Source organism: Corallibacter sp. (assembly GCF_048381695.1).
Taxonomy (GTDB): domain Bacteria; phylum Bacteroidota; class Bacteroidia; order Flavobacteriales; family Flavobacteriaceae; genus Corallibacter; species Corallibacter vietnamensis.
In genome coordinates this window covers 57,672-115,342 of sequence record NZ_JBLXHI010000004.1, presented here as the reverse complement: position 1 = coordinate 115,342, position 57,671 = coordinate 57,672, and the positions used below count along the sequence as shown (strand labels likewise).

The window sequence follows — 57,671 nt, the reverse complement described above, 5'->3', positions numbered from 1 at the left end:
AGACAAAGCTGACGAAAGTAAAGTTGGAATGTTTGGATGGTCTCGTGGTGGCATGATGACATATTTAGCTCTAAAGGCATCTGATAAGATACAAACAGCCATTATAGGAAATGGACCAAGTAACTTATTTGCAGAAATATCTTTTAGACCTAAAATGGAAACGCTAGTTTATGCACAGTGTATTCCTAACTATGCTGCAAACAAAGATGCTGAACTAAAAAAGAGATCAGCTATTTTCTGGGCTGACAAACTTAACAAAGATAGTAGTTTACTTATACTTTCTGGCACAAAAGATAAACGTGTAGATCCAAAACAAGCCAATATTATGGCTGAAGAATTAGAACGAATTAACTATGATTTTAAATTAATGACATTTGAAACGGATCATGGTTTTAGAGATAAACGCGATGAACTTTATGCAACAACAATTGCGTGGTTTGACAAGGAATTAAAACACAAAAAATAAACCAACCAAAAAAAAGAAAAAGCCCAACACATGTTGGGCTTTTTACTTTATAATTAAGGGTATATTTTAGTCTAAATATCCCATTTTTTTCATCCATTCGTTATTAAACATTTTACCTACATAACGACTACCATGATCGTGAAATAAAACAACCACTACATCATCAGGTTTAAAATGCTCTTTTAATTGTAAAACACCTTTTATTGCTGCTCCAGCAGAATTTCCTAAAAACATACCTTCTTCTTTGGCTAATAATTGTGTGTAAACCGCAGCATCTTTATCAGTGACTTTAGTAAATCCATCAATTATTGAAAAGTCAACATTCTCTGGTAATATATCTTCACCAATACCTTCTGTGACATATGGATATATTTCATTTTCGTCAAAAATACCAGTTTCATGATATTTTTTAAAAACACTACCATATGTGTCAATTCCCCAAACTTTAACATCCGGGTTTTGTTCTTTAAGATATTTTCCTACTCCAGAAATGGTTCCTCCTGTTCCTACTCCTACCACAAAATGAGTAATCTTACCATCTGTTTGTTTCCAAATTTCTGGCCCTGTACTTTCATAATGTGCTTTTGCATTACTTGGGTTATCATACTGATTTACATACCAAGAATTTGGTGTTTCCTCACCAAGTCTTTTTGACACAGAGTAGTAAGAACGTGGATCATCAGGTTCAACATCAGTAGGACAAACAACCACTTCTGCTCCAACAGCTCTTAATATGTCCATTTTTTCTTTAGACTGCTTATCACTGATAACAAAAATGCACTTGTAGCCTTTTACAATAGCTGCCAATGCCAATCCCATGCCTGTATTTCCAGATGTCCCTTCAATGATGGTACCACCTGGTTTTAAACGACCATCTGCTTCGGCATCTTCAATCATTTTTAATGCCATGCGGTCCTTTACAGAGTTTCCTGGGTTAAATGTTTCGTATTTAGACAACACCAGACAAGGTAGGTCTTGTGTTAGTTTATTTATTTTTACTAAAGGTGTATTACCAATAGTTTCTAGAATGTTTTTTGCGTATTCCATACTCATAATTTACTGCTGCAAATGTACTTTTTTTGATAGGAATAGACGAATGTTTCTTGAATTACTTACCGCAATCTACTCAAACCTAATAGCCTTTACCGGAGATATTTTAGTAATAATATATGATGGTACAAGCAACATAAATAAGCATAAAATAAATGTACCTAAATTTAAGGCTATTATGTAGCCTGCACTAATATAAACAGGCGCTTCAGTAACATAATACACACTAGGATCTAGTGGAAATAACTTTAAATATTTTTGAGCAAAAAGTATTGACAACCCAATAATGTTGCCCCAAAGAAGTCCTAAAGCAATTAAATAAGATGCATTATATAAAAATATCTTTCTGATACTCCAGTTATCACTTCCTAAAGCTTTAAGTATGCCAATCATTTGTGTTCGTTCTAATATTAACACCAATAAGGCTGTTATCATATTAATACCAGCAACTAGAATCATAATACCAATAATGCCGTATATATTTTTTTCAAAAATTTTAATCCATTCAAAGATAGAACCAAATCGCTTTTCAACTGTTACAGCCTCTAACATAGATGGAATGTTTTCATTTATTTGCAACTCCATATCATTTAGCTTGCTGTAGTCATCAATAAGAACTTCAAAATGTCCTATTTGATTTGCTTCCCATTTATTAATACGCTGTAAATGTCTTATATCTCCAATAACATATGTTTCATCAAAATCTTTAAACCCAGAATTGTAAATACCTACAATGTTATAAGTAAGCATTCGTGGTTCTCTATTAGGGTCGTCTCGTCTGAATAAGGTTGTAAACTTATCTCCTACTTTAAAATTTAAGCGATTTGCTAGGTATTGTGAAATAAGTACTTGAGTGTTCATCTCTTGGATATAATCGGGTAATTTTCCAGAAACTAAAAACTCTTCAAAATACTTCCAATTATAATCAGCGCCAACACCTTTTAGGATAATAGCTTCAAAATCGGTTTCTGTTCTTATAACTCCAAATTTTGTTACTACTGCCTGGATGTGCTTTATGCCTTCAACTGTCTTAAAATTAGGATAAAAACTTTGGTTAGTAGAAATAGGATTACCACTCTCTTGCGAATTATTACTATCATAATTCATTACAGTTATATCGCCATTAAAAGCAACAACTTTATTTCTTATTTTTTGTTGTAACCCAATTCCTGTAGCTATCGCAATCATCATTACAATAATACCGATAGCAATTGCAGCTATACCAATTTTTATTATTGGTGCCGAAACGCTACTTTTATACGCTTTACTATCAATTATGCGTTTAGCAGTAAAATATTCGAAATTCAAATGATACGATTTAATTTATATATGGTCAAAAATACAGTTTTATTATTTGTTTTGGTACTGATTTCATGCGGAAACTTATCTAAAGACAAGGCTACAAATGTTAAAACAGATACTAAAGCTACTCTTTTTAAAAATGAAGACAGCTTACCTATAGTTGGAGCAAACCAAACAGCACGTTACCTAACACTGTTAGAAGGAAAACGTGTTGGGATTGTAGCAAACCAAACAAGTGTTATTTTTAAAGCACCTGATGAAGCATTACAACTTGAATATACCCATATAGTTGATTCTTTAGTTTCCTTAAACATCGATATAAAAAAAGTATTTGCGCCAGAGCATGGCTTTAGAGGCAAAGCCGATGCTGGAGAAATTGTAAAAGATGGTGTAGATACTAAAACCGGATTACCTATTGTCTCTTTGTATGGAAGTAATAAAAAACCTACTCCTGAACAATTGGCTAACCTAGATTTAGTGATTTTTGATATTCAAGATGTTGGTGCACGTTTTTACACCTATATATCATCATTACACTATGTTATGGAGGCTTGTGCCGAAGCGAATATACCAGTACTTATTTTAGACCGACCTAATCCTAATGGGCACTATATTGACGGACCAATTTTAGAAACTGAATACAAAAGTTTTGTAGGTATGCATCCAGTTCCTGTAGTACATGGTATGACTATTGGAGAATATGCCAAAATGATAAACGGAGAAAAATGGTTAAAGGATGAAATCTCTTGTGATATTACTGTGATTCCCGTAAAAAACTATACACATAACACACCTTATAGTTTACCTATAAAACCATCGCCAAACTTACCTAATGATACTGCTATAAACTTATATCCTAGTTTATGCTTTTTTGAAGGAACAAATGTTAGTGCAGGACGCGGAACAGATAAACAATTTCAAATTTTTGGAAGTCCAGCTTTAGACACTACGATGTTTTCTTTTAATTATAAATTTATACCTCAACCTAATGATGGTGCTAAATATCCGAAACATGAAAATGAAACATGCTTCGGAAAAGACTTAAGTAACAGCGCAAAATTAAACAGACTAGACTTAAACCACCTGATAGAAGCTTATCAAGCTACTAATGATAAAGACGCTTTTTTTAATAATTTCTTTATAAAACTTGCAGGAACTGAAGCTTTACAAAAACAAATAGAAAGTAAGCACACAGCTTATGAAATAAAGAAAACTTGGGTACGTGGTTTACAGGCTTATAATAGTATGCGACAGCCTTATTTAATTTATAAATAAACTATTATTCAGACAATAAACCTAACAGCCTATCAGGGTAATCTGTAATAATACTATTTACCTTGTAGTTTATCATGGTTTGCATATCTGAAATTTCATTTACTGTCCAAGGTATTACTTGAAAACCAAGATCTTGATAGTGTTTTACTCTAGTTTTATCTAATAATTCAAAATAAGGACTGATAATTTCAGGGTTAAAACTTAAACTTGTTAGTTTTTCATCTATACTTTCATTTTCATCAACTAGCAGAGCTTGCTTCATAGTTGGTGCTTGTTTCTTTATTTCTTCTAGAATACGCACATCAAACGATTGTAAGTTACATCTATCAAAAACGCCATTTTCTTGTATCACTTGTAATACCAATGCCACATACTCTTTTGGAGCTGGAGTATAAACATTGTCATATTCTGGAGATGCTTTTATTTCAATATTATACTTTATATTAGGATTTAGAGAATCTGATTTTATAAAAACGTCTTGAAGTAATGGCTTAAAAGCATTCGTGTTTTTCTGTTCTGGAAACCTTGGGTGCTGCATGCTACCACAATCAAATTGCTTTATAGAATCATAAGTCATTTGATAAAAGTTAAAAACCTTATCTTGACTTATTGTTATTTTATCTCCATTAGGTTTTAAACAATAAAAGCGGCTCATAAAAGGTTCATGAGAAACCACAACCTTTTTATCTTTGGATATGGCCAGATCTAATTCTAATGTTTGCACGCCAAGTTCTATAGCTTTTGCAAATGCTGGCAACGTGTTTTCTGGTAATAAACCACGACAACCTCTATGCCCTTGAACACCTATTGTTTTTTTTTCGCTACAGCTTATCATAATAATTACAAGGGTAAGTAAAATAATAGATTTAAATAGTTTCATCACCTGGAATGGTTGTTGGTTTTTTATACTTCTGAAATGGTTGAGATAACAAATTTAATACGCGACTATTCTCTTCTTCATCAGGGAATACGTCAACACCATAAACAAGCTTATCACGATCTAACTCCATATAAGTTCCTAATAATCTATCCCAGATTGAGAAAATATTACCATAGTTTGAATCTGTATAAGGAAGAATGTAATGATGATGTACCTTATGCATATCAGGAGAAACAAAAAAGTAACTCATTGCTTTGTCTACTTTTTTAGGCATTTTAATATTGGCATGTGTTAATTGAGTAAAAATAACAGACAATGATTGATACAAAAACACTATAGCTATAGGTGTACCAACAATAAAAACACCTAAAATGGTAAACGAAAACCGAATAACACTTTCTATAGGGTGATGCCTATTTCCAGTGGTTGTATCTACTTTATGATCTGTATGATGCACCAGATGTACCATCCAAAGTGGTTTTACTTTATGCTCAACCAAATGCGCTAAATATGCTCCAAAAAAATCTAACAACATAACGCCTAACAAAGCATACAACCATAAAGGCATTTCTGGTAACCAATTAATAATTCCAAAGTTATTTACTTTAACCCAATCGGCTGTTTTTAGCAGTATAAAGGCTAGTCCAAAATTTATAATAATAGTAGTAAGTGTAAAAAAGAAGTTAGGCCAAGCATGTTGCCATTTTTTATAATTGAATTTAAAAAGCGGAATGGCGCCTTCTAAAACCCAAAACAGAGTAATACCACCAACAAGAAGTAAACTTCTGTGAAGTGACGGAATGGTTTCAAAATAATTTATTACAGCTTCCAAATGTGTTTTTTGTTTTAAATATACTAAAAAGTTGGAAGCTAAATAAGACTAAAACATCAAGGCTATATTAAAACTTTATTCGCTCTTTCATAGCTTCTACAATATTAAAAGCTGCTGGGCAAATAGCTACATTTTTCATGGTAAGATTTGATATTTGCTGAAACTTTTTTCTATCGGTATGCGGAAACTCTCTACAGGCTTTAGGTCGTACTTCATAAATAGAGCAATAATTGTCTGCTCCTAAAAACGTACAAGGTAGACTTTGCAGCACGTAATCGTTATCTTCATCAATACGCAAAAACTGATCAATAAACTGTTGCTGCTTCATTTTAAAATGTTTTGAAATTCTAGCAACGTCTTTATCTGTAAATAATGGCCCTGTGGTTTTACAACAGTTTGCACACTCTAAACAATCTGTTTTTTCAAACGCATCATCATGTAACTCTTGCATGATATAGTCTAGCTGTTTAGGCGGCTTTTTTTTAAGCTTTGTAAAGAAGGTTTTATTTTCCTTATGCTTATCTTTGGCGAGCTTTGGAAGATTGTTAATAATGTCTTGCATGCTACAAAAGTACTATTTTTAACGAGATGCAATATCTCTTTGCAACCTTACTTATGACTAAAGATTTATTTGGAAAAGCGTTACTAGATTATCAAAATGGTAATTATACAGAAGATATAATTACATCTACCAACATATCTGATGAAGACGAATTACCAATTCCTTATTTATTTAGAGGTTTCAAAGATATGCCTAAACTAGAGCAAAAAGCCTTACAATTATCAAAAGGTCTAGTTCTAGATGTTGGTTGTGGCGCAGGAAGTCATAGTTTATTTCTCCAAGAAAAAGGTCTTGACGTGCACGCCATAGACATTTCTCAAGGCGCAGTAAGTGTCGCTAAAACACGTGGCGTATTGCAAATAAATCAAAAAGATATTCTTGATGAGAAGAACACTTATGATACTATTTTACTACTTATGAATGGTACTGGTATTTTTCAAAAACTATCTCAAGTATCAAAATACTTATCACATCTTAAAACACTTTTAAAACCTGGAGGTCAAATTCTTATTGACTCTTCAGATATTGCTTATATGTACGAAGATGAAGATGGCGGCTTATGGATTGACACAAATGCCAATTACTATGGCGAGTTAGATTATTACTTAAGCTACAAAGGCGAAGAAGAATCGCCAATGACTTGGCTTTATTTAGACTTCAACACCTTGTACACCGCATGTAAATCCGTTGGTTTAGAATGTGAAAAAATTATGGATGGAGAGCATTTTGATTATTTGGCCAAACTTTACTAATTGCCGCAATGGGCATTGTAATACTCTGCTATTTTAATTAAATCTTCTTTTTTAAAAGCTTTACTGTTTATTTTTTTAACGAGGCTTGAGCAACCTTCAAAATACTTCATCGCTCGTTTTCTAAAAGACTTTGTTAAGCTGGTTCTATTAAAAACTTCAGGCTCTTGATTGTCTTTTAAAAACATTAATTCGTTATGATTTGACGGATAAAAAAATACCGTAGGTGTTGTGTTCAATCCAATGCCTCCACCAGCATTTACTCCACTACCATACATCGTTCCGTTTTGTACAGACACAGTTCGCCCAACCAATTTCATGTTACCATCAACAATCAATTGTACAAATCCCATTTTATTTCTTTTTAAATTAAAATACACTGGAATATAAGTTTCTTGTCGAGTTTTTTCAATACGCTTTCTATTCTTTCTTATGGTGTAAGTAATTGTGAAACGAATAGAATCGATTTCTTCTGGATCAAACTTCTTCTTTTTGTCTTTTCTTGTTTTTCTAAAGTTAAGAATGTCTTTATTTCCAATACTTATACCGGCATTCTGCATTCTTAAATCTCCTTCTCCAACTAATTGCTCTCCATTTTTTAAATAAACCGTTGCTTTAGTCCAGTCGTATTGAGAGTAGCTAAAAGCTGTTAGCATGAAACTTGTTAATAGTAATAGTAATTTTTTCATTATTTTTTATAGTGTTTCGCCTGCAATAAACGTTTTTAATACTTTGGTTTCAGGAATCAACTTCTCATTAACGGTCATAATATCGTTGTCTAATATAATGAAGTCTGCAAATTTACCTACCTCAATACTTCCTTTTTCAGCTTCTTCAAAATTAGAGTAAGCTGCCCAAATAGTCATACCTTTTAAAGCTTCTTCTCGCGTTAATGCATTATCACTATTAAATCCACCTTCTGGATATCCTTCTAAATCTTTCCTAGTTACAGCTGCATAAAACGTTAATAACGGACTCACTTTTTCAATAGGAAAATCAGTTCCTAAAGCAATTTTTCCTGATGCTTTTAAAAGTTCTTTATATGCATATGCACCATGAATTCGGTCTTCTCCCAACCTATCTTCAGCCCAATACATATCACTTGTAGCGTGTGTTGGCTGCACAGATGGAAGAATATTATTATTCTTAAAATAGTTAAAATCGTTATCGGTGATTATTTGTGCATGCTCTACACGCCAACGTCTATCTTTTTGAGTCTTTAAAACTTTCTCATAGGTTTTTAAAACAAATGTATTTGCGGAGTCTCCAATAGCATGCGTATTCATTTGATAATTTGATTCAGCTATCCTATTTGCTAATTTTTCATAAGCTTCAAGCCCTATAATCATAGCTCCAAAATGATTCTCTGCATCTGTATAAGGCTCTTTTAAAGCAGCTCCTCGAGAACCTAAAGCGCCGTCAGCATAAACTTTAACCGAACTCACATTAAGCTTATCTGTTTTTATTTTTCCTTTTGATAAATAATAATCTAAATTTTCGTTTGAATTACTAATCATAGCATACATACGCATTTTTAAATCACCTGCTTGTTGTAAACTATCAATTAGCTCGATCACAGGCTTATCTAATCCTGCATCATCAACTGTGGTAAGCCCTAAATTCTTACAAATAGTTTGTGCTTCTAACAACGCTTTAATTTGCTCTTTTTTTGTTGGACTTGGAAAAATGGCTCTAACCAATTCCATAGGATTATCTATTAAAACACCTGTTAACTCACCATTCGATTTTAAAATCTCTCCACCTTCTACTTTAGTATCTTTTGTAATTCCTGCTAAATCTAATGCCGCTTGATTACATAACATAGCATGACCGTCTATTCGTGTTAAAGCCACTGGAGTTCTTGGATACAGCCTATCTAAAAGGCGTTTATCAGGATACGTTTTATCTTCCCAGTCGTTTTGATCCCATCCGCGACCTAACAAAAATGTAGTGTTTCGTTGATTTTGAAAATCAACAACGCGTTTCATCATATCATTAAAACTTGTTGTTCCTGTTAAGTCTACACGATTCTGCTGTAATCCTAACCCGTAAAAATGACAATGTGCATCAATAAATCCAGGAAAAATACTTTTTCCTTGAGCATCAATAATAGTATCAGCCTCGTAACTATTTTTTAGTGTTTCTGATGTTCCTACCTCAACAAACTTTCCGTCTTTAATAGCAAAAGCTTCAGCTATGCTAAATGTGTTATCTACTGTATATACTTGGCCGTTTATAACCAATGCATCAACTTGTTTTTTTTCTTGCTGGCAAGCAAATACTAAAAAAATGATTGATAAGAGACTTATGTTTTTCATATTAAATGCTTTATTACACTTTGGTAAAAATAAAAAAAGCGCCCAATATTGAGCGCTTTTTGTTTTGATAGATTTTTTATGGTTTAAAAATCAAACTTATATGTTGCTCCAGCCAGTACTTGAATGGTTTGCACAGGATAGTTTGCCCAACGCATATAATCTTGATTAGCTAAATTATTTCCTTTTAGAAAAACTGATAGTTTATCATTAATATGATATCCTAGGTTTACATTGGCATCAAAATAACCATCAAGCGTAACGGTTTGTTGTATAAATGGCGTAAATAAACCTGAAAAAGCATTACTAGCTTCTCGTTCTCCCACATAAAACAGACTAGCTCCTGCATACCATTTTTTATTTATTTGATAATCGGCAAATAGAGACCCTTTGATACTTGGTAAGTTCCAAGCTTCAGCTTCTGAATCAACGTCATAAATAAAATAATCAGCTTTTAAGCCTAATGTGAAATTTCTATTTACATCAACACTTAAAGCTCCACCAAAACTAAACGTTGACACATCGTCATAAACAATACCATAAGAGTTACCAAAATGGTAGTTTTCAGAAGCACTAAAAACTTGTAAGCTGTTTACTTTGTATAAAGCTTTATCGCTTTCAGCCATATAATTTCCATGTATATCATAACTTACATTGTTAGATACTTTTCCTTTTAAACCAATGTAGCCATTATATTGCTGATCTGTTGGTAAAATATTTAGTGTTGGTGATACAAATGGATTTTCTTGCACTAAATCATAATACGTGTTTTGGTTTAATCCGCCTTGAATTCCTCCATAAGCAATAAGAATTTCATCAACAATTCTATATGAAGCTGTAATATTTGGATAGATGTAAAACTTGTTATCACTATTTTCAAAATCGCTTAAATAGTAAGCAGAAACTCCTAAATTCACAGTCAAATCATCTTGTGTTATTCTGTATGATGGCGATAAACCTACACTGAAGTTTCCGTATTTTACCTCATTTGCAGCCTGATAATTTTGATCAAATTTACCTCCTAAATATCCTATATTAATAGTGGTAGAAATCTCTTGATCTGCAATAGGAATATCGGCTGTTCCGCTTGCTGTAAAATAATTTTCACCAGAGCCATTGTTGTCTCCAAAATGTCTAAAAAACACGCGTCCAGATTTTATGTAGGTATCTTCAAATGCCATATCACCGCCTAAATGCGCACCGTAAAATGTGTGTCCTACATCTAAATCATTTGTAGCTGCAATTAGAGGCACAAAAGTGTTTATTGCGCTTGGTAAACCATACCAATTATATTTTTGATGCAAACCTCCTAACTCAACATTCCAGGTAAGATCTCTTAAACTTTTAGAATAATTTACTTGAAGTTTAGTATCATAAAAATCATCGTCTAATGCAACGTCTTTTATACCACCTTGCGATGAATGATGCGTAACATAACCGCTTACACTTTCTGTTCGGCTTAAAGCATGGTTTAGATAAACTTCACCTAAAATTGATGTATAACTTCCAAATCCTAATGTGGCATAGTTGTCATACAATTTCGCAGGTTCTTCTTTGTCTACTACGGCAGCTTTTCCTTTTGCTGGAGTAAATGTTGATGCTACAGGAAAAGAAAAAATATTGTATTCTATTTGCTTTTTTGCTGCTGTTACATCATCATCTAAAGACGGTTCTTCTTTTACCTTAAAAGCATCTGAAATAGTTGGTGTGTAAGGCTTAACAACATTAATAACATTTGTGCCAATTGTATCATTTTCGCGTTCTTGCGCCCAAGAAACAGTTGCTCCTGCTATTAAAAAAAGGGTTAATATATTATAAATGTGCTTTCGCATATATTTTGATTTTGTTTGATATTTTTATTTTTCTTTTTTTATAATTGTTTGAGACTATAAAGCTAGCTACAATTAATCTTCAGTTTCTGGTTGTACAGATGCATTGGTTTTAGCTTCTTCTGCTTTAATTTTGCTTAACTCTTCTTTGGCTTCAGAAACAACATCGCTATAATCTTTAAAATTCTCTATAACGCTTTCTAGTATATAAGTCGCTTGAAAAGCATCTTTAAGCGCATAAAAGTTTTTGGCCATGAGCACTAATCCTTTAGCACTATAGAGTTTGTATCCTGAATAGTCTTTTGCTAATTGCTGTACAACTTCATTAGATGCTTCATAATCACCTTCTTGGTTTTTAAAATATGCATTGTAGTATAAAGCTTCAGCTGCTGTCTCTCCTGTTGCTGTTTTTTCTACTTCGGAGTAAGCTGCTTTTGCTTTTGTTTCATCGTTGGTCTTCATTGCAGAACGCGCAATGATTACATGAGCATCGCTTTTTATTTTATTATCAATTTTAGATTGCGCCAATACTTTCTCGGCATAAGAAACCGCTTCATTGTAGTTTTCTAATTGATAGTTTGCTTTCATTAGATTAGATTGAGCAAAAACAACATTTTGCGGAAAACTAGCTTCTGTTTCTAAACGCTTTAGTACAGGTATTGCTTCATGCCAGTTTTTCTTTTCTAAATATACTTGAGAAAGTCTTGATAAAGATTCTTCAGTAAACTCGCTTTGTGGCGCATCAAGAACTGCAACATAATGTGGCGCTGCATTAGTTTTTAAATCGTCTTTGTAATATAGTTGCGCTAGGTAGAAATGTGCTTGCAATGCGTGAATTCCGTTAGGAAATTGATTTAAATAATTATTAAATTGACGAATAGCGTCATTACTTTTATTATCTAAATATTTTTTCTCTGCAGACTCATAAGTGGCATTGTCTAAATCAGTATCAGTGACATTTACATAATCTAGTGTTTGTACCCAGCTTGCATATTCGTCTACACGACCTAAATCAATATAAATTAACCTTGCTGTAGATACTGCTTGATTTGCCTCTGGAGTTCCTGGAAATGCTTTAGCGACGTTTTTAAATTTGGTTAATGCTTGTTCATTTGCGCTAGCGTTATAATGAACTAACCCTTGCCTTAACATTGATTTTGGAACTAATGAACTTCTGTCGTATTCTGAATTTAAGCGGTCATACATTTTTAAAGCTTTGACGTTTTCACCTTTTTTTACGTATGAATTTCCTAATTCATACATGGCATCGTCACGAAGTGTCGATTTTGGATATCGGTTAATGAAAGTCTCTAAATCAGCTATTTTTTTATTCACATTTCCGGCATAACCTTGACTCAATGATGCTTGAAAAAAAGCATAATCGGCGTCTACTTTATTAATTTTTATAGCTTCTTGATACGAAGCAATGGCACTATCATAATCACTAGATACGAAATAAGCATCTCCCAACCTTAAATAAGCATCATTTAAGCGAATAACATCATCACTGTGGTTTGCTATAAATGTTTTGAAATGCTCGGTTGTTTTTGGATAATTCTTTTGCTTAAAATAAGTGTAAGCTAAATTGTAATCAATGTTTGTTACCTCTGGAGTAGTTGTAGAAACTGTTTGCTGCTGAAATTGCTTAAATCCTATTAAAGCATCTTCATAATTTGTTAAACTATAATCGGTTTCGGCTTTCCAGAATGTTGCTCTAGCTGTGTATATATCCTCAATAGGTTCTTTTAAAGATTTATCAAAAAGTGTTTCTGCTTCTTGATAGTTACCTTCATTATACAGCTCTAATCCTCTGTAAAAAGTAACCTTTTGATAAGCTACCTTGTTTGCATAACTTCGTTTTCCTTCTAGTAATTTAAGAGCTTCTTGATAATTCTTTGAAGTAATGTAAGAGTCTATCAATAACGTTTCTATTTCTTCTTTGTATTGAGTATCAGAATACGTTTCTAAATAGCTTGTTAGTACTTGTGGTACCGACTGATATGGGTTTCCTATTTCATAACTTATTTTAGCATAATTAAGCCAAGCATCCTCTTGAATTTTCAAATCATAATCCATTTGAGATGCGTTTCTAAAGGCATTTAGTGCTTCTTGCTTTTTATTTAAATGCACATAGCTTTCCCCTAAATGATAGTAGGCATTTTGAGCTACGCCATTATCACCACCTATTATTTTATTAAATTCAGAAATAGCATTTTCATAATCACCTTGCTTATAATAAGCATATCCCAATTGATAATAATCTGTGTTATTCCACTTTCCTTTTTTTCCTCGGTATTCTTTTAAGAACGGAATAGCTTCATCGTATTTTTCTAGATTAAAATAACTTTCTCCAATAATTTTATTGAGTTCAGATGTTTCGTTTCTATCGCTTTTAGATAGTTGCGCTTTGGCAAGTTTGATAGCCTCTTCAAATTTTCCTAATTTAAAGTTTAAGTCAGCTTGATAGTAAGACAACTTTTCTTTGTATTTCTCTTGATCACTTACTTGATCAAAATATGTATTGGCTGTATTGTAATCATCACCTTCATATGCCATAAAACCTATGTAATACTTGGCTTGAGAGCCGTACTTTTGTGAGCTCTCTAAACGAGATAAGTGTTTTTTTGCAGATGCATAATCTTTTGTAACAAAGGCCACATAACCGTTGTTAAAACTAAATTTGTCGCGTTCTGATCTAGCTAACGAAGATTCATCAACCTTATCATACCACTTTTTAGCATATGCATATTTTCCATTAGCAAAGTAATAATCTGCTACATCAAGAAAAGCTGAATTGCGTTTGGTACTCATTGGGTAATCTTCAACAAAATCCTCAATTAACTGATCGGCGTTTTGCTGGTTTAACCTAACTGCACAATTGGCTATGTAATAGGCACAATCTGACAATAACTCTTCAGATTTGGCGTCTTTTTTTATTGTTTTAAACAATGTTTGAGAAGCTAAATATTGTTGATTATTATACAACATCAAAGCCTTTTGATAAGCAACCAAGTCGCTAGTATAAACAGCAGACTGTTGTGCCTGCATGTGAAATAAGGCTCCAAGAATTAATATAAAAGCGGTGATTTTATGTTTAATCATTAAGTTTTATTTTTATAAACATCAAAGATAATTCAATCTATTTTTATAACGGTATAATTGTATTTTAATTATAAACACTGTTATCAAATACACAAAAAAGCTTTAACTATATTAAATAATTTTGATTTAAAAACAAGACTTTTACAACAATTGGAATTTGTTTATTATAAAAAACATGTATTATTTCCTTGTTATAATGAAGCAAGTAGAATTATTCTTCAGGGTTTTGGAATTTCAAAGAAAACAGACCGATATAGATTTGTATTTGTAAATGATGGTAGCTCAGATGATACCAAAATATTAGTTAATAGCCTTGCTAAATTTCATCAAATACACATTGCATTTGGCAAAAATTAGGTAAAGGCGAAGCTATATGACAAGCTTTTTACAGATAGACGCTGCTTATAAACCCATTGGTTATCTTAATTCTGTTTTATCTACATCGCTTCAAGAGATAGAAAGCCCAATGGCTATAGCCAAAAAAAAACAACAAGCCTTATTATGGGTTTTTTTATAAAATTGGTTGATAAACAAATATACCGACGGCTTATGGCACTATTCTGGTAGAATGCTTGCTACTTAAATTGATATTTTTATTTAAAACTTGAATTTACGACACCCAATGTGGGGCAAAAATTATAGAATACCGTTTAGCAAAAACCTGTGTAATCAACCTTTTAAAACTAAATGGGATTTGATGTATAATTTTTTTACGAGGAAAATTAAGTACGGCACGCCCTATTGCCTTGACAATTTTACCGTATACCTTTTAAAAACCTGAAAAGCCATAGGCAAATCAAAAATTACAGGATTTGATATTATGAAGTTACCTTTTGATTTTTTAAATTCATAAACATTACCGATGAAAACTTTAAAGTTTCTAAATAGTAAAATTTCTAAATATCCAGTTGCCAAACTATTAGCTTACCGAATTTTTTACGTTTTGTTGTACTATGATATAACGCAATAACCATTTTGCCAGATACTCAAAACAAATAGATTTGAAGCAAACACCTTATTTTTTTAATATTATTAATTTCTTGGAGAGCGCAATGATTTTCCGACACTTATTGCTTTTGTTGGTGGCAATTTAAAGATTTGGTGTTTTTTCAGTTGATATTTGGACTTTTAGCAATTGCTTAATATGCTTTTTTGGTTAAAAATCACAAGATATTTTTTTGCATTTTGGTGCTCTATCAAAGTACATCCTTATTATGTTATTTTTTTTGATTTTGGCCACCACAGAAAAACAAACTTGGCTTTTATGCTAACATCTTACATTGTGGTTTATTGAAAAATTTCATATTCTAAAAATTTAGCTTGGAATAAAACACTATTTGAATTCTATCCTTATTAAATTCTTATATTTGGTAAGACCTGTATTTATTTATGTTCCCATGGGCTTTTCATTTTTTTTTGGTAAAAATTTCAATTTTTAGAAAAACATTTATAAAATCTATATGTCGCCTTGCTTCCGCCATACTTTTTAGCTGGTGTTCGGTAAACGAAAAAACATCAACTTTTAAGCTCTTACTATGGGAATAAATTTCTCAAACCCACCCCTTTTTGAAAAGCGCCGAAGGATCGGTTAATAGGGATATTTTTGTAAAACACGAGAATTGAGGCAAAACCTGCCAAAAAAGAGGTATGCCATGACAGCTTGGTATGCTCGATGAATGATTGAAAAACAGTTTGCCAGGCAGGACTTGTGTACAAGCTTGGAGAAAATCTCTATTTGATAGCATATCCAGATTTATGCAAAGCAAGTATTATTTCCCTTAAGGATTTTTGGTTTGCAATATTATGAATACCAAAATTTCAAAACATTTGTTAAAAGACGAGGTTTGACGGAATATGTACAAAAGGTTTTTTTTAACTTTATCCATGCGCTTTTATTTGTTTTGTTTCGTTTTAAAAAAAGTAAACCTTTGACACCGACATCTTGATATGAATTATACTTGTGGCCTTGCACCAGGCTTTGAAGTAGTTTATGGTTTAAATTCACGTTTTCCTTTCCTATTCCCCCCAATTGTTTACTTTGTGGTATAAATGTAACGACCCTAAAAAATAACTATGCAAAACGTACTTTATCTTAAAGATGCTTCCATATTTCAAGGTGAAAACCTCGTGCTTTCAGACATTAACATTGAAATAAACAAAGGCGAATTTGTTTACTTAATTGGTAAAACAGGAACCGGAAAAAGTAGTTTTATGAAAACACTTTATGGTGATTTACCTCTTACTAAAGGCGAAGGAAGTATTGTTGATTTTAACTTAAGAACACTAAAGGAAAAGGAAATCCCGTTTTTAAGAAGAAAATTAGGCGTTGTTTTTCAAGACTTTAAGCTTCTCAATGACAGAACTATCAATGAGAATTTGCTATTTGTTTTAAAAGCTACTGGCTGGAAAGACAAAAAAGATATGATGACCAGAATAGAAGAAGTACTTAATAAAGTAGGTATGAAAACCAAAGGCTTTAAGTTTCCTCACGAACTTTCTGGTGGAGAACAACAACGTGTTGCCATAGCCAGAGCTTTACTTAACAATCCAGAATTAATTCTTGCTGACGAACCAACAGGTAATTTAGACCCTCAAACTAGTATTGAAGTTATGGAAGTACTTCAAGACATTAACAAAAATGGAAACACTATTTTAATGGCTACCCACGATTATGCTTTACTATTAAAATACCCAAGCAAAACATTAAAATGTGATGACAACCAAATTTATGAAGTAGTACAACGAAGCAAAACAACCACTTAATAAAAGTTTAAATAATCATTAATAAGTAAGCTGCATTTTTTAGCTCCTTGCGCATTTAAATGATCTGCATCGTAAAAATCCTGTAACTGGAACCTAAAGTCACTAGATAAATCCACTCGTGTAACGTTTGAATTGGTTTTTGTCAAATAATCACAAGTCTTATCAATTTTTATAAGCTTTTCAGGATTTAAATGATTAAGATAATCTGGATAGACTGGCATGTTAACCAACAGCACTTGTATGTCTCTTTGTTCACAAAAAGTTATCATCTTTTGAATCCTTTCGGTATTCTGATTAAAATCCATCGAACCATCTTCATGTTTTCTAGCAACAACTTTTGACAGATAGGCCATTTCTAATGAATCCACGGTTGATTGATATGTATTTCCCCAACCTCTTTCATCGCAACCAATCAAAGTGCCTTCTTCTTGGTAATCAAAAAAAGTTTTAAAAGTCTTATCAAACTTCCTTGTTAATGCCAGACTGTATTTTTTAGGATCATACCAATCTATCAAAGGGACTTTCAATCCCATTTGAGCCTCATAAAAATATTTTCTCCAAATATCTTCTTGGGTATTATCTACTTGACTCAAAGTGGTATATTCCACAGATATAATAAGGTATTTTAAACTTGGTAAATGGTCAATGTGTTTGTAAAATAACATGCTATCAAAATAAATAGTCTGACTCACATTTGATAGGTTGTAGGTTTTTAAAGAAAGCCATTCTGGGTTTATGCCATAAAATGTATGTGAATCTCCCAACACAAGTATTTCAACATCATCCATCTTATTGGAAATCTGCTCATGCTTATAGGTATAATTATTTGGAACCGAACGGTAAAATAATTCAGCACACATCAAAACAACCATTATTGGAATAATAAATAGACTGGTATGTGTAAGCCATTTTTTCATTAAAACTGAAAATATATAAACGGTTGTGTGTCTCCAGCAAAATAAAAAACAACAAACACCAAAACATAATAAATAGCCATCCGTAAGGGTTTATGTTTTATAAAATCTATTTCCAAAAGGTGCTTTTTATCTCTTTGGAGCCATTCAAGAACCATATAAATAATCAGGAATAATACCAAGCCCCTAGAAACTGTTGGGAACGAAAACAATGACATGGTAAACATCCCCTTAAAATACAAAATGGCATGAGTAACATGTTCCGCCCTAAAAAACACCCAAGCTAAAAGCACAATGAGGAATGTAAAGCTCATTTGTAAAGTGGTTTTAAAACTAGGTAACCATTTTCCTTTATCTGCCACGTTCGTGAAACTGGGATGTGTTTTCTTAAATACATTAGGTAGAAAAAAAAGAGCATGAATCAACCCCCAAATTATAAAGGTCCAATTGGCGCCATGCCAAAAACCGCTTAAAATAAAAACGACAAAAATATTGCGTATCCACTTGGGTCTGGACACTTGATTCCCTCCAAGAGGAATATACACATAATCGCGAAACCAAGTACTTAAAGAAATATGCCATCGTCTCCAAAATTCGCCTAGATTCCTTGACAGATAAGGTGAATTAAAATTTTGCATCAAATCAAACCCTAATAATTTAGCTGAACCTATGGCAATATCAGAATAACCTGAAAAGTCACCATAAATTTGGAAAGCAAAAAAGAAAGCCCCAAAAAACAAGGTGCTTCCACTATACTCTGTGTAGTGATTAAAAATCTCGTTTACAGCCAAAGCACAATTATCTGCTATCACCATTTTTTTAAACAACCCAATCAAAATAAGTTTTAATCCCAATATACTCTTATGATAACTAAAAGACCTACCTTTTAAAAACTGTGGCAATAAGCTTGAAGCACGTTCTATAGGACCGGCTACTAATTGTGGAAAGAAAGCTACAAATGCAAAAAATGACAATGGACTACTGGTTGGTTTTACCTTATATTGATAAATATCAATGGTATAGCTTAAAGTTTGAAATGTATAAAAGCTAATACCAACAGGTAACAAAATTTGTAAAGTTGTTGACTCTAGCGACCTACCAAACAGCACAAAGACTTGATTAAAACTATCTACAAAAAAATTAAAATATTTAAAAAAACCTAATATCCCTAAATTCATAACTAAACTAATACCTAGTAAAAGTCTACGTTGATTTTTAATAGTTGTTTGAGCCATTTTTTTTCCAACTAAAAAATCTACTAATGAACTTAAAATTATTAAACCTAAAAAACGCCAATCCCAGCAAGCATAAAAGAAGTAGCTAACTATTACTAAAAAAGCATTTTGAATTTTATAAGTTGCTTTAAAAACAAACCAATATAGAAAGAATACAACTGGAAAAAAAACAGCAAAATCTACAGTATTGAATAACACAGCATCAAATTAGTTAGCATATAATAATTTTAGTAAATATAGGTAATTAAAGAAAAACAAGCATATTACTTTGATGTAAATAAACAGAACAAGACAAATACTTGGAATATAGTTTATGCTATTCCGTAGTCGGTCTTCAATAAACCTTTTAGATATAGATTTCACTTCTGTTTTCAACTTTATTGACTAAATTTGAAAACGAACTATACCCCTGTATGATTTCTATTTTAATCCCTACATATAATTACAATGTGTTACCTCTTGCAAAGAATTTAGTAAACCGTGCAAAAAAGCAAGGCTTAATCTTTGAGTTAATTTGTATGGATGATGGCTCAAACTCTGTCGAAAATAAATCTAACAATAATATAAACTCATTACCTAATTCTAAATTTATTGAGAGAAAAACAAACCTTGGAAGAACCGCAACCAGACAAGCTCTTGCTAAAGAAGCTAAATACGACTGGCTGCTTTTTCTGGACGCTGATATAACTCCAAAAAACGACGCCTTTATATCACAATACACCGCGTTTGTTTCAGAACCCTACGATGCCATCTTTGGTGGTTTTGCTTACAACCCTGAAGACTACAAACCTAATAAATCATTGCGATATACATTTGGAAAAAACCGCGAAGAAGTTGATGCTCACAAAAGAAATAATAACAAATATAAATTCATTATTTCTTCAAATTTTATGATAAAAAAGCATGTTTTTTTCAAAATAAACGCTTTAAATTTAAAACCCGCTTATGGTATGGATTATGTTTTTGGGCATCAATTAAGTATAAATAAAGTCCCTATTCTACATATTAACAATGAGGTTTATCATTTAGGAATTGATGACAACATAAACTACTTAAAAAAGACCTCCCAAGCGTTACACACACTTTCTGACCTACACAAAAGCAACAATATAAATGATTCACACATAAGCCTCATTAAAGCTTACAGTTTTCTAAAAAAGGCTAACATGCTTAAAGTTTTTAGGGTCTTAACGAAACCTTTCATTAATCAAATGAAAAAATATTTACTAAAAAATAAAGCACCCAATTTGTTTATTTTTGATTTATATAGGTTAAGTTATTTTTGCAATATTACAACATAGTCTATGAAGCCTTTTTTCTCGGTAATTATACCATTATATAACAAAGAAAAGCACATAAAAGAAACTATTTTTAGTGTTTTAAATCAGTCTTTTGTTGATTTTGAGGTTATTATTGTAAATGATGGCTCTACTGATAACAGCTTAGAAGTCGTAAAAAACATAATCGATGCTAGAGTTCATATTTACAATAAAACCAACGCAGGTGTATCTTCTGCAAGAAATTATGGGATAAAAAAAGCAGCTGCAGATTATATTGCTTTTTTAGATGCTGATGACATTTGGGATGACAACTTTTTATACGAGATAAGTATTTTAATATCTAATTATCCTAAAAACAAGGTTTTCTCAACCGCCGCTAAAATTAAAAGCCCAAAAGCATTATACAATGCTGATTATTTTTGTATTCCTAATAACGAGGTAGCTGTTCTTAATTATTTTAAAGCTAGCTTAAAGCACCCAATTATACACAGCTCTTCCGTGGTTATCAATAAAGACATCACGCATGAAATTGGTATATTTAATGAAGGTTTGAAAACGAGTGAAGATTTAGATTATTGGATAAGAATAGGATTAAAGTATCCTGTTGTTTTTAAAAAAACACCCTTAATTACCATTAATGTAACCGATAATAGTTTAACCAAATCTAACAGAAATCACTACAAAGCTTTAGACTATTCTAAATACTTAAAGCATTATGATTCAGTTGATTTTTTAGAGGATTATATTAACAAAAACATATACTCGTCTATCATTAAATATAAATTAATAAATGACAAAAAACATAGTAACACTCTTAAAGAAATTCTTAATTACAAAAAGCTATCCTTAAAGCAACGGTATATTATTGCTTCCCCAAATGCTTTACTAAAGTGTGGCGTAAAACTATTCAGAATACTTAATAACAAAAAAAACTATTATTGATTTTTAAAATCTAAAAATTGCTTATAGTCCCTTATATAGTCATCTTCATCAAAAACTTCAGACGCTAAAACTAAACATACAGATCCTGAAGAAAAATTTTCTAATTCTCGCCATATTCCTGTAGGTATTAGTAATCCTTTGCTGGGTGTATTAAGAGTTATTTTTTCTTTTGTTTTTCCATCGTCAAGAACCACATCAAAACTACCACTTAAAGCTATTAAGACCTGATGTAATTTTTTATGAGCATGTCCTCCTCGATATGCGCCTGTTGGCACATCATACAAATAATAAACACGTTTTACCGGATAAGGTAACACCTCTTTTTCAATAACAGCCAAGCTACCTCTAGGGTCTTCGATTTTTGGAATTTCAATTATTTCTATATTTGATAGTGTTACTTTATTCATTTCTGTATTTGTTTATATTTACGAATTCCTTTTAGAGCTACATTAAATTTAGGAATAACTTGATCAAAACCAATCAAACCTCTTCGTAATAAGGCAAACATAAGCTTTATAGCATAAAAATACGCAAAGAAACCTTGTAATTTATAATGCATTGCCGCTCTGCCAAAAATATACCTATCCGATGTTACATCATCACTAGAACTTACAGGTTTATGAATCACTATAGTTTCTGGCACAAAATAAGAAGGTATTCCTTTTTCAAATATACTTCTAAAGAAAAATACATTTTCTCCTTCTTCAAAAGTAGCTCCTAGCCCAAAATTTTCATTAAAATTAATATTATTCTTAATTAATTCTTTTGTTTTAAAAGTAATTTCAATTGATAGTATTTTTCTGTAAAATTTAAAAAGCGTTGTGATTTTCTGTGGATAATTACTGTAAGGCTTTCCTTCTGTTGTTAGAGTTTTAAAAGTTAAGACAGATGCTTTATTATTGTTTTTATAAGCTTCAACTATTTTTTTTTCAAAGTGTTTTAAATATATCACATCATCATCAGCGAGTAAACAAATCTCTCCAATTGCATTATTTACAGCCAAGTTTCTACTTTTTGAAATCCCTCTCTCAAAAGAATTAATAACTCTTATGTTGGCTTTATTTGATTTTAAAAGATTGCTCTCTGTAGTTTGATTTATTATCAATATTTGATAATCATCAAGATCATTATTCTGAAACATCACAGAAAGAAAATCTAGTGAATCCCTATTCATTGTCGCAATAAGAATCTCTAACTCACAAGAGTTTTTTTCTATATTATTCATGTAATCAAATATCTTACTTCTGAAAAAAAGCTAAAACTTGTATTAATAAAACACCTATTATAGCCATCATTAATTAAGCTTACAAATTATCTTCTTTGAGGTTTTAGATAGTTTTCAACGAAAATAATTTTGTGTACTTTTGAAAGCAAAGGTATCAAAATATGTACGAAACCACTATTGTAAAATAATCATGTTTTATACCTTATCTATAATAGGCAAAAAAACTACATGAAAATACTCTTAATAGGCGAGTTTAGCAGATTACATAATTCTCTTAAAGAAGGTTTATCTCAATTAGGGCATGATGTTACCTTAATAGGGGCTGGTGATTTGTTTAAAAAATATCCTGTTGACATAAATATTGCTCCTGTATTTTTCAAAAAAAAAGCCCCTGTGTTTTTTAGAAAACTAATTCATAAAATTACTGGTTTTGACATAGCCGATGTTGAAACCTATCTAAAAGTAAAATCTAGACTTACTGATTTACAAGATTATGATGTTGTACAATTGATCAATGAAGACGCTTTTACAATGCATCCAAAAATGCAAATTTCAATATTAAAGCGTGTAATAAATCAAAATAAAAAACTCTATTTACTTTGTTGTGGTGACGACTACATAACCATTAATCACTACTTAAAAGAAGAATTAAAATATTCTATTTTAACACCTTATTTAAAAAACAGAACACTAAAAAAACAATTTTCGTATTCTTTAAAATACACGACAAAGTCATACAAAAAATTACACGAGTTTATAAAAAAACATAGCCAAGGAACTATTGCTACAGATATAGACTATCATTTACCAATGCTAAATCACAAGCAATACTTGGGTTTAATTCCTAACCCTATAAACACTAATAAACTTTCTTATACACCTTTAAGTATTGATGGAAAAATTATAATTTTTCACGGTATAAATAATATGAATTATATAAAAAAAGGCAATGCCTTTTTTGAAGAAGCCTTAAATATTATTCAAAAAAAATATACCAATAGCGTTGAGACAATAACAACTCGAAGTTTACCTTATAGCGAGTATATTAAAACATACAACAAAGCGCATATTATTTTAGATCAAGTATATGCTTATGATCAAGGCTACAACGCTCTAGAAGCTATGGCCAAAGGTAAAGTAGTGTTTACTGGTGCAGAAAAAGAATGGCTTGACTACTATCATTTAAAAGAAGATTCTGTTGCTATAAATGCACTTCCTGACGCTACTGCAATAGCAAAAAAACTTGAGTGGCTTATTCTTAACCCTGAAAAAATTCTTGAAATTTCTAAAAATGCACGAGCTTTTATTGAAAAAGAGCATGGTTACATAACTATAGCTAAAAAATATCTTGATATATGGCAAGACAATATCAATAACTAATCTTCTATTTCAGGATCCTCGGGAAGCACACCAAATAATGAAGAGCTAAAAATTAATAAAATTATGCCATAGTATAGCACATAAGTAACAAAGTGCGCAATATTAGCTCCCTTTACACCATACAAATCAATAAAATACATACTAGAAACATAAAAAATAGTTACAGAAAAAGCTTCAGTAATAATATAATGCCAAAACATTTTTTTTGCTAAAAATTGATAAGCTATCACAATAGATAATACTTTAACAAAATCACCTAGTAGCTGCCAAAGAAACAAATCCTCTACAGGCTTAAACTCTGCCGAAAAAATAATGGAAATAATAAAGGGTCTCAATAAATAAATCACCAAAAGGCCTAATGCAAAAACCGGGATAATGGTTTTGTAAAACCCAAAAACTTCTTTTCTAAACTCTTTAACGCTATCTATTTCTGATAAACGAGGCAACACATACAAGCCTAAAAGCGAACTTACAAACATTAGGTAATACTTTGATATACGATTCATAGCTTCCCAAAACCCAGCTTCTCTCAACCCTATGTTTTCAGAAATATAATTACGTATAGCAAGCGCCACAATAGGTAATACAATAGCTGAAAACAAAGCCATAATAGAATAAGCACTTAACTTTTTAATATAGCCAATACTAATACTCTTTATTTTGATAAGCGGTATTAAGCTACGCTGATAAGAAATACCAACCATTGTTATTAAAAAAATTAATGACTCTGCTATAGCAACGGCAACCAAAGCGCCATCTATTTTATCTTTATAAATCAATAAAATGGTTATAGATGTGCCTAAAATTTGCCCAATAATATTTATTATAATTAGTATTTTAAACTTTGAAAAACCATTTAAAATAGAAAACGTAAACAGGTTTAATGAGTAAAAAGGAAGCGCAACAGCTAGTATTTTTATTACATAGGCATAATCATTATATGTCGCAAAAATTTGATCATTTATATAGTCGGCATTAAAATAACACAAGAAGGAAACAATAACCGTAGAGATAAACCCTAGATAAAAAACTGTAGAAACTGTTTTACCTAACTCAACAGCATTATTTTTAAACTCTGCAATGTATTTTACAACCCCGTTATAAATTCCTAATGTTGCAAAAGTTTGAGCCGAGCTTAAAAAGTTTCTTAAATTTCCTATTAAAGCAAGTCCTTCAGCTCCTACAAAAAGCGCAATTGTTTTAGATGTTAAAAAACCGGTGATTATTTTAGTAATTACAGATGCCGAGTTTAACGATGCAACTTTAACTAAAACATTATTGTCTATATATTTTATTAACCGCTTCAATTAATAGGCATTTAAAACTTTTATAACATAACTCACTTCGTCATCTTGCAATACAGGACTCATCGGAATGCTCACTATTTTTTTATGAATTTCATCAGTAATTGGCAACTTCAAATCTGAATACACCTTTAAAGCTTCTTGCTTATGAGGCGGAATTGGATAATGAACTAACGTCTCTATTTTATTATCAGTCAAATAGTTTACAAATTTATCTCTTTCTTCTACCAAAACAACAAACACATGAAAAACATGATCTTTTGAATGATTATAACGAGGTAATATTATTTTTTGGTTGTTTATTTCAGTACTATATCTTTTTGCTACCTGACGACGCCTTTCATTTTCCTTATCAAGACCATTTAGCTTAACATTTAAAAACAAGGCTTGTAACTCATCTAGTCTATTATTATAACCTATAAGCTCATTTACATATTTTACATCAGAACCATAATTTCGAAGTTTTTTTATGGTTTCTGCTAATTTATCATCATTTGTCGTTACTGCTCCGGCATCACCAAGGGCTCCTAAATTCTTGCTTGGATAAAAACTAAATGCAGCTGCATGACTTAAATTACCAGCTTTTTTAGAGTCTTTATTTATAGCGCCATGCGCTTGAGCTGCATCTTCAACAACTAATAAATTATGTGTTTTAGCAATATTTAAAATCGTATCCATTTCAGCTAATTGCCCATAAAGATGAACAGCTAAAATAGCTTTGGTTTTTGATGTTATATGCGTTTTTATTTGGCTTACAGAAATATTATACGTTTCCTTGTCTGGTTCAATAAAAATAGGCTTAAGCCCTGAATTAACCACAGACAATATACTTGCAATATATGTATTTGCTGGCACCAAAACCTCATTACCTTCCTCTAACATTCCTAATGCAATATAAGCCTTAAAAATTAAGGTTAAAGCATCAAGTCCATTACTAATTCCTATACAATGCTTTGTTTCACAGTAAGAAGCAAAATTAGACTCAAAAGTTTTAACTCCGTTTCCTAAAATATAATATCCTGAATTTAAAAACTTCTGAAATTCTTCAACAAATGCACTCTCATAAGTGGCATTTACCTTATGCAAATCTAAAAACTTAATCATTTTAAAATTGTATTTAGATTCTTGTAATTTGATGTTTCTATTTTATAAAAATTTTGTGAAATACTTCTAGCTCCAAAAGATTCTTTCCATGCTAACAATCCTTGATTAATTTGTTTGCCTTGGTTTTCATTACTAATTCCGAAATCAAAATATTTTTTTGAAGCGAAAACATCTTCTATAAGGTGGTGAAATATCATATCTAGACTTCCTAACTCTTGTTTTTGATTATTTGCAGAAATATATTGAGCGTGAGCTACCATTTCAGATTCAAAAATAGTGGTTCCTGCTACTATTTCATCATTTTTATACACATTAAATTGCCTAATATTTTTAGGAAATTTAGATTTTAAGTAGGTTATCTCTTGTAATGTGTGAACAGGCTTAACATTAAACCTGTCTCTTAAATTGGGGACTAAAATTTGATTCCAAAAAGCACTCAAGTCTTCTTCTTCTTTTACAACTAAATTTTGCTTTTTTGCTTTTTTCAAACCTCGTTTTCTATTTGAACTTGTAAGCTCAAGCTTGTGAGAGTTTTCTATAACCATTGTAATATCGCTTCTCACTAATTGGGCGTTTAAAATAAACATAAAGTAATCTAACGTGTCACTTGGAAGCTTATTATAAATTCTTGGTAACATTTTTAACACCAAATCATTAACACCTAATTTATTAAAAAAAGTCAATAACTCTTTAAAAACATTCAAAACATCAGTAAATACAGCTTGATCTTTTAATAACAAGCCGCCATAGGTTAACCCTTGGTGAGAATATATCGTATCTCCGTTTTTATTAGCAGGAAATAAAGCCACCAACGTGTCGCCTTTAAAAATCATTTTTGATGCATCTTCAAATCTGTCTTGATGATACTCTATAAAGTCACGATGAAATAAAAATGTGGCATTTTTTGCTTGTGCTACAAAGCTATTCCATTCGTCATAATATTCTGATGTATAAGCAACAACGTTATAGTCGTTCATTAATTTTTATTTAAAATATTGAAACAATACTAACTTAAGGTCTAAAATACTTATTATTTTAAAATATTTGGTTTGTACTAAAGTTTTATTGCTTTATCTTTCGTGAATATTTGCTTTTAATATTGTGTATCATTGATAAAAAATAAGGGCCTAACATATAAAAATAGCACACTGCTTTTGATATACGTTTTTGTGTTTTTGTATTGCATTTTTAATAATGCTATCTATTCACCAGACTCGGCTAGTTATCTTAATGCTACTATTTACAGATCGCCTGGATATCCTATTTTTGTTAGAGTATTCTCTATTATTTTTCAGCAATATTTTGATTTTTTTATTGTATCTGCACAGTGCTTGTTGGGGCTTTTTGCTGTTCATACTTTAGTTATAAAAACTTCAAAAGTATTACACTTAAGTTTTGTTTTAAAACTTGTTTTTGTTTTACTTTTAGTTTTCCCTTTTTTCCCACCGCTTTGGGTTGCAAACAACATTTGTTCTGAAGGCTTAAGTTATCCTTTATATTTATTTTTTCTAGCTTTTTCTTTAGATTTTTTATTTAACAACACATCAAAATCCTTGTTAATACTATCAGCTAGTTATATTCTTTTAGTTTTAACTCGTGGTCAATTTATAGTGCTTACTATTATTTTTACTGCAATCTATATTTTAAAAAACAAGCACATTGTTTTAAAACCTACAATTATTAAAAACGTTATAGTTTTACTATTACTACCATTTGCCGTTTCGTTATTAGATAAAACATATCACAAAGCCAAAGATGGCTTATTCATAGCTACTCCGTTTACATATATAAATGCTTCGGCATCGGCTTTATATGTGAGTAAAGCAAGTGATAAAATGCTTTTAAAAAACACAGACGACCAACTTATTTTTGATGACTGCCATGCCTTTATTTCTGAAAACAAATGGCTTATGTCTAGCAAAGAGCGATCCTCTTTTAGTGATTATTACAAGCATTTTCACGACAATTTAGGAAGAATTTGTAATTACACATTACATGATCGTGGCACAGCTTATTATGTGAATAAAAATCAAACTATTGTAGAAGCTAGATATCATATTGAAAAGTCTTCTAAAAGAATGCTTCCTGTGTTAATTAAGAGTAACTTTAATAATTGGATCAAGCTATTTTACAGTAATTTAGTTCACGGGTTTAAATCTCAAATCATACTTTTTTTACTCATTGGTACTTTTATAATTAGTTTTATTAAAACACTAAAATCAACAAATAACAATACACTTATTATATTTTACCTAACATCTTTAATTTTATCTAATGCCCTAATTGTAGCTTTTGCAAGCCACTCTATAATGCGCTATTTATTTTATAACTATTCGCTATTTTTTATCATTGCTATTTTAATCTATAAATACATTCGTGATGTCAAAAACAATTGAATTATCTATTGTTATGCCTTGCTTAAACGAAGCAGAAACATTAGCTACTTGCATTAAAAAGGCTCAAAATTTTCTTTTAGAAAATCAAGTAAGTGGTGAAGTTATCATTGCCGATAACGGTAGTACTGATGGCTCTCAAAACATAGCAAAAACACTAGGCGCTAAAGTTATTCATGTTGAAAAAAAAGGCTACGGAAACGCATTACGAAGCGGTATTAATTACGCGTTGGGCACTTACATAATAATGGGAGATGCTGATGATAGCTATGATTTTGAATCTCTAAAACCTTTTTTAATTAATTTAAGAAAAGGACATGATTTAGTCATGGGAAATAGATTTAAAGGAGGTATAAAAAAAGACGCTATGCCTTTTTTACACAAATATCTGGGTAATCCTGTGCTTTCCTTTTTAGGTCGCCTATTTTTTAATATTAAAATTGGTGATTTTCATTGTGGTTTACGTGGTTTTTCAAAAGAAGCTTACTACAAAATGAATTTAAAAACCACTGGAATGGAATTTGCGTCTGAAATGATTGTTAAGTCAAAACTTAACAACCTATCAATTACTGAAGTTCCTACAATATTACATAAAGATGGCAGGTCACGTCCTCCTCATTTAAATACTTGGCGTGACGGATGGAGACATCTTCGTTTTTTATTATTATACAGTCCTATGTGGTTGTTTTTAATACCTGGTATTTTACTCATGATTACTGGAATTTTAGCTTCTGGAGTATTGATTTCGCAATCTATTATCATTGAAAAAATTGTTTTTGATATACATACATTGCTATACACATCTAGCATGGTGCTTGTTGGTTTCCAATTTTTTGTTTTTTATGCACTAACAAAAGTTTATGCTGTAGAAAACCAACTATTACCAAAAAGTAATAGGTATGAAAAACTCTTTAAATATCTAAATTTAGAGTCTGGATTAATCATTGGAGCTATACTATTAGCTTCAGGAATTGGCTTAAGTTTTTACGGTGTCTCTATTTGGAAGAATTTTGAATATGGAAACTTAAACCCATCTAAAACCCTTCGAGTTATTATACCTGCTGTATTTACTGGGTTATTGGGAATGCAAATTATCTTTTTTAGTTTGTTTTTTAGTATTCTAGGACTTAAAAACTCAAAACAAACCCAACCTTAATTTTTCTTGATTAACAAATAATATAGGTTTATAAAAACAATGGCTCCGTTTGAAATTATTATAGGCCATGACGTTTGTAACATAAACCCATAAGTCACAAAAAGCACACAACCTATTGTATTTATAATTCGAAGTTTAACTACGTCTTTCATCATAAATGATAGTAGTAAAACAGCCATGGCTGCATAACCAACCCATTCTGTAAATGCTATATTAAAAATCATCATTATGTAGTGTTTGTTCATAAAAAAAAGGAACTCTGAAATTTAGAGTTCCTTTTTTATTGTTTTTCTATGTTTAAGAGAACTAGATAGACTTATTTCTTTTTCGTTCTACTTCTGTTAAAAGAATTTTACGTATTCTTAAGTGATTTGGCGTTACCTCTACATATTCATCTTTTTGAATATACTCTAAAGCCTCTTCTAGTGAAAACTTAATTGCAGGAACAATTTTTGCTTTATCATCAGCACCAGCACTACGTACGTTACTTAACTTTTTAGTTTTTGTAACATTTACAACCATATCGTCTCCACGAGAATTCTCACCAATAACTTGACCTTCATAAATATCTTCTCCTGGATCTATAAAAAACTTTCCACGCTCTTGTAGCTTATCAATTGAATAAGGAATTGCTTGACCTTTCTCCATTGATACTAACGATCCGTTTTGACGTTCTGGAATACCTCCTTTTAATGGTTGGTATTCTTTAAAACGGTGAGCCATAATAGCTTCTCCAGCCGTAGCAGTTAGTAACTGATTACGTAACCCAATAATACCTCTAGATGGCACTATAAATTCGCAAACCATACGTTCTCCTTTAGCTTCCATGCTTAACATTTCTCCTTTTCGCATAGTTACCATTTCTATAGCTTTTCCTGAAACTTCTTCTGGTAAATCTATAGTCATTTCTTCAACTGGTTCACATTTTACGCCATCAATTTCTTTAATGATAACTTGTGGCTGCCCTATTTGTAATTCATAACCTTCACGACGCATTGTTTCTATTAAAACAGATAAGTGTAATACACCACGTCCAAAAACCATAAACTTATCAGCACTGTTAGTTTCTTCAACACGAAGTGCTAAATTCTTTTCAAGCTCTTTTGTTAAACGCTCTTTAATATGTCTAGAAGTTACAAATTTACCATCTTTACCAAAGAAAGGAGAATCGTTAATAGTAAATAACATACTCATTGTTGGCTCATCAATAGCAATTGTTTTTAAGCCTTCTGGATTTTCCCAATCTGCAACTGTATCTCCAATTTCAAAACCTTCTAAACCTACTATAGCACAAATATCTCCAGCTTGAACTTCGTCAACCTTTAAACGTCCTAAACCTTCAAAAACATGAAGTTCTTTTATTTTAGACTTAACTACAGAACCATCTCGTTTTACTAAAGAAATATTTTGATTTACTTTTAACTGACCTCGTGTTAAACGACCAATAGCAATTCTACCTGTAAAAGATGAAAAATCTAATGACGTAATAAGCATTTGTGTATTTCCTTCAGGAATTTTTGGTGCAGGAATGTGCTCTATAACCATATCTAATAATGGCTCAATATTTTCTGATGGCTTTTTCCAATCATCACTCATCCAGTTATTTTTTGCTGAACCATAAACGGTTGGAAAATCTAATTGCCACTCTTCTGCTCCAAGTTCAAACATTAAGTCAAATACTTTTTCATGAACCTCTTCTGGAGTACAGTTTTCTTTATCTACTTTATTTACAACGACACAAGGTTTTAAACCTAAATCAATCGCTTTTTGAAGTACAAAACGCGTTTGAGGCATTGGTCCTTCAAAAGCATCAACTAATAAAAGTACACCATCTGCCATGTTTAACACACGTTCTACTTCACCACCAAAATCGGCGTGACCAGGCGTATCAATAATATTGATTTTAGTGTCCTTATAAATTACAGAAACATTTTTAGACGTAATTGTGATACCACGTTCACGTTCTAAATCGTTGTTATCTAAAATCAAATCACCAGTATTCTCGTTTTCACGAAATAACTGACAATGGTACATAATTTTATCAACCAAGGTTGTTTTACCGTGGTCTACGTGAGCAATAATTGCAATGTTTTTTATTTGAGCCATAATACTGTGCCTTATTTTAAGCGTGCAAAGGTACGCTATATTTTGATATAATTACTTTTATATTTTCATATTTAGTTAATTAAATGTTATAGTCGATAAAAAACACAATTTTCATCTGTATATTTCGTTAAACAAATTAATTAATAGTAAATAGCCTTTTTTAACCAACTTGTGCTTGTCACAGGCGATTTACATCTGAACCCTACAAACCCTTTACAGATGAAATTGATTAACAAATATTCTAAATTTATACCCTACCTATACTTTATAGCGATTATAGCGTATTGGTTTACTAGAGTAAATAGAAGCGAAGGAATTACCGCTTACCCAATCTTATTATTCGGTATTCCGTTTATTTGGCAACTTATAAAACCTAGTAAAAAATTGAACTTTTCTTTAGGTATTATTTTTGTGTGTTTATCATCATATTTAATACTTGCTTACTTATCAGAAGTCCTAAACATTATCAATTTTTCATGTTCTATTGAAAAGTTTATAATGTATAGCGGCTTATTTGTTTTCACAAATTTTGCTATGGCTTTATGGATGATAAGAAATAGCATAAAAAAAACCTTTTAAATACGTATCTTTGCATCTTGAAATATGAAATCATAACTAAATGAAACTTCAAGATATACCTAAAATAAAGCATACTGAAGTTAACAATTTTTTCCTTTTATGTGGCCCATGTGCCATTGAAGGCGAAGATATGGCTTTACGTATTGCTGAAAAAGTAGTTTCTATAACAGATAAGCTACAAATTCCTTATGTATTTAAAGGAAGCTTTAAAAAAGCCAACAGAAGTAGAATTGATAGTTTTACAGGAATTGGAGACGAAAAAGCTTTAAAAATACTTCAAAAAGTATCAAACACATTTGACATACCAACAGTAACAGACATTCACGAAGTTTCTGATGCTCAAAAAGCTGCCGAGTATGTTGATGTATTACAAATACCCGCTTTTTTAGTTAGACAAACTGATTTGGTTGTAGCTGCAGCCAAAACAGGCAAAGTTGTAAACTTAAAAAAAGGACAGTTTATGAGTCCTGAAGCTATGAAACATGCTGTACAAAAGGTAAAAGATTCTGGCAGCGATAAAGCTTGGATTACAGACAGAGGCACCATGTTTGGGTATCAAGATATGATTGTAGATTTTAGAGGCATTCCTACTATGAGAAACTATGCACCAGTTGTACTTGATGTTACTCACTCACTTCAGCAACCTAACCAAACAGTTGGAGTAACTGGAGGAAGACCAGACATGATAGAAACCATAGCTCGTGCAGGAGTTGTAAATAATGTTGATGGCTTATTTATTGAAACACATTTTGATCCTGCAAATGCAAAAAGTGATGGCGCTAATATGCTACACCTTGATAATCTTGAAAAATTACTAACTAATTTGGTTGCTATACGCAAAACCATAAATGCTTTTTAAGCTAATTACACAATTCATTGAAAACATTAAAAACTACGTTGTTAGTAATAGGAATTCTATTGCTTACTTCACAAAAGTCAACTGCCCAAGACAACATAACCGCACCAAAATACTCACAATCTAACAAAGGTAAATTCTTTGTTAGTTGGGGCGGAAATAGAGACACATATTCTAAATCTGACATTACCTTTACTGGAGATAATTATAATTTTACTTTAAGAGATGTAAAAGCTGAAGATAAACCTAAAGGATGGCACATTGATTACATAAACCCAACAAGACTTACAATTCCTCAAACCAATTTAAAAATAGGTTACTTTATTAATGATAAGTATTATGTTGCTGTAGGAGTAGATCATATGAAATATGTCATGACTCAAAATCAATTTGTAAATGTTGATGGCTATATTTCATTAAACCCTAGTGATCCTGGAGCATACCATAATGGACTTTATCAAAATCAGCCTAAACAAGCCACTTGGGATTTTTTAATGTTTGAGCACACAAACGGATTAAATTATGTTTTTGCAGAATTTGGTAGACGCGATGATATTTCTCATCTTTTAAAAATTACAAACACAGATGTTTTCCAAATTAATATTACTGGTGGTGCTGGTGCTGGTGTTTTATACCCAAAAACCAACACGACACTTTTATTAAAACCAAGATATGATGAGTTTCATGTTTCTGGTTACGGCATATCTGCTACCGCAGGTTTAAACCTTACATTCTTTAAACACTTTTTTATTCAAGGTGATTTAAAAGGTGGGTTTATTAATATGTCAGACATTAGAACTACCAATAATTCTGCTGATAGAGCGTCTCAACATTTCTGGTTTGGCCAAAGCATTATTAGCTTTGGATCTATTTTTAGAATTTAATAAAACCCTATAAAAGCAATAAAATTAGGTTGCCTATATACACAAAAAGCACATAGAAACAACACGAAAAGGATTAACAATTCACTTTAAAGCTTTTTGAAGTTAATATAAATGCTGAAAAATTTCATTTAAAATAATTTACAGAATATAAACCTCTGCTAAAATAGCTTTAAGACAACGATAGAACTAATATTTTGGTTTTACCTTATGGTTACAAAACACAAGTGTTTTAAGACTTTAAAAATAAAAGCCTAAATTATTACAGGTTACTCTTTTCTATTCTTTTCTTGGATATTTCTAACAATATTCGTTGCTATATTCCTTGGAATAACACGCGGCAGTGTTGCTAAAAACTTATTAAACTTCCCAGGAATAGCATACGTTTTTCCTTTCATCATGGCTTGATAACCATACAATGCAACTGATTTTGCATCAGCCATGTTAAATTTAATTTTGTTTTCTGATGAGTCACTAGAAACAACTTCTTGAAAAGATGTTTTTGTTGGCCCAGGACACAAAGCTGTGACTGTAACTCCAGTACCTTTTAGCTCGTTAGCAATCGCCTCTGAAAATGATAAAATATAGCCTTTGGTAGCATAATACAATGACATAAGTGGTCCAGGTTGAAATGCCGCTAATGATGATAAGTTTAAAATTCTACCAGAACCTGATGCAACCATATCCTTTAAAACCAACTTGGTTAAATGCGTTGTTGTCATCACGTGAAGATTTAGCATTTGTGCTTCACGCTCCCAATCTGTTGAGTGAAATGTTCCAAACAATCCAAAACCAGCGTTGTTAATTAAAACATCAATTTTTGCATGGCCTACGGCATCCATAATATCAACCGCTGCATTTTGCACACTCAAATCTTTTTGTAGAATTTGTACATCAACAGAATAGGTTGCTTCTATTGTTTGTTTGGCTTGTTTTAAATTATCAGAATTTATATCAACCAACACTAGATTGTGAGTGTCTTTGGCTAATAACAGTGCTAATTCGTATCCTAATCCGGATGCACCTCCAGTAATTAAAGCTGTTTTACTCATTTTAACTCTATAAAAATTGTATTAATTACCATTTACATAATCTTGCAGATAAGCAAATCGATCTGTTAATTTACCTTTTTGTGTTATTCTAGCTCGTTTTAAAATACCTTTTTCGTCATTATTAAAAAAAGCAGGAATAACATGCTCTAAAAACATGTCTCCAAAACCTTCGCTTGCATCTTTAGGTAACTCACATGGTAAATTATCAACTGCCATAACTGTAATAGCATTTTCTGCATCAAAGGCAACTTCTTGTTCTGTTTCTGGATCATATCCATAAAAAGGATCTGCAATAGTTGAAGGTCTTATAGTTGACGCCACAGGACCATCAATGTCACATGACACATCGGCTACTAAATTGATTTTAAACGCTGCTTTTTTAGCATCATCTCTTGTAAACAGATACGGTGCATTATTCCCATAAAAATGACCAGCAATAAAAAAATCGGTTTCTTTTGCATAAGGCATAAAATTACTTTCATAACCTGTAGGGTCTTTATAAAAAGCGTACTTATCTCCTACTTTTCCATCTTTGCGTTTTGCATACTCCATGACATCTGCCATAACATAAACAGGTTCTGTAAATGACGATGTTAAATATAAAGCATCACTTATTTCTTTTATTTTTAAATGATCTAAAATTTCTTTTGCACCATAAGCCACTTTCCCTGTTCCTGTAAGCAAAATCTTTAAGTTACTAGGCAACGTGATTTTATCTAACTCTGCTTTTACCTCATCTAGATCGGCTAATGTTTCTACTTTAGGCAATGTAAACAAACCATCTCTCAAGCCTAATGCCCTAAAACCATTGTAGGCACCTACCAATCCTGCATAACGACCAAAACCTATTAATCTTGCTCCGCTTTTCTTCACTATAGTTTCGTGATCAAACATTTCAATGTTTTTCTCAAGCATTGCCTGTAAAAGCTTTCTGTTATAAGGTTGCTTTTTTATAGTATGAGAAAAATAGAAATATTTTTTATCGGGGATTAAATTTGATATTGGCACTTCTTTTACACCTAACATGACATCACAGTCTGACACATCATCAGTTACAGTAAAACCTAATTTTCTGTATGCTTCGTCCGGAAAAATACGAATGTCACTAGATTCTATTACAAATTCAGCTTCAGGAAACTGTGTTCTTGCTTCTGCTAACTTTTCTGGAGAGAAAACCACACGTCTATCTGGTGGATTTTTTCGTTCCTTTATAATGGCAAACTTGATACTCATATGTTGAAATTATAAGTGTTTATTGATACAAATCTAACCTGACAATAAGATATTTGGTATAGATTTTGCACGAAAATACGTGGATTTAGACTGTTGCACAACTTTTTTTAGTAACTTCGCTATCCTTTTTCAAAAAATGCTTTGAAAAAAACTAATTGGGGTCGACTGGTTTTGACAGCGAGATCAATTAAACGGTAAGCACGTCGCGTAATGACTTTGAAACGCGTAAAAGGCTAGGTCAAACTTTTAAACGGCGAGAATAACTACGCTTTAGCTGCTTAATCTGAATCATAGTAAGATTTGCCTAGGTACACAAGGTGTACAAGCTAAATGTCTCCGGAAAGCCTTGATTGACGGCGTTCCTTTTTGAGGCATCGTAAATGTCAATATAGATTGTAAAGTGCTTCGATTTACTTTCGAAATTTAAGAAGATAAGTTATACGTAGGTTGTCTTTAACCAGCTTATAATCGAAAAAACAAGAAAAGAATAAGCGTGTAGAAAGCTCTTTAATGGCTTGTTTGGACGAGAGTTCGATTCTCTCCGACTCCACAAAAAACCCTTGAATTTACTATAAATTCAAGGGTTTTGTTTTTTAGAGGACAATAAAAATTAAATTGCCGGTATATATTTTTTAGATTTTAATATAAGTTTCTTCTACAACAATACCTCCATCATTAAAACTAATCACTAATTCTGTCTCATTTAACTCTTCAATTTGATAAACATCTGAAGATTGTCCTGAAAATGTCAAAACTAATTCAGAAGAATTTATTGTGTAAGTCCCTGATTCAAGTACCTCTTCACAATAATCATCAAAACTTCTTTCAGTAAAACCTGATGTGGTTTGAAACCTAAATTGTTCTCTTTCATTATTACAAATAATTTGAGAGTTACTAACAACTCCATCATGAGTCACATTTGTTTCCTCCCAATTACCAATAATCATTTCTTGAATTGTACTACCACTATCTTCTTCATCTGTTGGTGTTTGTACTGGAGTGTTAATTTGATTTGGCGTGATACTTACTTCTTCATTAGAACAAGACAAAGTAAATAGAGTAACTAGTAGTAAAAGTATTTTGAATATGTGTTTAATATGCTTCATTTTATAATATTTTTCTTACAAATATAATCACATTTATAATTGGTCAAATTATTATTATAAAAATTGCTTATTATTTTTTCTTAAAGGAATTCTCAAAAAAAAAAGCTCTCCAATTTGGAGAGCTTTTTTTTATTCAAATGTTTTTATATTGAGACCTTTGTGTTTCCATTTAGAAATACCTCCTTCTAAATCATAGACTTTAACAAAACCTGCTTCTAAAAGTTTATCTGCACATTTTGCACTTCTGCCTCCAGATTTACAATAAACAATAACAGGTTTGCTTTTATCTAGCTTCTCTATATCTTCATCAAAAGTATCTGAAAAATAATCTATATTTTGAGCATTTGCTATAAAGCCTTCTTTAAACTCTTCAGGAGTTCTTACATCTACCAACTGAATGTCTTCAAGATCTAATATGCTTTGCATTTCTTCGGCTGTGATAACTTCTATATTACCTTCTTTTTTTATTTCTTGACAGCTTAATAGTATGCTAAAAAACAACATCAAACTTAAAGTAGTTGCTAAATGTTTCATAACTTATATGTTTTTAATGGTTTGCTACGTCACCTTCCCATTCGTTAAATCCTCCTAAAAGGTTATGGGTTTGTGTGAATCCTAATTGACTCATTATGGCACAAGCTTGTCCGCTTCTATTTCCTGATCTGCAATACACATAATAGGTTTTGTTCTTATCTAAAGCTTCTACTTGATTTATAAACTCTTGTCCTTGATATATATCAATATGAACTGCATTAGGTATAAAACCTTCTTCTAGCTCTTCATCTGTTCTTACATCTAGAATAACGGCATCTGCATCATTTGATAATTGCTCTTGCCATTGGTCTTGTGTTAAATCTGCCATAATATTGTGTTTAAATTTACTACAAAATTACTGTTTCTTTATGAAAATGACATAAAAAAAACCGAAGTGTTTGTACTTCGGCTTTTAATTTTTTACTTGATAAGTTTATGCAATGATTATACTTTTATAGTACAACCTATGGCTCTTGTGTGTGTTTCTTGAACTTCTTTTCCTGCTAAAAGGGCATCAACGGCATCTTCAACATACTTTTTGTTTACAGCATTCGCATCTTGGTAGTTATCATCTATGGCTCCAATATACTTTACTTGATTTCCTTTGTCTGTTTTTTGAAGCACATAAACATGTGGTGTTTTTGTAGCGCCATACTTCGGATAAATTTTTTGTCCGGCATCCATTAAATAAGGAAAAGTGAACCCTTTTTCTTTTGCTCTTGCTCGCATAGCTTCCATACTATCTCCTGGTTTAACGCTTACGTTATTAGGCATAATAGCTATTACTGGATAACCTTTGCTTGCATATTTTTTGTTTAATGCTTCTATTCTATCTTCATAAGCCACAGCATACGGACATGTATTACAAGTAAATATCACAATAAAACCTTTAGCATCTTTATAATCTGCTAATGATACCATTGTACCATCAATATTCTCTAATTTAAAATCAGTAGCTATATCTCCTACTTTATAACCGCCTTCGTTAGTAATTGTAAAAGCTGAAAAAAGTACTAATGCCATAACTGCAATGGTTGCTTTTAGTGTTTTCATAAGTTATTGGTTTAAAAATTGTTTTAATTCGGTTTCTAACTCATTATAGTTAAACGACTTTTCATAGAACTGTCGTTTATCTTTATTGTAAATTAATGTGGCAGGAATAGCACCTGACCAGTTTTCTGACACTTTAGGAATCCAAGCATTAGAATCTGGATCATTAAGCACTAATATTTTAGAGTGTAATTTTTCTTTTTGTATAAAAGGTTTTAGTTTGCTTTCATATTGATTAGGAAAATCTAAACTCACTAATATAACTTCAACATTCTTATCCTTGTAGGTTTTGTTTATTTTTTCAAAATAAGGGAGTTCCTTAACACAAGGTGCACACCAAGTTGCCCAAAAATTAACAACATAAACAGTGTCATCTTTTTTATTTAAATAAGGTTCTACGCCGTTAAAATCATAAACTTCTAGCGAAACTTCTTTTGGAGTTTGATCTGTTTCAGGAATGACTTGTTCTACTTGTTCAGATTTATTTTGGTTGTTACACCCAAACAATACTAAAACTATAATATATTTTAAATACTTCATAAGTTAAAATTAAATATTCATAGATATAAAGTGTATCTGTTTAACAAATTTTTATACAAATAAGCTGATGCCTTATTATTTATCAAAAAAAACATTGTGTTTTTACAATTTCATTTCTATATTTGAGGCCTACAAACAGATCAAATGAATATAATTTTAAATAATACTTGGTGGTGGCAATTCCGAAACACAAATTTCGTGAATTAACCCTATCGTATATTTAAATTTTAAAATATCCAGAAAGGCTTGTCATTCACGACAAGCCTTTTTTAATTTATAAAACAAATGAAAACATTTAGTTTATACACACACTACAAAAAAATACTTGCAGACACTATTACTCCTGTTAGCATATACTTGAAAATACGCGACAAGTATCCTAACAGTATTTTATTAGAAAGTAGTGACTATCATGCAAATGATAATAGCTTCTCATATATATGCTGCAATCCTATTGCATCTATAAAAGTTAAAAATGAGATTATTACTGAACAATTCCCAGACAATAGTCAACTAACTACTAATATAAAACCGGGAGTAAATGTTACCGAAAGAATACACAAGTTTACACAACGTTTTAAAGTGAACGCTGACAAAACATTTAAATTTATAAATAATGGTGTTTTTGGCTACATGGCATACGACGCTGTTCGCTATTTTGAAAACATTGACATTTCAAAAAAAGCAAATCATCAAGATATTCCAGACATATACTATGCCGTTTACCAAAATATTATCGCCATAAATCATCATAAAAACGAAGCATATATTTTTGCTCATTGTTTTGACACTGACAATAACATAGATGAAATTTATCAACTTATAACGTCTAAAAATTATGCTGGTTTTAATTTTTCAGTTGATGGCGCAACAACTTCTAATTTAACTGATGACGAATATAAAGAACACGTAGAGTTAGCTAAAAAACACTGTGCTCGTGGTGATGTATTTCAGCTGGTGCTTTCTAAAAAATTCTCTCAAGCATTTAAAGGCGATGAGTTTAACGTATATCGTGCCTTAAGAAGTATTAATCCGTCGCCTTACTTGTTCTATTTTGACTATGGCGATTTTAAAATCTTTGGCAGCTCTCCTGAAGCGCAACTCATAGTCAGTAAAGGCAAAGCTGAAATTCATCCAATCGCAGGTACATTTAAACGCACAGGAAACGATGAGAAAGATGCTGAACTAGCAAAAAAACTATCAGAAGATATTAAAGAAAATGCCGAACACGTTATGCTTGTTGATTTGGCTAGAAACGACTTAAGCCGTCACGGCAATGCAGTTTCTGTTGAAACATACAGAGAAGTACAATTTTTCTCTCATGTTATCCATTTAGTAAGTAAAGTTACAGGCAAAAAACATGAAAATTCAACAACCATGCAAGTTGTTGCTGACACTTTTCCCGCTGGTACTTTAAGCGGAGCTCCAAAACATAAAGCCATGCAATTGATTGAAAAGTATGAAAAAACAAGTAGAGATTTTTATGGCGGCGCTATTGGTTTTATGGATTTTGAAGGAAATTTTAATCACGCCATAATGATACGAACGTTTTTAAGTAAAAATCATCAGCTACACTGGCAAGCTGGCGCAGGAATTGTATCTAAATCAAGCCCTGAAAACGAACTTCAAGAAGTGTATAATAAATTAGGCGCCTTAACAAAAGCCATTGAACTTGCAGAAACCATTTAATTATGAAAAAAGTATTAGTTATTGACAATTACGATAGTTTTACCTACAATTTGGTACACTACCTAGAAGATTTAGATTGTGACGTTACAGTAAAACGAAATGACCAACTTCATATAGACGATGTTGAAGCCTTTGATAAAATTGTTTTATCTCCAGGACCTGGAATTCCTGACGAGGCTGGCTTGTTAAAACCTATTATAAAAAAATATGCGGCTACCAAAAGCATTCTTGGCGTTTGCTTGGGTCAACAAGCTATTGGCGAAGTTTTTGGCGGTTCTCTTATAAACCTAGAAGCTGTTTACCACGGTGTTGCTACAAACATTACCGTTACAGTTGATGATGAACCCTTATTCAAAGGACTGGATAAAACCATAAGTGTTGGTCGCTACCATTCTTGGGTTGTAAACGAAACACTTCCTGAAACGCTTGAAGCAACATCTTTTGATGATAACGGACAAATCATGTCGTTACGTCATAAAATATATGATGTTAAAGGCGTGCAATTTCACCCAGAATCTGTGTTAACACCTGACGGAAAAAAAATGTTAGAAAATTGGGTTAATTCTTAAAATCTAATCATTGAATTTAAAAAATTAAAAATCTTTCAGTTTTACAGAAATCATTATGAAAAATATATTAAACAGACTTATAAATCAAGAAAGCATCTCTACCGAAGAAGCAAAACAAGTTCTTGTTAATATTTCTAAAGGAGATTATAATCAAAGTCAAATTGCATCATTCCTAACCGTGTATATGATGCGAAATATTACCATAGAAGAGTTACAAGGGTTTCGAGATGCCTTGCTAGAACTTTGTATCCCTGTAAATTTAGACGCCTACAATGCAGTTGATTTATGCGGTACTGGCGGAGATGGCAAAGACACTTTCAATATTTCAACACTAGCATCATTTGTAACAGCTGGTGCTGATGTAAATGTTACAAAGCATGGTAATTATGGGGTTTCTTCTGCTTGCGGATCTTCAAACGTATTAGAATATTTAGGCATAAAATTCAGTAATGATATTTCGTTTTTAAAAACCTGTTTAGATGACGCTGGTATTTGTGTGCTTCACGCACCTTTATTTCACCCTGCTATGAAAAATGTGGCGCCTATTCGTCGTGATTTAGGTGTAAAAACATTTTTTAATATGCTTGGTCCGATGGTTAATCCGTCGTTTCCAAAAAATCAAATGGTTGGTGTTTTTAGTTTAGAATTACTTCGTTTATACAGCTATTTATATCAAACCACAGATAAAAACTATAATATTGTTCATGCACTAGACGGTTATGACGAAATCTCTCTTACTGGAGCTGCAAAAATCACTAACAACAATACAGAGCTTGTTTTAAACCCGTCAGATTTTGGGATAGACACATTAAACCAAAATGCCATACATGGTGGAAATTCTATTGAGAGTTCTGCTAAAATTTTCATGCATGTTTTACAAGGTCAAGGCACCGAAGCTCAAAATCATGTTGTTTGCGCTAATGCTGCTTTGGCTATTTCTACAGTAAAAAACACATCAATTCAAGAAAGCTTTGAATTAGCAAAACAATCATTAATGAGCGGAAATGCAAAAAAGCGTTTTGATAAGCTCGTAGCTTTAAGCCAATAATTTATGGATATACTTAATAACATAGTCATTGATAAGCGACAAGAAGTTAAGATAAAAAAGTCTCTAATACCTGTAAAGCAGTTAGAACAATCTGTTTTATTTGAAAGAGCTACCATTTCACTTGCAAAAAACTTATCAAAAAGTACAACCGGAATTATAGCAGAGCACAAACGCCGTTCGCCTTCAAAAGAAGTCATAAATCACAAACTCAATGTGTATGATGTTGCTTCAGGCTATGAAAAGGCTGATGTTTGTGGCATGTCTGTTTTAACTGACGGCAAATATTTTGGTGGTTCTCTAGATGATTTACTAATAGCAAGAGCCAGCTGCAATATACCTTTGCTCCGAAAAGAGTTTATTATCGATTCTTATCAAATTATCGAGGCTAAAGCTCATGGCGCAGATGCTATTTTACTTATCGCAGCCATTCTTACCAAAGATCAGATTAAGCAATATTCTGAATTAGCAAAAAGCTTAAACCTTGATGTACTTTTAGAAGTTCATAATGAAGAAGAGTTACATAAATCTATCATGCCTAGTTTGGATATGATTGGCGTCAATAATAGAAACCTAAAAACTTTTGAAGTACGTTTAGAAACTAGCAAAAGTTTAAGCTCACTAATACCTAACGACTTTATAAAAGTTTCAGAAAGTGGTATCAGCTCTATTGATGCTATAAAAACCTTACAGCCTTTTGGCTACAAAGGATTTCTAATTGGAGAAAACTTTATGAAAACTGATAATCCTGGTGCAAATGCTAAACAATTTATAGAATCTCTAAAGTTATGAAGCTAAAAATATGTGGCATGAAATATCAAGACAACATCACTAAAGTTGCCAACTTGCAGCCTGACTATCTAGGTTTTATCTTCTACAAAAACTCAAGTAGGTATTTTGAAGGTGATATTCCTGAACTACCAAAAGAGATAAAAAAAGTTGGTGTTTTTGTGAATGCCGAAAGCGGTTACATAGTATCAAAAGTAAAAAAACACGGTTTAGATGTTATTCAACTTCACGGAAGCGAATCTGTTGATTTTTGCAACGAATTAAAGCAAACCTTATTAAGCCATTCTATTGAAATCATTAAAGTATTTTCAATAAAAGACCAATTCAACTTTGATACTTTAAAACCCTATGAGACCGTTTGCGATTACTTTCTTTTTGATACCAAAGGAAAATTGCCCGGCGGAAATGGTTATGTATTTAATTGGGAGGTTCTTAATAATTATCCATCTACAAAACCTTATTTTTTAAGTGGCGGCATAGGACTGGATGAATTAAAAAACATACATGCATTTACAAAAACAACGGCTTCAAAATATTGCTATGCCATAGATGTAAACAGCAAATTTGAAGACAAACCCGGTTTAAAAAATTTAGAAAAACTACAAGAATTCAACACACAATTATGAACTACAATATAAACGAAAAAGGCTATTATGGAGAATTTGGAGGCGCATACATTCCAGAAATGCTTTATCCAAATGTAGAAGAGTTACGTCAAAACTACCTTAAGGTAATGAACGAACCTAGTTTTAAAACCGAGTTTGATGAGCTTTTAAAAAACTATGTTGGCAGACCTTCTCCGCTTTACTTTGCCAAGCGTCTATCTGAAAAATACCAGACTAAAATTTATTTAAAACGAGAAGACCTCAACCATACAGGCGCTCATAAAATAAACAATACTATTGGACAAATTCTTATGGCAAAACGCCTTGGCAAAACAAGAATTATTGCTGAAACAGGTGCTGGTCAACATGGTGTTGCCACGGCAACAGTTTGTGCATTAATGGGAATAGAATGTATTGTTTACATGGGAGAAATTGACATTGCTAGACAAGCGCCTAATGTTGCTAGAATGAAAATGCTGGGCGCTACCGTTGTGCCTGCAACATCAGGAAGCAAAACCTTAAAAGACGCAACTAACGAAGCTATAAGAGATTGGATAAACAATCCTATTGACACGCATTATATCATAGGCAGTGTTGTTGGTCCGCATCCTTATCCAGATATGGTAGCCAGATTTCAATCTGTGGTTTCTGAAGAAATTCAATGGCAGCTTAAAGAACACGAAGGAAAAACCAATCCGGACTATGTTATTGCTTGTGTTGGTGGTGGCAGTAATGCTGCGGGTGCTTATTATCATTTTTTAGAAAACGAGCATGTAAACCTTATAGCGGTTGAAGCTGCTGGTCATGGAATACACTCTGGAGAAAGCGCGGCAACATCTGTATTAGGTAGAGAAGGCATTATACATGGTAGTAAAACACTTCTTATGCAAACTAAAGACGGACAAATTACCGAGCCCTACTCTATCTCTGCCGGATTAGATTATCCTGGCGTAGGACCTATGCATGCACATTTATACACATCTGGTCGCGCTGAATTTATTGCTGTAACAGATAACGAAGCCATGAATGCTGGTTTAGATCTATGTAAACTAGAAGGTATTATTCCTGCTATTGAAAGCTCACATGCGCTTGCTGTTTTTGAACAGAAAAAATTCAAACCAGATGATATTATAGTCGTGAGTCTATCTGGTCGTGGCGACAAAGATTTAGCAACATATATTAAGCATTTTAATTTATAACGATGAACAGAATTCAACATAAACTTAACGAAGATAAAAAGTTACTTTCTATATATTTCACTGCAGGCTACCCAAACCTCAATGATACAGTTGAAATAATTCAAGACCTTGAGAAAAGTGGTGTTGATATGATAGAGATAGGACTTCCTTTTAGTGATCCTCTAGCTGATGGCCCTACCATTCAAGCAAGCTCTACGCAAGCATTAAAAAATGGTATGACAACCGAAGTGCTTTTTAAACAATTAAAAGACATCAGAAAAAGTGTGTCTATTCCACTAATTATCATGGGTTATTTTAATCCAATATTGCAATTTGGAGTTGAAGCGTTTTGCAAAAAATGTAATGAAATAGGCATAGATGGACTCATCATTCCTGATTTACCTGTTGATGTATATCACGAACATTATAAGTCTATTTTTGAGAGCTACGGACTTATCAATGTGTTTTTAATTACACCACAAACCTCTGAAAAGCGCATTCGTTTTATAGATAGCATATCAAACGGTTTCATTTATATGGTTAGTAGCGCTAGTGTTACTGGAAGTAAAACTGGGTTTGGTGACGAGCAAACACAATATTTTGAACGCATTAAAAATATGAACCTAAAAAACCCACAGGTTATAGGTTTTGGTATATCAAATAAAGAAACATTTACGCAAGCAACAACGTATGCTAAAGGCGCCATTATAGGCAGTGCTTTTATAAAACATATAAAAAATAATGGTGTTGAGACCATTAACGAATTCACCAAACAAATAAGATCCTGATTTTAAGATAGTTTTAATAAAATTCCGTTTAAAATTCATTAAATTATAGTGAATCAAAAAACAAAAATATTATGGGAACTATTGAAGATAAAAGAAAATTTAAACCTAAAAAAGAACAAAACAATCCTACAAATCCTACTGGTAACACCAATCAAAAAACAAACCAGTTTGATATTGATAAAGAGACCATTAAAGAACAGCAAAACAAAAGCTAATTTTTTAAAAAACACATAAACACTCCTTAAAACCTATTCATTACCGAATAGGTTTTTATATTTACAGCTTTTTACAATTTAAAAAATATGTCTTTAAACATAGTTTTAATAGAACCCGAAATACCTAACAACACAGGAAACATAGGCCGATTAGCATTAGCAACAGGATCAAAGCTACACCTTGTAAAACCTTTTGGTTTTGAAATAAATGATTCCAGACTAAAACGTGCAGGATTAGATTATTGGCAACATCTTGATGTTATTTATTATGATAATATTGATGATTTTTTTCAGAAAAACAACAATGCAAACATGGTGTTTCTTTCTAGTCACGGCAAGAAACAACATTGGGATATTGCATTTGAAGACAATCTATTTTTAGTTTTTGGTAAAGAATCTGTTGGCTTACCCAAAAATATCACAGAGCAACACCAAGATCAATTATTTAAAATTCCCTTATACAGTGAGCACATACGTAGCTTAAACCTATCAAATGCAGTAAGCATTATTGTTTACGAAGGTTTACGTCAACTACAATAATACAATTCAAAAGCAAGATAAATCCACTAACCATTTATTTTTTGTAACAAATTCACACACACTTATACTGATATGTAAACAGATCAATATCAACCTGTAAAGCTGATTACATAAAAATATCATAACATGAAAAGTGTATTAAAAAAAATATTAAAATGGTGTCTTATTCTATTTGCGCTCTATATGACGATAACCACAATAATTTTGGGCTATCAAGATACTGACACCGAAAAAGGAATTTATAATTTTTATTGGTCTGGTATAAATGCGTTTTGGAAAAACGACAAACCATTTGGTTTTAAAATAAATCAACCCATAGAAACAAAATTTAATGGTGCAGATGGCCCATATGTTTATAAAGATTCTGTTTTCTCTATATCTAAAAACAATGCGTTAAGTAAAATAAAACTTGATACTTCAAAACCTCTTACAGTTGTTACTAACAACACAAGCCTTCCTAGCTTTACTGTGTCGCTCAATAAAAACTTAAGCCAAGAAAATGACCACTATGACATGCCCAAAAAGCTAATAGCTATTTCTGATATAGAAGGAAACTTTGACGCATTATATAGCTTTTTATTAGCAAACAATGTTATTGACAAACAAGCCAATTGGATTTTTAATGATGGGCATTTAGTATGCAACGGAGATTTTTTTGATAGAGGTTCTGAAGTAACACAAGTACTTTGGCTTATATATCATTTAGAAAATCAGGCACTATTACATGGCGGAAAGGTACATTTCATTATGGGAAACCATGAAATCATGAACCTATACGGCCATATAAAATATAATGATCAAAAGTATATTCACGCGGCAAAACAAATCTGTAAAACAAAAAACTGGAATACATCTATAAAACAATTATACAGCCAAGATTCAGAATTAGGAAGATGGTTACGCACTAAAAATATTGTTGAAAAAATTGGAACCATCATTTTTGTTCACGGAGGATTAAATAAATACCATTTAGAAAACGCTTATGATATTAGCGAGTTAAATACAATTGCAAGAAAATATTACGGCAAGGTTCCTTCAAAAACCAATATCGAAAATGATAGAGACGAAATTATTGTCAGCGGAATAAATAGTCCTTTCTGGGACAGAAGGCTTAATTTAGATACCAAACATAAACTTGCGCTTAAAGCTAGTGGTATTGATATTAACCCAACAACACAAGAAACTGTAAATGCTATTTTAAAGCATTTTAAAGCCTCAAAAATTGTAATTGGCCACTCGCTTGTTAATGATATACAAACTGATTATAATGGTAAAGTTATTAAAATAGATGTGAAACACGGTTTAGAAATGAACTCTGGAAAAACTAAAGGATTACTAATTGAAAACAATAATTTTTACAAGATTAATGATTTAGGAGACAAGCTATCTCTAAAACACTAACTACCAACTCACAAATAACCATAAAACCAGATCAGTTTTTAAGAATTTCAACTACTTTTAGAAGCATAAACATAATATAGTTAAACTCACTAGTGTGTTTATCTATATGTTGCCACCAATTTAAAAAATGAACATACTACTATTTTCAGCTTTTTTACTTATTCTAATTTTACTGATTAGATATTTTGCTTCATCTGACAAAAAGAGTGGTTTAAAAATGCTTACAATTTTCGGAATTGTAATCGGACTTTCTGCTTTAGGATTGAATTCATTGTTTGACGACTCATTTGGTGCTTCAACGCCAGTAAATGTTCGGACTGAAAATCTGACTGATAAAAACTTAAAAATTTATTCCATAGCTTTTTGGGACAACGAATGGAACGGAAAAGAAAATTATGTCACTTTTGACAAAAATTTAAAACCAAATAAAACGTCTGACTTTTGGTTCGAGAATGATGGAACAACTGAATTTTGGCTTGTTGGGAAAAATGCAAGTGGCGGAATTGATTACTTAAATGTTGTTACAAATAAAGAAAGTGAGTTTGATTTTAAAATAACAGAAAATAAAAATAGTGACCAAGACAAAATAGCAATCGCAAAGGAATTGACATTTAAAACGGACAAAAGCGAACAAATGAAAAGTTTTGCATTTTGGACAAATATTATGTTAATCGGACTTTTGATTTTGAGTCTGATAAAAATAAAAACTGCACCTAACAATGTATAACCGCAATTACGGCGGATTCGACTACGTCCGAATTCACTCGGAATTCCGAGCGTCAGTGCTTAATCGAAAAATAGTATTTTAAAACCCGTAACTGACGGTTATACAAACACATTGACTAAAAGCTAAAAAAACGAATGAAAAATATATTAGCCTTTATAATTCTAACTTTGACTTTTAATTGTTTCTCACAAACGCAAGCAGAAATGAATCAAGAAGCTTATGATTTATTTCATGAAGCTGACAAAGAATTAAACAATGTTTATAATAAGATTCTTACTACATATAAATCAGATTCAATTTTCATAGAAAACCTAAAAAAATCACAACGTATTTGGATAAAATTTCGTGATTCAGAATTAGAAATGAAATATCCGAATTATAAAGCACCCTATTATGGTTCATCACATCCTATGTGCAGAGCTTTTTACTTAAAAGAATTAACTGAAGAAAGAACTAAAAAACTAAAAGTTTGGCTTAATGGAATTGAGGAAGGCGATATGTGTTCAGGTTCAGTAAAAACAAATTAAAAGCCAGTTGCCAACAATGCATAACCGCAATGTATTCACGTCCTATTACTTAAAAAAAAAGAACCTATCTTTCAATGCGCTTGGTCAGCAAATTCAGCTACACTTCTAGCTAAAACACGTCAACCAGCTATCAGTAATCACAATTTAGTTAGCCTAACTTATATTGCTTCTTGGCAATATGATTTATTTACAATTAGCAAAATACCCAATTATAGGTATTGACTACTTTCTGTTTTATTTATTTATTAGAAAACCTAAACAATAAAGTTTACGAGATAAGAATTTGACCTGAACAATCTCAAAAAAAACAAAGTAAGGCTTTAACTAAAACTTAATAAAATGAAAAAAAGATTTATCCTAATGGGAATTATAGTAATTGCTTGTATTTCTAAAATTCAAGCACAAATAGGTATAGCCGTTGCAAAAAACAATGGTTCCGCTGTTGAATGGAGAGTATCTTGGGGAAATGGAAGTGCATGGGACTGTAAAATGGCAGCAAGAAAACATCTTGAAAACAAAGGCTACAAAAAAGTTTACACACAAGACTGTAACTCAAAATGCGGGCATTCCGTTTCAAGTGGTTACTATGTTGTTGTTAAAGGAACATATAAAAGCTATGACGGAAATAATAAAACCGATTACGGACTCGGAGCCAGCTCTTCTTCTTATTCAGAAGCAAAAGCTAGAGCTATAGCAAATTTGTCAACCTACAGTTGCTGCTGGAAAAAAAGTAGTGGTGTCTCAATAGAAAAACAAGGCACTTACTGATAAAAAGCATAACACCTCACATAATTTGTTGTAATTACTAACGCGCTTACAAAAATTTAGCTTCACCATACCTAAAAGTTTGCAAGCGCACTAGTATCTATTCAGTATTCATTTACTACCAACCCAACGCACAATTAAACTTAAAACCTAATGGGGTTGTAAAAATTTTAACTACTTTTAGAAGCATAAACATAATATACATAAACACACTAGTGTGTTTATCCACACGTTGCGCGTAATCTAATAAAAATCGTGAATAATTGAACAATCTGACTAAATTCGACCAATTTTACCTGAAAATTAAAGCAAACAGATGGTATTGGTATTTTTCAATTTTTTGCCGACTGACTTTAGCTCTAGGATTTATAGTTGCGGGAATAACAAAAATAATTGACGAACGATTTGCTAGCGGTTTGTCGGAAATTCATCCGATGGGAGCATATCTAACTGCACTGCATCGCACAGGATATTATTATCACTTCATTGGTTATGCTCAAGTTTTTTCAGCCGTTTTATTGCTAGTACCTCGAACTGTCACTTTAGGAGCAATACTCTATTTTCCAATAATAGTGAATATTTGTATTCTTTCTTTCGCTGTACGATTTGAAGGTTCATTTATTTCTGCACCATTAATGGTTTTAGCAAATTTGTATATTCTCGTTTGGAATTATGACAAGTTAAAATATATTTTACCATTTAAAAATATGCCAGATTATGGTATTGTAAAGCGACCAAAAAAATGGAACAATAAATTCCCATTTCTGTTTTTTGGTGGAGTTGCTTTAACCTTTGGACTTACAATTTTAATATTTCTAAAAGGATTTGATATTATGCCAAGAAATTCATTATCCGATTGTAAAAAACAATATGCTAATACCAAATATGAAAATATTGGAAATGAATTTTGTGAGTGTATTCATTCAAAAGGCAATAAGTTAGATGACTGTTTAGAAAATTTTTCGGAAAATAAAAAAAAAGTGGAAAAGAAAGAATGAATTAATTGAATTCTAAATAAATACGATTTGCCAACACCGTATATAATTTATTGCTAGTCCTAGCCTACTTACAAAAATCCTCGCGGACTTTCTATCTGTGATTTATTTGCTAAATTACGTGCTAAACCACGCAACGAAATCATAGCCAAACACGTTGCCATTCATTGACGGAACGCACTCTGAATCCAAAAATTAGAGTTTATAAAAATCGTTTTTTGACAAGAAAACACTGAAACTTTACTCAAATTAGGAATAAAAAATTACAGCGGATTTTTTAGCAAGATTGTGGAATAGGAATTGAAAAACTTTACTGAATGCGGAATTGCTCACTCAGACGAGAAATAAGAATCACATCGGAATTATTTATTTAATTCCAAGTATTCTATTAAAGGTTTTTAATTCGCACTTATAAAATTGAATAAATTTTTGTTTGAATGATTTTAGAAAATTGCGCATATTGTAAAGTATTTAAGTGTAATTGTAAGACGAAAAAGTATTGAATTTGTTACAAATATTATTTGAATTATTAATCAAAACCGAATTGTGTGTGTGGAATAAAGCAAGTTTCGGAATTGCTCACTCAAATGGTATTGAAAAACAAAGCGGAATATAACGCTGACGGAATTTACTCAAACGCTAAAAATCTGAAAACGAAATTTAACTGGACAATTTGAACTCTGAAAAAAAACAACGATTTGCCAACACCGGCTATAGTTCATTGCTAGTTCTAGCCTACTTACAAAAATCCTCCCGGACTTTCTATCTGTGATTTATTTGCCAACTTTAGTGATTAAAACACACAACTATTCTTATATAAGCACGCTGTAAACAAGCTAAAAATTCGAACTCTAAATAAAAAAAAAGGCCAACCCATAAAGCCTCCTTTTACCAATTAAAAACGCATTTCATCGAACAAAAACAACACTTTATCGATAAAAACTTTGCGTATCTCAAAAACCTTTTCTATATTCACCTCGTTTTAAGGCAATTAACCAATATCCCGCGAGATACAACCAAAAGCCAAAAACACACACTCCCTTTCAATTAATAGCCAAAACACAGGCTATACCGCATGGTCGTGGCAGTAACGCCTGTATAAAAAAAACGGAAAATGACCAAACCCGAGTCTTTAAATAACATAAACACTAAAAAATTATGAAGACACAAGTAAAAAACAGTTCTAAAACGCAAACAGCCAACGAACTAATCAACCAAGCGGCACAAATGCCAAAACAACTATTGGAAAAACACAAAATCCAATTACCACAAACCACCAGTACCCAGCCTGTAACAAGCAAAAATGTTACAAAACAACCCCAGCTCAAACAAGCACGTACCTCAGGCTATTACGAAACCGGTATGGCGCTCAACATCACCCACGGTATACAAGTAGTAGACTACCTCATTACCTATGGCACCAATTACAACCCCAGCAATACCGCCATTGCCGTAGCTAGCCTTGAAACCATGAACACCACAGGGCAAGACCTCCTAGACAGCGCCCGTGCCAAAATGCAAGAAAAAAAGAACACCATACAAGCCCGTCAAGATGTGTATGGCAACCTCAAAACACTAGCAACACGCATCCTAAACGAGCTAAAAGCCTCTGGCGCACCACTAGCAACCATAGACAAAGCCAAGCATTATGTACTAAAAATCCGTGGGCAACGTATCATCAAGATAAACCCTAACAGCACCGCAAAACACATCAGTGCTAGTCAAACCTCATTTACAGAGCAAATTCAGCACCTTACAGACCTTATTAATGTGCTATCAACCTGCACCCAGTATCAGCCCAACATACCCGAGCTGCAACTCACCGCACTCACAAACAAACGCGATGCCATGAAAACCACCAACAATGCCGTAAGCACCGCACAAGCCGTATGGAGCACCTCACGCATAGAGCGTAACAAGTTCTTCAACGAACCCATAAAAGGCTATGTAGATACCTTTCTGGCTGCAAAACGTGCCGTAAAAGCCATCTTTGGTGCCAGCAGCCCGCAGTATCACCAAATAAGTAGTTTAAGTTTTAAGCGTATTCGTTTTTAATACCCCAAATGCTAGGCCACATCAGGCCAATTCTAAAAACCACGAATGCTATAGTGTTCGTGGTTTTTTTTATACCCTCAAACTACCGTGTCATGCTACACCTGGTGCAGAACCTAAACAAGCACTCCAGCAATAACACAGCACACAAATCACCATAAAACCCAATGAGTTTGTAAAAATTTTAACTACTTTTAGAAACATAAACATAATATAGATAAACACACTAGTGTGTTTATCCACATGTTGTACACAAGCTGATGAAAACCAAATTACATATATTCAAAATTGTTGCTAAACATTTAAGCTTCACAAAAGCTGCCGAGCAATTGTATATTTCACAACCTGCTATATCCAAGGCAATTAAAAATTTAGAGCAAGAATATAAAACAACGTTATTTATTCGAAAAACAAACTCGATAGAAATGACCAAGGAAGGAAAGTCATTTCTTATATACGTTAATAAAATTTTAGCTATCTATTCTGAAATGGACGAACAGTTTCTACATAAGAAAGAAACCTTCCCAAAACTAATAAACTTCGGAGTAAGCACAACCTTGTCTAACTACATTATACCTAAAATAATTGCGAAGTTTAGAGTACAATTTCCTGAAACAAATTTTAACATAATCAGTAATAATTCTGAAAATATTGAAAATTTAATTTTGAATCAGGAAATTGATTTCGGAATTACTGAAGGAAGTATTTCGAATCCAAAATTACAATTTGAAAAATTTATTAAAGATGAAATTGTCCTCGTAACCAATGTTAATAATAATTCTTTTAAAAAAGGAAGTATCGATATCGAAAAGTTGCAAAGAATTCCAATGATTGAACGTGAAAAAGGTTCTGGAACTAAAGTAATTATTAATAAATTTTTATTGGAAAATAATATCAAAAAGCTTAATGTAGCAGTAACTTTAAACAGTACTGAAGCTATTAAAAATTATTTATACAATTCTGATGATTATGCACTTCTTTCAATTAGTGCTATCACTGAAGATTTGTTAAATAATAAACTCAAAATTATAGATATTAAAGATTTAAGTATTGAAAGGTGGTTTTATTTTGTAAAAAGAACAGGTTATCTTTCAAATACCGTGGAATATTTCGAAAAATATATTCGGCTTAACTATAACTTTTAGTTATCTCAAACAACCAATTAATTTGCTTAAAGGTTATTAATTCAGTCTACTTTTGTATCAAATAATACTAAATGATATGAAAGAGATTTTTTCAAAAATAGTTTACTTCCTTATAATTATTATTGCCCTTTTAGGCATTATAAACAGTCCAACTGCATTGTTACTTGGTTTTGTATATACACTTATTTTCAATAATCCATTTAAAGCATACAGTCATAAAGCAATTCATTATTTTCTAAAAATTTCGGTTGTAGGGATGGGCTTTGGGATGTTTATCAAAGAAACTTTGGAAACAAGTAAAGAGGGATTAAGTTTAACTATATATTCAATATTTTTAACCGTATCGTTAGGTTTGTTGTTAACAAGACTTTTGAAGTTAGATTTAAAACTAGGTCATCTAATTACATCTGGAACAGCAATTTGTGGTGGAAGCGCAATTGCTGCAATTTCCCCAGTAATTAAAGCTAAAAGTAAAACTATAAGTATTGCTTTAGGTATCGTATTTCTATTAAACTCTATTGCGTTGTTTGTGTTTCCTGCAGTCGGTCATTTTCTAAATTTAACACAAGAACAATTTGGCTTATGGTGTGCTATTGCTATACACGATACAAGTTCGGTAGTCGGAGCTGCGCTAGGTTATGGAGACGAAGCCTTGAGAATAGCAACAACAGTAAAACTATCTAGAACTTTGTGGATTATCCCTTTATCAATTTTTTCAATGTTTCTATTCAAAACAAAAGGAGAAAAAATAAAAATTCCTTACTTTATTGTTTTATTTATTATTGCGATTATTATTAATAGTTACCATATTTTACCTGAACCAGCTACTAATTTTATTGTATTAATGGCTAAACGATTATTAATAATAACATTGTTTCTTGTAGGTTCTACCATTTCTATAAAAGATTTGAAATCTACAGGAATGAAACCCATTGTATTCGCACTAACTTTGTGGATTTTTATTTCAATTTTTTCATTAATATATATATTGAACTAAAGCCAGTGTACAACACCGTATAAAATTAATTGCTAGTGCAAGCCTACTTACGAAAATCCTCGCGGATTTTCTATTCGGTTTGTATTTGCTAAATTAGGTGCTTAAAACACGCAACAAACCATACAAACCGTTGCCACACATTATATGAACAGACTACTATTTGGAATATTTTTCTTATCAATTGGACTTTGTATTAAAGCTTCTTTCGGACATTTAGCAAGAAAATGGGCGACTATTGAAACTATTTCTATGCTCTTATACTTAATTGGATTTACTATTTTAGTCTATAAGTTAATTACAAAATCAGAAAATAGAAAAGGAATTGAATTTAATAAAAACCCCATAAAATGGATTTTAAAAAGACCCTTTTTTGTTTATGTTCTAGTAATTCCAATGTTCATTGGCTTAATTTGGACTGGAGAGTTCCTAAATAAAAAATTGAAAAACCACTATCTATCAAAAGAAATAGCTGAAACTCAAGCTACTTTTGTTGGATTTGAAGAACAGTCATTTTTAGTAAAGTATAGTCGAAAATCTGAACAATTTGCAATACTAAATTACAAGACAAAAAGCGGAATTATTACTCAAGGTATGAAAAAAGAGGACTTTGAAAAGCAAAAGAAATATTTTAAGTCTGAAACGAAGAGTGGAAATAAGTTTCCTGCTATCGAAAACTTAAAGAACAAAAAAGCTACAATTATTTATTCTTTAAAATATCCTAGCTTTTTTAAAATTAAGGAATAAAAAACGTGTAGCAACAACGTATATAATCCATTGCTAGTTTTCGCCTACTTACAAAAATTTACTAACGTATAGTTCGCACTTCGTGCCCATGTCTCGCATACCATTTCGCAACAACACAAACGAAGCAAACCACCACAAAGTTCTGATTGACCACCACAAAGTTCTGATTGCTCACCACAAAGTTCTGATTGACCACCGCAAAGTTCTGATTGACCACCGCAAAGTTCTGATTAACCACCACAAAGTTCTGATTGCTCACCACAAAGTTCTGATTGCTCACCGCAAAGTTCTGATTGACCACCACAAAGTTCTGATTGCTCACCACAAAGTTCTGATTGACCACCGCAAAGTTCTGATTGACCACCGCAAAGTTCTGATTAACCACCACAAAGTTCTGATTGCTCACCACAAAGTTCTGATTGCTCACCGCAAAGTTCTGATTGACCACCACAAAGTTCTGATTGCTCACCACAAAGTTCTGATTGACCACCGCAAAGTTCTGATTGACCACCGCAAAGTTCTGATTAACCACCACAAAGTTCTGATTGCTCACCACAAAGTTCTGATTGCTCACCGCAAAGTTCTGATTGACCACCACAAAGTTCTGATTGCTCACCACAAAGTTCTGATTGACCACCGCAAAGTTCTGATTGACCACCGCAAAGTTCTGATTAACCACCACAAAGTTCTGATTGCTCACCACAAAGTTCTGATTGCTCACCGCAAAGTTCTGATTGACCACCACAAAGTTCTGATTGCTCACCACAAAGTTCTGATTGACCACCGCAAAGTTCTGATTGACCACCACAAAGTTCTGATTGACCACCACAAAGTTCTGATTAGGTGGTACAAAGTTCTGATTGACTAGTACAAAGTTCTGATTGACTGGTACAAAGTTCTGATTG

The 57,671-nt window shown here is 32.0% G+C and carries 57 protein-coding genes and 1 other RNA gene (2 of these 58 cut by a window edge); 32 read left to right on the top strand and 26 right to left on the bottom strand.

Annotated elements, in window-relative coordinates; translation table 11 throughout:
• Window positions 1-466 carry the 3' portion of an alpha/beta hydrolase family protein gene (locus ACN5J3_RS07915; RefSeq protein WP_418511388.1) on the top strand. Its footprint begins 443 nt before the window's first position, so 466 of the gene's 909 nt are visible here — the last part of the coding sequence; the start codon falls outside the window, past its left edge; it ends in the stop codon at window positions 464-466.
• A gap of 66 nt (window positions 467-532) precedes the next feature.
• On the opposite strand, the gene ACN5J3_RS07910 is transcribed toward ACN5J3_RS07915, so the two are convergent.
• Entirely contained in the window at window positions 533-1,513 is a 981-nt protein-coding gene (locus ACN5J3_RS07910; protein ID WP_417289961.1) for a PLP-dependent cysteine synthase family protein, read from the bottom strand.
• A gap of 75 nt (window positions 1,514-1,588) precedes the next feature.
• The gene (locus ACN5J3_RS07905) at window positions 1,589-2,824 is read right to left on the bottom strand and encodes an ABC transporter permease (RefSeq protein WP_418511387.1); all 1,236 of its coding nucleotides are present in this window, start codon (window positions 2,822-2,824) and stop codon (window positions 1,589-1,591) included.
• Here ACN5J3_RS07905 and ACN5J3_RS07900 point away from each other — a divergent pair, their 5' ends adjacent.
• Complete coding sequence (locus ACN5J3_RS07900; protein ID WP_418511386.1) at window positions 2,825-4,093, top strand: exo-beta-N-acetylmuramidase NamZ domain-containing protein; 1,269 nt, start codon at window positions 2,825-2,827, stop codon at window positions 4,091-4,093.
• A 4-nt stretch (window positions 4,094-4,097) separates the two neighbouring features.
• On the opposite strand, the gene ACN5J3_RS07895 is transcribed toward ACN5J3_RS07900, so the two are convergent.
• The 3 genes from ACN5J3_RS07895 to ACN5J3_RS07885 all read right to left on the bottom strand — a co-directional run bounded on the left by ACN5J3_RS07895 (window position 4,098) and on the right by ACN5J3_RS07885 (window position 6,367).
• Window positions 4,098-4,973 carry a glycerophosphodiester phosphodiesterase family protein gene (locus ACN5J3_RS07895; protein WP_418511385.1) on the bottom strand — a complete coding sequence of 292 codons (876 nt, stop codon included), beginning with the start codon at window positions 4,971-4,973 and terminating at the stop codon, window positions 4,098-4,100.
• Window positions 4,960-5,805 carry a sterol desaturase family protein gene (locus tag ACN5J3_RS07890; protein ID WP_417289957.1) on the bottom strand — a complete coding sequence of 282 codons (846 nt, stop codon included), beginning with the start codon at window positions 5,803-5,805 and terminating at the stop codon, window positions 4,960-4,962. The genes ACN5J3_RS07895 and ACN5J3_RS07890 overlap by 14 nt, the downstream gene beginning before the upstream one ends.
• Window positions 5,806-5,872: 67 nt before the next feature.
• The gene (locus tag ACN5J3_RS07885; protein WP_418511384.1) at window positions 5,873-6,367 is read right to left on the bottom strand and encodes a YkgJ family cysteine cluster protein; all 495 of its coding nucleotides are present in this window, start codon (window positions 6,365-6,367) and stop codon (window positions 5,873-5,875) included.
• Between the two features lie 53 nt (window positions 6,368-6,420).
• Between ACN5J3_RS07885 and ACN5J3_RS07880 the strand changes: the two genes are divergently transcribed.
• Window positions 6,421-7,119 (top strand): class I SAM-dependent methyltransferase, encoded by a 699-nt coding sequence (locus tag ACN5J3_RS07880; RefSeq protein WP_418511383.1) that lies wholly within the window; start codon window positions 6,421-6,423, stop codon window positions 7,117-7,119.
• Here the strand turns inward: ACN5J3_RS07880 and ACN5J3_RS07875 are convergent.
• From ACN5J3_RS07875 to ACN5J3_RS07860, 4 genes are all read right to left on the bottom strand, one after another.
• Window positions 7,116-7,805 (bottom strand): hypothetical protein, encoded by a 690-nt coding sequence (locus ACN5J3_RS07875; protein ID WP_418509604.1) that lies wholly within the window; start codon window positions 7,803-7,805, stop codon window positions 7,116-7,118. The genes ACN5J3_RS07880 and ACN5J3_RS07875 overlap by 4 nt on opposite strands.
• A gap of 6 nt (window positions 7,806-7,811) precedes the next feature.
• Window positions 7,812-9,434 carry an amidohydrolase gene (locus tag ACN5J3_RS07870; protein WP_418511382.1) on the bottom strand — a complete coding sequence of 541 codons (1,623 nt, stop codon included), beginning with the start codon at window positions 9,432-9,434 and terminating at the stop codon, window positions 7,812-7,814.
• 83 nt (window positions 9,435-9,517) lie between these two features.
• Window positions 9,518-11,263: a TonB-dependent receptor gene (locus ACN5J3_RS07865; RefSeq protein WP_418511381.1), complete on the bottom strand. Its 1,746-nt coding sequence runs from the start codon at window positions 11,261-11,263 to the stop codon at window positions 9,518-9,520.
• 72 nt (window positions 11,264-11,335) lie between these two features.
• Window positions 11,336-14,362 (bottom strand): tetratricopeptide repeat protein, encoded by a 3,027-nt coding sequence (locus tag ACN5J3_RS07860; RefSeq protein ID WP_418511380.1) that lies wholly within the window; start codon window positions 14,360-14,362, stop codon window positions 11,336-11,338.
• Window positions 14,363-14,735: 373 nt separating this feature from the next.
• Here ACN5J3_RS07860 and ACN5J3_RS07855 point away from each other — a divergent pair, with 373 nt between their 5' ends.
• Window positions 14,736-14,879 carry a hypothetical protein gene (locus ACN5J3_RS07855; RefSeq protein WP_418511379.1) on the top strand — a complete coding sequence of 48 codons (144 nt, stop codon included), beginning with the start codon at window positions 14,736-14,738 and terminating at the stop codon, window positions 14,877-14,879.
• A gap of 1,556 nt (window positions 14,880-16,435) precedes the next feature.
• Window positions 16,436-17,125 carry a cell division ATP-binding protein FtsE gene (locus ACN5J3_RS07850; RefSeq protein ID WP_418511378.1) on the top strand — a complete coding sequence of 230 codons (690 nt, stop codon included), beginning with the start codon at window positions 16,436-16,438 and terminating at the stop codon, window positions 17,123-17,125.
• Here ACN5J3_RS07850 and ACN5J3_RS07845 read toward each other — a convergent pair.
• Together ACN5J3_RS07845 and ACN5J3_RS07840 are read right to left on the bottom strand one after the other, a co-directional pair.
• Complete coding sequence (locus tag ACN5J3_RS07845; protein WP_418511377.1) at window positions 17,122-18,042, bottom strand: hypothetical protein; 921 nt, start codon at window positions 18,040-18,042, stop codon at window positions 17,122-17,124. The genes ACN5J3_RS07850 and ACN5J3_RS07845 overlap by 4 nt on opposite strands.
• Entirely contained in the window at window positions 18,042-19,472 is a 1,431-nt protein-coding gene (locus ACN5J3_RS07840) for an MBOAT family O-acyltransferase (RefSeq protein ID WP_418511376.1), read from the bottom strand. The genes ACN5J3_RS07845 and ACN5J3_RS07840 overlap by 1 nt, the downstream gene beginning before the upstream one ends.
• A 215-nt stretch (window positions 19,473-19,687) precedes the next feature.
• Here ACN5J3_RS07840 and ACN5J3_RS07835 point away from each other — a divergent pair, with 215 nt between their 5' ends.
• Both ACN5J3_RS07835 and ACN5J3_RS07830 read left to right on the top strand, forming a co-directional pair.
• Window positions 19,688-20,575 carry a glycosyltransferase family 2 protein gene (locus ACN5J3_RS07835; protein ID WP_418511375.1) on the top strand — a complete coding sequence of 296 codons (888 nt, stop codon included), beginning with the start codon at window positions 19,688-19,690 and terminating at the stop codon, window positions 20,573-20,575.
• A 3-nt stretch (window positions 20,576-20,578) separates the two neighbouring features.
• A complete protein-coding gene (locus tag ACN5J3_RS07830) occupies window positions 20,579-21,496 on the top strand; it encodes a glycosyltransferase family 2 protein (protein WP_418511374.1) in 918 nt (305 codons plus the stop codon).
• On the opposite strand, the gene ACN5J3_RS07825 is transcribed toward ACN5J3_RS07830, so the two are convergent.
• Window positions 21,490-21,903, bottom strand: coding sequence for a sugar 3,4-ketoisomerase (locus ACN5J3_RS07825; RefSeq protein ID WP_418511373.1), 414 nt, complete (start codon window positions 21,901-21,903; stop codon window positions 21,490-21,492). The genes ACN5J3_RS07830 and ACN5J3_RS07825 overlap by 7 nt on opposite strands.
• On the bottom strand, window positions 21,900-22,721 hold the full coding sequence (locus ACN5J3_RS07820) for a glycosyltransferase family 2 protein (RefSeq protein ID WP_418511372.1): 822 nt from the start codon (window positions 22,719-22,721) through the stop codon (window positions 21,900-21,902). The genes ACN5J3_RS07825 and ACN5J3_RS07820 overlap by 4 nt, the downstream gene beginning before the upstream one ends.
• Before the next feature lie 228 nt (window positions 22,722-22,949).
• Here ACN5J3_RS07820 and ACN5J3_RS07815 point away from each other — a divergent pair, with 228 nt between their 5' ends.
• The gene (locus ACN5J3_RS07815) at window positions 22,950-24,101 is read left to right on the top strand and encodes a glycosyltransferase (RefSeq protein WP_418511371.1); all 1,152 of its coding nucleotides are present in this window, start codon (window positions 22,950-22,952) and stop codon (window positions 24,099-24,101) included.
• Here ACN5J3_RS07815 and ACN5J3_RS07810 read toward each other — a convergent pair.
• The 3 genes from ACN5J3_RS07810 to ACN5J3_RS07800 are packed head-to-tail and all read right to left on the bottom strand — an operon-like array spanning window position 24,098 to window position 27,486.
• Window positions 24,098-25,408 (bottom strand): O-antigen translocase, encoded by a 1,311-nt coding sequence (locus tag ACN5J3_RS07810; RefSeq protein WP_418511370.1) that lies wholly within the window; start codon window positions 25,406-25,408, stop codon window positions 24,098-24,100. The two genes, ACN5J3_RS07815 and ACN5J3_RS07810, sit on opposite strands and share 4 nt — an antisense overlap.
• Window positions 25,409-26,509, bottom strand: a complete 1,101-nt coding sequence (locus ACN5J3_RS07805) for a DegT/DnrJ/EryC1/StrS family aminotransferase (RefSeq protein ID WP_418511369.1) — start codon at window positions 26,507-26,509, stop codon at window positions 25,409-25,411. It lies immediately after the preceding gene.
• Window positions 26,506-27,486, bottom strand: a complete 981-nt coding sequence (locus tag ACN5J3_RS07800; protein WP_418511368.1) for a GNAT family N-acetyltransferase — start codon at window positions 27,484-27,486, stop codon at window positions 26,506-26,508. The genes ACN5J3_RS07805 and ACN5J3_RS07800 overlap by 4 nt, the downstream gene beginning before the upstream one ends.
• A 177-nt stretch (window positions 27,487-27,663) precedes the next feature.
• On the opposite strand from ACN5J3_RS07800, the gene ACN5J3_RS07795 reads away from it, so the two are divergent.
• Both ACN5J3_RS07795 and ACN5J3_RS07790 read left to right on the top strand, forming a co-directional pair.
• A complete protein-coding gene (locus tag ACN5J3_RS07795) occupies window positions 27,664-28,905 on the top strand; it encodes a hypothetical protein (RefSeq protein WP_418511366.1) in 1,242 nt (413 codons plus the stop codon).
• Window positions 28,889-30,058: a glycosyltransferase family 2 protein gene (locus ACN5J3_RS07790; protein ID WP_418511365.1), complete on the top strand. Its 1,170-nt coding sequence runs from the start codon at window positions 28,889-28,891 to the stop codon at window positions 30,056-30,058. Before ACN5J3_RS07795 ends, ACN5J3_RS07790 begins: the two co-directional genes overlap by 17 nt.
• Here the strand turns inward: ACN5J3_RS07790 and ACN5J3_RS07785 are convergent.
• Together ACN5J3_RS07785 and typA are read right to left on the bottom strand one after the other, a co-directional pair.
• Entirely contained in the window at window positions 30,055-30,285 is a 231-nt protein-coding gene (locus ACN5J3_RS07785) for a uroporphyrinogen decarboxylase (protein WP_417289936.1), read from the bottom strand. The genes ACN5J3_RS07790 and ACN5J3_RS07785 overlap by 4 nt on opposite strands.
• Window positions 30,286-30,364: 79 nt before the next feature.
• Window positions 30,365-32,164 carry a translational GTPase TypA gene (gene typA / locus ACN5J3_RS07780; RefSeq protein WP_344729500.1) on the bottom strand — a complete coding sequence of 600 codons (1,800 nt, stop codon included), beginning with the start codon at window positions 32,162-32,164 and terminating at the stop codon, window positions 30,365-30,367.
• Between the two features lie 219 nt (window positions 32,165-32,383).
• Here typA and ACN5J3_RS07775 point away from each other — a divergent pair, with 219 nt between their 5' ends.
• From ACN5J3_RS07775 to ACN5J3_RS07765, 3 genes are read left to right on the top strand one after another with little or no spacing between them, the layout of a single operon-like run.
• Entirely contained in the window at window positions 32,384-32,743 is a 360-nt protein-coding gene (locus ACN5J3_RS07775) for a hypothetical protein (protein WP_344729498.1), read from the top strand.
• 40 nt (window positions 32,744-32,783) lie between these two features.
• Window positions 32,784-33,602: a 3-deoxy-8-phosphooctulonate synthase gene (gene kdsA, locus ACN5J3_RS07770; RefSeq protein WP_418509588.1), complete on the top strand. Its 819-nt coding sequence runs from the start codon at window positions 32,784-32,786 to the stop codon at window positions 33,600-33,602.
• Between the two features lie 17 nt (window positions 33,603-33,619).
• The gene (locus ACN5J3_RS07765) at window positions 33,620-34,483 is read left to right on the top strand and encodes a hypothetical protein (protein WP_418511364.1); all 864 of its coding nucleotides are present in this window, start codon (window positions 33,620-33,622) and stop codon (window positions 34,481-34,483) included.
• Between the two features lie 266 nt (window positions 34,484-34,749).
• Here the strand turns inward: ACN5J3_RS07765 and ACN5J3_RS07760 are convergent, their stop codons facing one another.
• The gene (locus ACN5J3_RS07760; RefSeq protein ID WP_418511363.1) at window positions 34,750-35,532 is read right to left on the bottom strand and encodes an SDR family NAD(P)-dependent oxidoreductase; all 783 of its coding nucleotides are present in this window, start codon (window positions 35,530-35,532) and stop codon (window positions 34,750-34,752) included.
• A gap of 21 nt (window positions 35,533-35,553) precedes the next feature.
• The gene (locus ACN5J3_RS07755) at window positions 35,554-36,759 is read right to left on the bottom strand and encodes an NAD(P)-dependent oxidoreductase (protein WP_418511453.1); all 1,206 of its coding nucleotides are present in this window, start codon (window positions 36,757-36,759) and stop codon (window positions 35,554-35,556) included.
• Window positions 36,760-36,922: 163 nt separating this feature from the next.
• On the opposite strand from ACN5J3_RS07755, the gene ssrA reads away from it, so the two are divergent.
• Window positions 36,923-37,318, top strand: a transfer-messenger RNA (tmRNA) gene (ssrA, locus tag ACN5J3_RS07750).
• A gap of 79 nt (window positions 37,319-37,397) precedes the next feature.
• On the opposite strand, the gene ACN5J3_RS07745 is transcribed toward ssrA, so the two are convergent.
• From ACN5J3_RS07745 to ACN5J3_RS07725, 5 genes are all read right to left on the bottom strand, one after another.
• Window positions 37,398-37,871: a lipocalin family protein gene (locus tag ACN5J3_RS07745; protein WP_418511362.1), complete on the bottom strand. Its 474-nt coding sequence runs from the start codon at window positions 37,869-37,871 to the stop codon at window positions 37,398-37,400.
• A 129-nt stretch (window positions 37,872-38,000) separates the two neighbouring features.
• Window positions 38,001-38,405 (bottom strand): rhodanese-like domain-containing protein, encoded by a 405-nt coding sequence (locus ACN5J3_RS07740; protein ID WP_418511361.1) that lies wholly within the window; start codon window positions 38,403-38,405, stop codon window positions 38,001-38,003.
• A gap of 13 nt (window positions 38,406-38,418) precedes the next feature.
• A complete protein-coding gene (locus ACN5J3_RS07735) occupies window positions 38,419-38,733 on the bottom strand; it encodes a rhodanese-like domain-containing protein (protein WP_344729488.1) in 315 nt (104 codons plus the stop codon).
• Window positions 38,734-38,849: 116 nt separating this feature from the next.
• A complete protein-coding gene (locus ACN5J3_RS07730) occupies window positions 38,850-39,458 on the bottom strand; it encodes a thioredoxin family protein (protein ID WP_418511360.1) in 609 nt (202 codons plus the stop codon).
• A gap of 3 nt (window positions 39,459-39,461) precedes the next feature.
• A complete protein-coding gene (locus ACN5J3_RS07725; protein ID WP_418511359.1) occupies window positions 39,462-39,995 on the bottom strand; it encodes a TlpA disulfide reductase family protein in 534 nt (177 codons plus the stop codon).
• Window positions 39,996-40,280: 285 nt separating this feature from the next.
• On the opposite strand from ACN5J3_RS07725, the gene ACN5J3_RS07720 reads away from it, so the two are divergent.
• The 18 genes from ACN5J3_RS07720 to ACN5J3_RS07635 all read left to right on the top strand — a co-directional run bounded on the left by ACN5J3_RS07720 (window position 40,281) and on the right by ACN5J3_RS07635 (window position 56,766).
• Window positions 40,281-41,684: an anthranilate synthase component I family protein gene (locus ACN5J3_RS07720; protein WP_418511358.1), complete on the top strand. Its 1,404-nt coding sequence runs from the start codon at window positions 40,281-40,283 to the stop codon at window positions 41,682-41,684.
• Between the two features lie 2 nt (window positions 41,685-41,686).
• A complete protein-coding gene (locus tag ACN5J3_RS07715) occupies window positions 41,687-42,253 on the top strand; it encodes an aminodeoxychorismate/anthranilate synthase component II (RefSeq protein ID WP_344729480.1) in 567 nt (188 codons plus the stop codon).
• Between the two features lie 55 nt (window positions 42,254-42,308).
• Window positions 42,309-43,301: an anthranilate phosphoribosyltransferase gene (gene trpD, locus ACN5J3_RS07710; protein ID WP_418511357.1), complete on the top strand. Its 993-nt coding sequence runs from the start codon at window positions 42,309-42,311 to the stop codon at window positions 43,299-43,301.
• Between the two features lie 3 nt (window positions 43,302-43,304).
• Entirely contained in the window at window positions 43,305-44,090 is a 786-nt protein-coding gene (gene trpC, locus ACN5J3_RS07705) for an indole-3-glycerol phosphate synthase TrpC (RefSeq protein ID WP_418511356.1), read from the top strand.
• Window positions 44,087-44,713: a phosphoribosylanthranilate isomerase gene (locus ACN5J3_RS07700; RefSeq protein WP_418511355.1), complete on the top strand. Its 627-nt coding sequence runs from the start codon at window positions 44,087-44,089 to the stop codon at window positions 44,711-44,713. The genes trpC and ACN5J3_RS07700 overlap by 4 nt, the downstream gene beginning before the upstream one ends.
• Window positions 44,710-45,891 (top strand): tryptophan synthase subunit beta, encoded by a 1,182-nt coding sequence (gene trpB / locus ACN5J3_RS07695; RefSeq protein WP_418511354.1) that lies wholly within the window; start codon window positions 44,710-44,712, stop codon window positions 45,889-45,891. Before ACN5J3_RS07700 ends, trpB begins: the two co-directional genes overlap by 4 nt.
• 2 nt (window positions 45,892-45,893) lie before the next feature.
• A complete protein-coding gene (gene trpA / locus ACN5J3_RS07690) occupies window positions 45,894-46,658 on the top strand; it encodes a tryptophan synthase subunit alpha (RefSeq protein ID WP_418511353.1) in 765 nt (254 codons plus the stop codon).
• 71 nt (window positions 46,659-46,729) lie between these two features.
• On the top strand, window positions 46,730-46,873 hold the full coding sequence (locus ACN5J3_RS07685) for a hypothetical protein (RefSeq protein ID WP_417289920.1): 144 nt from the start codon (window positions 46,730-46,732) through the stop codon (window positions 46,871-46,873).
• Between the two features lie 87 nt (window positions 46,874-46,960).
• Window positions 46,961-47,413 (top strand): tRNA (cytidine(34)-2'-O)-methyltransferase, encoded by a 453-nt coding sequence (locus ACN5J3_RS07680; RefSeq protein WP_418511352.1) that lies wholly within the window; start codon window positions 46,961-46,963, stop codon window positions 47,411-47,413.
• A gap of 126 nt (window positions 47,414-47,539) precedes the next feature.
• Window positions 47,540-48,814 carry a metallophosphoesterase gene (locus tag ACN5J3_RS07675; protein ID WP_418511351.1) on the top strand — a complete coding sequence of 425 codons (1,275 nt, stop codon included), beginning with the start codon at window positions 47,540-47,542 and terminating at the stop codon, window positions 48,812-48,814.
• A gap of 217 nt (window positions 48,815-49,031) precedes the next feature.
• Window positions 49,032-49,541 carry a hypothetical protein gene (locus ACN5J3_RS07670; RefSeq protein ID WP_418511350.1) on the top strand — a complete coding sequence of 170 codons (510 nt, stop codon included), beginning with the start codon at window positions 49,032-49,034 and terminating at the stop codon, window positions 49,539-49,541.
• Between the two features lie 134 nt (window positions 49,542-49,675).
• Window positions 49,676-50,068 (top strand): lysozyme inhibitor LprI family protein, encoded by a 393-nt coding sequence (locus ACN5J3_RS07665; RefSeq protein ID WP_418509573.1) that lies wholly within the window; start codon window positions 49,676-49,678, stop codon window positions 50,066-50,068.
• Window positions 50,069-50,407: 339 nt separating this feature from the next.
• Window positions 50,408-50,836 (top strand): hypothetical protein, encoded by a 429-nt coding sequence (locus tag ACN5J3_RS07660; RefSeq protein ID WP_417289916.1) that lies wholly within the window; start codon window positions 50,408-50,410, stop codon window positions 50,834-50,836.
• Between the two features lie 260 nt (window positions 50,837-51,096).
• Window positions 51,097-51,831 (top strand): DoxX family protein, encoded by a 735-nt coding sequence (locus ACN5J3_RS07655; RefSeq protein WP_418511349.1) that lies wholly within the window; start codon window positions 51,097-51,099, stop codon window positions 51,829-51,831.
• Between the two features lie 1,155 nt (window positions 51,832-52,986).
• Window positions 52,987-53,883: a hypothetical protein gene (locus ACN5J3_RS07650; RefSeq protein WP_418511348.1), complete on the top strand. Its 897-nt coding sequence runs from the start codon at window positions 52,987-52,989 to the stop codon at window positions 53,881-53,883.
• 257 nt (window positions 53,884-54,140) lie between these two features.
• A complete protein-coding gene (locus ACN5J3_RS07645) occupies window positions 54,141-55,025 on the top strand; it encodes a LysR substrate-binding domain-containing protein (RefSeq protein ID WP_418511346.1) in 885 nt (294 codons plus the stop codon).
• 76 nt (window positions 55,026-55,101) lie between these two features.
• Window positions 55,102-56,022 carry a YeiH family protein gene (locus ACN5J3_RS07640; RefSeq protein WP_418511345.1) on the top strand — a complete coding sequence of 307 codons (921 nt, stop codon included), beginning with the start codon at window positions 55,102-55,104 and terminating at the stop codon, window positions 56,020-56,022.
• Window positions 56,023-56,166: 144 nt separating this feature from the next.
• Window positions 56,167-56,766 carry a hypothetical protein gene (locus tag ACN5J3_RS07635; protein WP_418511344.1) on the top strand — a complete coding sequence of 200 codons (600 nt, stop codon included), beginning with the start codon at window positions 56,167-56,169 and terminating at the stop codon, window positions 56,764-56,766.
• 61 nt (window positions 56,767-56,827) lie between these two features.
• Here the strand turns inward: ACN5J3_RS07635 and ACN5J3_RS07630 are convergent, their stop codons facing one another.
• Window positions 56,828-57,671, bottom strand: partial view of a hypothetical protein gene (locus ACN5J3_RS07630; RefSeq protein ID WP_418511343.1) — the 3' portion only. 215 nt of this gene lie beyond the right edge of the window; the window shows 844 of its 1,059 coding nt (coding positions 216-1,059); its start codon lies off the right edge, out of view; it ends in the stop codon at window positions 56,828-56,830.

What these genes read in the sequence shown, in the direction of transcription:
- ACN5J3_RS07740 (WP_418511361.1), bottom strand. Translation starts at nt 38,405, where the DNA reads ATGAAACATTTAGCAACTACTTTAAGTTTGATGTTGTTTTTTAGCATA.
- ACN5J3_RS07835 (WP_418511375.1), top strand. Translation starts at nt 19,688, where the DNA reads ATGATTTCTATTTTAATCCCTACATATAATTACAATGTGTTACCTCTT.
- ACN5J3_RS07870 (WP_418511382.1), bottom strand. Translation starts at nt 9,434, where the DNA reads ATGAAAAACATAAGTCTCTTATCAATCATTTTTTTAGTATTTGCTTGC.
- ACN5J3_RS07760 (WP_418511363.1), bottom strand. Translation starts at nt 35,532, where the DNA reads ATGAGTAAAACAGCTTTAATTACTGGAGGTGCATCCGGATTAGGATAC.
- ACN5J3_RS07640 (WP_418511345.1), top strand. Translation starts at nt 55,102, where the DNA reads ATGAAAGAGATTTTTTCAAAAATAGTTTACTTCCTTATAATTATTATT.
- ACN5J3_RS07700 (WP_418511355.1), top strand. Translation starts at nt 44,087, where the DNA reads ATGAAGCTAAAAATATGTGGCATGAAATATCAAGACAACATCACTAAA.
- trpC (WP_418511356.1), top strand. Translation starts at nt 43,305, where the DNA reads ATGGATATACTTAATAACATAGTCATTGATAAGCGACAAGAAGTTAAG.
- ACN5J3_RS07670 (WP_418511350.1), top strand. Translation starts at nt 49,032, where the DNA reads ATGCTTACAATTTTCGGAATTGTAATCGGACTTTCTGCTTTAGGATTG.
- trpD (WP_418511357.1), top strand. Translation starts at nt 42,309, where the DNA reads ATGAAAAATATATTAAACAGACTTATAAATCAAGAAAGCATCTCTACC.
- ACN5J3_RS07665 (WP_418509573.1), top strand. Translation starts at nt 49,676, where the DNA reads ATGAAAAATATATTAGCCTTTATAATTCTAACTTTGACTTTTAATTGT.
- ACN5J3_RS07720 (WP_418511358.1), top strand. Translation starts at nt 40,281, where the DNA reads ATGAAAACATTTAGTTTATACACACACTACAAAAAAATACTTGCAGAC.
- ACN5J3_RS07790 (WP_418511365.1), top strand. Translation starts at nt 28,889, where the DNA reads ATGTCAAAAACAATTGAATTATCTATTGTTATGCCTTGCTTAAACGAA.
- ACN5J3_RS07895 (WP_418511385.1), bottom strand. Translation starts at nt 4,973, where the DNA reads ATGAAACTATTTAAATCTATTATTTTACTTACCCTTGTAATTATTATG.
- ACN5J3_RS07855 (WP_418511379.1), top strand. Translation starts at nt 14,736, where the DNA reads ATGACAAGCTTTTTACAGATAGACGCTGCTTATAAACCCATTGGTTAT.
- ACN5J3_RS07675 (WP_418511351.1), top strand. Translation starts at nt 47,540, where the DNA reads ATGAAAAGTGTATTAAAAAAAATATTAAAATGGTGTCTTATTCTATTT.
- ACN5J3_RS07815 (WP_418511371.1), top strand. Translation starts at nt 22,950, where the DNA reads ATGAAAATACTCTTAATAGGCGAGTTTAGCAGATTACATAATTCTCTT.
- kdsA (WP_418509588.1), top strand. Translation starts at nt 32,784, where the DNA reads ATGAAACTTCAAGATATACCTAAAATAAAGCATACTGAAGTTAACAAT.
- ACN5J3_RS07860 (WP_418511380.1), bottom strand. Translation starts at nt 14,362, where the DNA reads ATGATTAAACATAAAATCACCGCTTTTATATTAATTCTTGGAGCCTTA.
- ACN5J3_RS07900 (WP_418511386.1), top strand. Translation starts at nt 2,825, where the DNA reads ATGATACGATTTAATTTATATATGGTCAAAAATACAGTTTTATTATTT.
- ACN5J3_RS07845 (WP_418511377.1), bottom strand. Translation starts at nt 18,042, where the DNA reads ATGAAAAAATGGCTTACACATACCAGTCTATTTATTATTCCAATAATG.
- ACN5J3_RS07825 (WP_418511373.1), bottom strand. Translation starts at nt 21,903, where the DNA reads ATGAATAAAGTAACACTATCAAATATAGAAATAATTGAAATTCCAAAA.
- ACN5J3_RS07650 (WP_418511348.1), top strand. Translation starts at nt 52,987, where the DNA reads ATGAAGACACAAGTAAAAAACAGTTCTAAAACGCAAACAGCCAACGAA.
- ACN5J3_RS07820 (WP_418511372.1), bottom strand. Translation starts at nt 22,721, where the DNA reads ATGAATAATATAGAAAAAAACTCTTGTGAGTTAGAGATTCTTATTGCG.
- ACN5J3_RS07785 (WP_417289936.1), bottom strand. Translation starts at nt 30,285, where the DNA reads ATGATGATTTTTAATATAGCATTTACAGAATGGGTTGGTTATGCAGCC.
- ACN5J3_RS07725 (WP_418511359.1), bottom strand. Translation starts at nt 39,995, where the DNA reads ATGAAGTATTTAAAATATATTATAGTTTTAGTATTGTTTGGGTGTAAC.
- trpB (WP_418511354.1), top strand. Translation starts at nt 44,710, where the DNA reads ATGAACTACAATATAAACGAAAAAGGCTATTATGGAGAATTTGGAGGC.
- ACN5J3_RS07730 (WP_418511360.1), bottom strand. Translation starts at nt 39,458, where the DNA reads ATGAAAACACTAAAAGCAACCATTGCAGTTATGGCATTAGTACTTTTT.
- ACN5J3_RS07735 (WP_344729488.1), bottom strand. Translation starts at nt 38,733, where the DNA reads ATGGCAGATTTAACACAAGACCAATGGCAAGAGCAATTATCAAATGAT.
- ACN5J3_RS07715 (WP_344729480.1), top strand. Translation starts at nt 41,687, where the DNA reads ATGAAAAAAGTATTAGTTATTGACAATTACGATAGTTTTACCTACAAT.
- ACN5J3_RS07775 (WP_344729498.1), top strand. Translation starts at nt 32,384, where the DNA reads ATGAAATTGATTAACAAATATTCTAAATTTATACCCTACCTATACTTT.
- trpA (WP_418511353.1), top strand. Translation starts at nt 45,894, where the DNA reads ATGAACAGAATTCAACATAAACTTAACGAAGATAAAAAGTTACTTTCT.
- ACN5J3_RS07660 (WP_417289916.1), top strand. Translation starts at nt 50,408, where the DNA reads ATGAAAAAAAGATTTATCCTAATGGGAATTATAGTAATTGCTTGTATT.
- typA (WP_344729500.1), bottom strand. Translation starts at nt 32,164, where the DNA reads ATGGCTCAAATAAAAAACATTGCAATTATTGCTCACGTAGACCACGGT.
- ACN5J3_RS07830 (WP_418511374.1), top strand. Translation starts at nt 20,579, where the DNA reads ATGAAGCCTTTTTTCTCGGTAATTATACCATTATATAACAAAGAAAAG.
- ACN5J3_RS07645 (WP_418511346.1), top strand. Translation starts at nt 54,141, where the DNA reads ATGAAAACCAAATTACATATATTCAAAATTGTTGCTAAACATTTAAGC.
- ACN5J3_RS07635 (WP_418511344.1), top strand. Translation starts at nt 56,167, where the DNA reads ATGAACAGACTACTATTTGGAATATTTTTCTTATCAATTGGACTTTGT.
- ACN5J3_RS07885 (WP_418511384.1), bottom strand. Translation starts at nt 6,367, where the DNA reads ATGCAAGACATTATTAACAATCTTCCAAAGCTCGCCAAAGATAAGCAT.
- ACN5J3_RS07875 (WP_418509604.1), bottom strand. Translation starts at nt 7,805, where the DNA reads ATGAAAAAATTACTATTACTATTAACAAGTTTCATGCTAACAGCTTTT.
- ACN5J3_RS07850 (WP_418511378.1), top strand. Translation starts at nt 16,436, where the DNA reads ATGCAAAACGTACTTTATCTTAAAGATGCTTCCATATTTCAAGGTGAA.
- ACN5J3_RS07745 (WP_418511362.1), bottom strand. Translation starts at nt 37,871, where the DNA reads ATGAAGCATATTAAACACATATTCAAAATACTTTTACTACTAGTTACT.
- ACN5J3_RS07880 (WP_418511383.1), top strand. Translation starts at nt 6,421, where the DNA reads ATGACTAAAGATTTATTTGGAAAAGCGTTACTAGATTATCAAAATGGT.
- ACN5J3_RS07865 (WP_418511381.1), bottom strand. Translation starts at nt 11,263, where the DNA reads ATGCGAAAGCACATTTATAATATATTAACCCTTTTTTTAATAGCAGGA.
- ACN5J3_RS07805 (WP_418511369.1), bottom strand. Translation starts at nt 26,509, where the DNA reads ATGATTAAGTTTTTAGATTTGCATAAGGTAAATGCCACTTATGAGAGT.
- ACN5J3_RS07800 (WP_418511368.1), bottom strand. Translation starts at nt 27,486, where the DNA reads ATGAACGACTATAACGTTGTTGCTTATACATCAGAATATTATGACGAA.
- ACN5J3_RS07910 (WP_417289961.1), bottom strand. Translation starts at nt 1,513, where the DNA reads ATGGAATACGCAAAAAACATTCTAGAAACTATTGGTAATACACCTTTA.
- ACN5J3_RS07680 (WP_418511352.1), top strand. Translation starts at nt 46,961, where the DNA reads ATGTCTTTAAACATAGTTTTAATAGAACCCGAAATACCTAACAACACA.
- ACN5J3_RS07685 (WP_417289920.1), top strand. Translation starts at nt 46,730, where the DNA reads ATGGGAACTATTGAAGATAAAAGAAAATTTAAACCTAAAAAAGAACAA.